This is a genomic window from Streptomyces sp. NPDC020965 (assembly GCF_044333555.1).
Classification (GTDB): Bacteria; Actinomycetota; Actinomycetes; order Streptomycetales; family Streptomycetaceae; genus Streptomyces.
Map to the genome: position 1 here is coordinate 316,175 of NZ_JBIRRE010000009.1, position 56,482 is coordinate 372,656.

49 protein-coding genes, 1 tRNA gene and 1 pseudogene (1 of these 51 only partly in view) are annotated in these 56,482 nt (G+C 71.2%); 27 read left to right on the forward strand and 24 right to left on the reverse strand.

The features are described from left to right. Positions 1-157: 157 nt before the first annotated feature. Positions 158-391 (reverse strand): chaplin, encoded by a 234-nt coding sequence (locus ACH4S7_RS26620; protein WP_398523816.1) that lies wholly within the window; start codon positions 389-391, stop codon positions 158-160. Between the two features lie 172 nt (positions 392-563). Continuing rightward, the gene (locus tag ACH4S7_RS26625) at positions 564-1,889 is read right to left on the reverse strand and encodes a M20/M25/M40 family metallo-hydrolase (protein ID WP_398523817.1); all 1,326 of its coding nucleotides are present in this window, start codon (positions 1,887-1,889) and stop codon (positions 564-566) included. Positions 1,890-2,080: 191 nt separating this feature from the next. Here ACH4S7_RS26625 and ACH4S7_RS26630 point away from each other — a divergent pair. After that, positions 2,081-2,168, forward strand: a tRNA-Leu gene (locus tag ACH4S7_RS26630). 113 nt (positions 2,169-2,281) lie between these two features. On the opposite strand, the gene ACH4S7_RS26635 is transcribed toward ACH4S7_RS26630, so the two are convergent. Continuing rightward, positions 2,282-3,850: an MFS transporter gene (locus tag ACH4S7_RS26635; protein ID WP_398523818.1), complete on the reverse strand. Its 1,569-nt coding sequence runs from the start codon at positions 3,848-3,850 to the stop codon at positions 2,282-2,284. A 348-nt stretch (positions 3,851-4,198) separates the two neighbouring features. Here ACH4S7_RS26635 and ACH4S7_RS26640 point away from each other — a divergent pair, with 348 nt between their 5' ends. The 3 genes from ACH4S7_RS26640 to ACH4S7_RS26650 all read left to right on the forward strand — a co-directional run bounded on the left by ACH4S7_RS26640 (position 4,199) and on the right by ACH4S7_RS26650 (position 10,365). After that, positions 4,199-5,734, forward strand: coding sequence for an endonuclease/exonuclease/phosphatase family protein (locus tag ACH4S7_RS26640; RefSeq protein WP_398523819.1), 1,536 nt, complete (start codon positions 4,199-4,201; stop codon positions 5,732-5,734). Positions 5,735-5,871: 137 nt separating this feature from the next. Continuing rightward, the gene (locus tag ACH4S7_RS26645; protein ID WP_398523820.1) at positions 5,872-9,234 is read left to right on the forward strand and encodes an AfsR/SARP family transcriptional regulator; all 3,363 of its coding nucleotides are present in this window, start codon (positions 5,872-5,874) and stop codon (positions 9,232-9,234) included. Between the two features lie 204 nt (positions 9,235-9,438). Next, positions 9,439-10,365 (forward strand): pseudouridine synthase, encoded by a 927-nt coding sequence (locus tag ACH4S7_RS26650; RefSeq protein WP_398523821.1) that lies wholly within the window; start codon positions 9,439-9,441, stop codon positions 10,363-10,365. Here ACH4S7_RS26650 and ACH4S7_RS26655 read toward each other — a convergent pair. The 4 genes from ACH4S7_RS26655 to ACH4S7_RS26670 all read right to left on the reverse strand — a co-directional run bounded on the left by ACH4S7_RS26655 (position 10,350) and on the right by ACH4S7_RS26670 (position 14,831). Then, positions 10,350-10,979, reverse strand: coding sequence for an MBL fold metallo-hydrolase (locus ACH4S7_RS26655; RefSeq protein WP_398523822.1), 630 nt, complete (start codon positions 10,977-10,979; stop codon positions 10,350-10,352). The two genes, ACH4S7_RS26650 and ACH4S7_RS26655, sit on opposite strands and share 16 nt — an antisense overlap. Next, positions 10,979-12,064: an S-(hydroxymethyl)mycothiol dehydrogenase gene (locus tag ACH4S7_RS26660; protein ID WP_398523823.1), complete on the reverse strand. Its 1,086-nt coding sequence runs from the start codon at positions 12,062-12,064 to the stop codon at positions 10,979-10,981. Before ACH4S7_RS26660 ends, ACH4S7_RS26655 begins: the two co-directional genes overlap by 1 nt. A gap of 189 nt (positions 12,065-12,253) precedes the next feature. Next, the gene (locus ACH4S7_RS26665; RefSeq protein ID WP_398523824.1) at positions 12,254-13,705 is read right to left on the reverse strand and encodes an amino acid permease; all 1,452 of its coding nucleotides are present in this window, start codon (positions 13,703-13,705) and stop codon (positions 12,254-12,256) included. A gap of 397 nt (positions 13,706-14,102) precedes the next feature. Continuing rightward, positions 14,103-14,831, reverse strand: coding sequence for a FadR/GntR family transcriptional regulator (locus ACH4S7_RS26670; RefSeq protein WP_398523825.1), 729 nt, complete (start codon positions 14,829-14,831; stop codon positions 14,103-14,105). Between the two features lie 155 nt (positions 14,832-14,986). Here ACH4S7_RS26670 and ACH4S7_RS26675 point away from each other — a divergent pair, with 155 nt between their 5' ends. Both ACH4S7_RS26675 and ACH4S7_RS26680 read left to right on the forward strand, forming a co-directional pair. Further along, positions 14,987-15,496: a gluconokinase gene (locus tag ACH4S7_RS26675; protein WP_398523826.1), complete on the forward strand. Its 510-nt coding sequence runs from the start codon at positions 14,987-14,989 to the stop codon at positions 15,494-15,496. 179 nt (positions 15,497-15,675) lie between these two features. Further along, complete coding sequence (locus ACH4S7_RS26680) at positions 15,676-17,073, forward strand: gluconate:H+ symporter (RefSeq protein ID WP_398523827.1); 1,398 nt, start codon at positions 15,676-15,678, stop codon at positions 17,071-17,073. Positions 17,074-17,326: 253 nt separating this feature from the next. On the opposite strand, the gene ACH4S7_RS26685 is transcribed toward ACH4S7_RS26680, so the two are convergent. Next, positions 17,327-18,979, reverse strand: a complete 1,653-nt coding sequence (locus ACH4S7_RS26685; RefSeq protein WP_398523828.1) for an FAD-binding dehydrogenase — start codon at positions 18,977-18,979, stop codon at positions 17,327-17,329. A 151-nt stretch (positions 18,980-19,130) separates the two neighbouring features. Between ACH4S7_RS26685 and ACH4S7_RS26690 the strand changes: the two genes are divergently transcribed. The 6 genes from ACH4S7_RS26690 (at position 19,131) to ACH4S7_RS26715 (ending at position 23,839) form a co-directional block, all read left to right on the forward strand. Beyond that, entirely contained in the window at positions 19,131-19,658 is a 528-nt protein-coding gene (locus ACH4S7_RS26690; protein ID WP_398523829.1) for an NUDIX hydrolase, read from the forward strand. Between the two features lie 258 nt (positions 19,659-19,916). Beyond that, the gene (locus ACH4S7_RS26695) at positions 19,917-20,456 is read left to right on the forward strand and encodes a TIGR03086 family metal-binding protein (RefSeq protein WP_398523830.1); all 540 of its coding nucleotides are present in this window, start codon (positions 19,917-19,919) and stop codon (positions 20,454-20,456) included. Positions 20,457-20,598: 142 nt separating this feature from the next. After that, complete coding sequence (locus ACH4S7_RS26700) at positions 20,599-21,009, forward strand: YidH family protein (RefSeq protein WP_398523831.1); 411 nt, start codon at positions 20,599-20,601, stop codon at positions 21,007-21,009. Beyond that, on the forward strand, positions 21,006-21,323 hold the full coding sequence (locus ACH4S7_RS26705; RefSeq protein WP_398523832.1) for a DUF202 domain-containing protein: 318 nt from the start codon (positions 21,006-21,008) through the stop codon (positions 21,321-21,323). The genes ACH4S7_RS26700 and ACH4S7_RS26705 overlap by 4 nt, the downstream gene beginning before the upstream one ends. A 271-nt stretch (positions 21,324-21,594) precedes the next feature. Continuing rightward, positions 21,595-22,617, forward strand: a complete 1,023-nt coding sequence (locus tag ACH4S7_RS26710) for a phosphotransferase family protein (RefSeq protein ID WP_398523833.1) — start codon at positions 21,595-21,597, stop codon at positions 22,615-22,617. Positions 22,618-22,621: 4 nt separating this feature from the next. Further along, positions 22,622-23,839, forward strand: coding sequence for an acyl-CoA dehydrogenase family protein (locus ACH4S7_RS26715; protein WP_398523834.1), 1,218 nt, complete (start codon positions 22,622-22,624; stop codon positions 23,837-23,839). Between the two features lie 145 nt (positions 23,840-23,984). Here the strand turns inward: ACH4S7_RS26715 and ACH4S7_RS26720 are convergent, their stop codons facing one another. Together ACH4S7_RS26720 and ACH4S7_RS26725 are read right to left on the reverse strand one after the other, a co-directional pair. Then, positions 23,985-24,578: a TetR/AcrR family transcriptional regulator gene (locus tag ACH4S7_RS26720; protein WP_398523835.1), complete on the reverse strand. Its 594-nt coding sequence runs from the start codon at positions 24,576-24,578 to the stop codon at positions 23,985-23,987. A gap of 166 nt (positions 24,579-24,744) precedes the next feature. Beyond that, on the reverse strand, positions 24,745-25,509 hold the full coding sequence (locus ACH4S7_RS26725) for an SDR family oxidoreductase (RefSeq protein WP_398523928.1): 765 nt from the start codon (positions 25,507-25,509) through the stop codon (positions 24,745-24,747). 372 nt (positions 25,510-25,881) lie between these two features. Between ACH4S7_RS26725 and ACH4S7_RS26730 the strand changes: the two genes are divergently transcribed. From ACH4S7_RS26730 to ACH4S7_RS26745, 4 genes are all read left to right on the forward strand, one after another. Continuing rightward, the gene (locus ACH4S7_RS26730; RefSeq protein ID WP_398523836.1) at positions 25,882-27,150 is read left to right on the forward strand and encodes an exo-beta-N-acetylmuramidase NamZ domain-containing protein; all 1,269 of its coding nucleotides are present in this window, start codon (positions 25,882-25,884) and stop codon (positions 27,148-27,150) included. Positions 27,151-27,518: 368 nt separating this feature from the next. Continuing rightward, positions 27,519-28,856, forward strand: a complete 1,338-nt coding sequence (locus tag ACH4S7_RS26735) for an erythromycin esterase family protein (RefSeq protein ID WP_398523837.1) — start codon at positions 27,519-27,521, stop codon at positions 28,854-28,856. Between the two features lie 259 nt (positions 28,857-29,115). Then, complete coding sequence (locus ACH4S7_RS26740) at positions 29,116-30,573, forward strand: serine-threonine protein kinase (RefSeq protein WP_398523838.1); 1,458 nt, start codon at positions 29,116-29,118, stop codon at positions 30,571-30,573. Positions 30,574-30,825: 252 nt separating this feature from the next. After that, on the forward strand, positions 30,826-31,440 hold the full coding sequence (locus tag ACH4S7_RS26745; protein ID WP_398523929.1) for a hypothetical protein: 615 nt from the start codon (positions 30,826-30,828) through the stop codon (positions 31,438-31,440). A gap of 822 nt (positions 31,441-32,262) precedes the next feature. Here the strand turns inward: ACH4S7_RS26745 and soxR are convergent. Continuing rightward, the gene (soxR, locus tag ACH4S7_RS26750) at positions 32,263-32,730 is read right to left on the reverse strand and encodes a redox-sensitive transcriptional activator SoxR (protein WP_398523839.1); all 468 of its coding nucleotides are present in this window, start codon (positions 32,728-32,730) and stop codon (positions 32,263-32,265) included. A 120-nt stretch (positions 32,731-32,850) separates the two neighbouring features. Between soxR and ACH4S7_RS26755 the strand changes: the two genes are divergently transcribed. After that, entirely contained in the window at positions 32,851-33,312 is a 462-nt protein-coding gene (locus ACH4S7_RS26755) for a MaoC family dehydratase (RefSeq protein ID WP_398523840.1), read from the forward strand. A gap of 72 nt (positions 33,313-33,384) precedes the next feature. Here ACH4S7_RS26755 and ACH4S7_RS26760 read toward each other — a convergent pair whose 3' ends face one another. Beyond that, entirely contained in the window at positions 33,385-34,008 is a 624-nt protein-coding gene (locus tag ACH4S7_RS26760; protein ID WP_398523841.1) for a TetR/AcrR family transcriptional regulator, read from the reverse strand. A gap of 239 nt (positions 34,009-34,247) precedes the next feature. Then, positions 34,248-34,442, reverse strand: a pseudogene (locus tag ACH4S7_RS26765) (acyl-CoA dehydrogenase family protein); the annotation flags it as partial. A gap of 220 nt (positions 34,443-34,662) precedes the next feature. On the opposite strand from ACH4S7_RS26765, the gene ACH4S7_RS26770 reads away from it, so the two are divergent. Continuing rightward, entirely contained in the window at positions 34,663-35,310 is a 648-nt protein-coding gene (locus ACH4S7_RS26770; RefSeq protein WP_398523842.1) for a TetR/AcrR family transcriptional regulator, read from the forward strand. 65 nt (positions 35,311-35,375) lie between these two features. On the opposite strand, the gene ACH4S7_RS26775 is transcribed toward ACH4S7_RS26770, so the two are convergent. The 5 genes from ACH4S7_RS26775 to ACH4S7_RS26795 all read right to left on the reverse strand — a co-directional run bounded on the left by ACH4S7_RS26775 (position 35,376) and on the right by ACH4S7_RS26795 (position 42,008). Next, complete coding sequence (locus ACH4S7_RS26775; protein ID WP_398523843.1) at positions 35,376-36,458, reverse strand: Zn-dependent alcohol dehydrogenase; 1,083 nt, start codon at positions 36,456-36,458, stop codon at positions 35,376-35,378. Positions 36,459-36,576: 118 nt separating this feature from the next. Beyond that, on the reverse strand, positions 36,577-37,971 hold the full coding sequence (locus tag ACH4S7_RS26780) for an aldehyde dehydrogenase family protein (RefSeq protein WP_398523844.1): 1,395 nt from the start codon (positions 37,969-37,971) through the stop codon (positions 36,577-36,579). A gap of 259 nt (positions 37,972-38,230) precedes the next feature. Then, on the reverse strand, positions 38,231-39,481 hold the full coding sequence (locus ACH4S7_RS26785; RefSeq protein WP_398523845.1) for an MFS transporter: 1,251 nt from the start codon (positions 39,479-39,481) through the stop codon (positions 38,231-38,233). Between the two features lie 178 nt (positions 39,482-39,659). Then, on the reverse strand, positions 39,660-41,153 hold the full coding sequence (locus ACH4S7_RS26790; RefSeq protein ID WP_398523846.1) for a CitMHS family transporter: 1,494 nt from the start codon (positions 41,151-41,153) through the stop codon (positions 39,660-39,662). Between the two features lie 249 nt (positions 41,154-41,402). Further along, positions 41,403-42,008 (reverse strand): TetR family transcriptional regulator, encoded by a 606-nt coding sequence (locus ACH4S7_RS26795; RefSeq protein WP_398523847.1) that lies wholly within the window; start codon positions 42,006-42,008, stop codon positions 41,403-41,405. 90 nt (positions 42,009-42,098) lie between these two features. On the opposite strand from ACH4S7_RS26795, the gene hmgA reads away from it, so the two are divergent. Together hmgA and ACH4S7_RS26805 are read left to right on the forward strand one after the other, a co-directional pair. Continuing rightward, positions 42,099-43,427, forward strand: a complete 1,329-nt coding sequence (gene hmgA / locus ACH4S7_RS26800) for a homogentisate 1,2-dioxygenase (RefSeq protein ID WP_398523848.1) — start codon at positions 42,099-42,101, stop codon at positions 43,425-43,427. A gap of 12 nt (positions 43,428-43,439) precedes the next feature. After that, positions 43,440-44,192: a GntR family transcriptional regulator gene (locus tag ACH4S7_RS26805; protein ID WP_398523849.1), complete on the forward strand. Its 753-nt coding sequence runs from the start codon at positions 43,440-43,442 to the stop codon at positions 44,190-44,192. Positions 44,193-44,422: 230 nt separating this feature from the next. Here the strand turns inward: ACH4S7_RS26805 and ACH4S7_RS26810 are convergent, their stop codons facing one another. Continuing rightward, entirely contained in the window at positions 44,423-44,689 is a 267-nt protein-coding gene (locus ACH4S7_RS26810) for a hypothetical protein (protein ID WP_398523850.1), read from the reverse strand. Between the two features lie 439 nt (positions 44,690-45,128). Between ACH4S7_RS26810 and ACH4S7_RS26815 the strand changes: the two genes are divergently transcribed. Beyond that, complete coding sequence (locus ACH4S7_RS26815) at positions 45,129-46,775, forward strand: serine/threonine-protein kinase (protein WP_398523851.1); 1,647 nt, start codon at positions 45,129-45,131, stop codon at positions 46,773-46,775. 1 nt (position 46,776) lies between these two features. Here ACH4S7_RS26815 and ACH4S7_RS26820 read toward each other — a convergent pair whose 3' ends face one another. Continuing rightward, entirely contained in the window at positions 46,777-47,589 is an 813-nt protein-coding gene (locus tag ACH4S7_RS26820) for an SGNH/GDSL hydrolase family protein (RefSeq protein WP_398523852.1), read from the reverse strand. Between the two features lie 734 nt (positions 47,590-48,323). Between ACH4S7_RS26820 and ACH4S7_RS26825 the strand changes: the two genes are divergently transcribed. From ACH4S7_RS26825 to ACH4S7_RS26840, 4 genes are all read left to right on the forward strand, one after another. Then, positions 48,324-49,172: a glycosyltransferase family 2 protein gene (locus ACH4S7_RS26825; protein ID WP_398523853.1), complete on the forward strand. Its 849-nt coding sequence runs from the start codon at positions 48,324-48,326 to the stop codon at positions 49,170-49,172. Then, positions 49,169-50,272 carry a glycosyltransferase family 2 protein gene (locus ACH4S7_RS26830; protein WP_398523854.1) on the forward strand — a complete coding sequence of 368 codons (1,104 nt, stop codon included), beginning with the start codon at positions 49,169-49,171 and terminating at the stop codon, positions 50,270-50,272. The genes ACH4S7_RS26825 and ACH4S7_RS26830 overlap by 4 nt, the downstream gene beginning before the upstream one ends. Continuing rightward, positions 50,269-51,075: a polysaccharide deacetylase family protein gene (locus ACH4S7_RS26835; protein WP_398523855.1), complete on the forward strand. Its 807-nt coding sequence runs from the start codon at positions 50,269-50,271 to the stop codon at positions 51,073-51,075. Before ACH4S7_RS26830 ends, ACH4S7_RS26835 begins: the two co-directional genes overlap by 4 nt. Positions 51,076-51,188: 113 nt before the next feature. Further along, positions 51,189-52,301, forward strand: coding sequence for a DUF5925 domain-containing protein (locus ACH4S7_RS26840; RefSeq protein WP_398523930.1), 1,113 nt, complete (start codon positions 51,189-51,191; stop codon positions 52,299-52,301). Between the two features lie 133 nt (positions 52,302-52,434). On the opposite strand, the gene ACH4S7_RS26845 is transcribed toward ACH4S7_RS26840, so the two are convergent. Beyond that, complete coding sequence (locus tag ACH4S7_RS26845) at positions 52,435-52,806, reverse strand: GntR family transcriptional regulator (RefSeq protein WP_398523856.1); 372 nt, start codon at positions 52,804-52,806, stop codon at positions 52,435-52,437. 84 nt (positions 52,807-52,890) lie between these two features. Between ACH4S7_RS26845 and ACH4S7_RS26850 the strand changes: the two genes are divergently transcribed. Further along, a complete protein-coding gene (locus ACH4S7_RS26850) occupies positions 52,891-53,811 on the forward strand; it encodes a GNAT family N-acetyltransferase (RefSeq protein WP_398523857.1) in 921 nt (306 codons plus the stop codon). Then, entirely contained in the window at positions 53,792-54,274 is a 483-nt protein-coding gene (locus ACH4S7_RS26855) for a DUF402 domain-containing protein (RefSeq protein ID WP_398523858.1), read from the forward strand. Before ACH4S7_RS26850 ends, ACH4S7_RS26855 begins: the two co-directional genes overlap by 20 nt. Before the next feature lie 64 nt (positions 54,275-54,338). Here the strand turns inward: ACH4S7_RS26855 and ACH4S7_RS26860 are convergent, their stop codons facing one another. The 3 genes in view from ACH4S7_RS26860 to ACH4S7_RS26870 are tightly spaced (at most 3 nt apart) and all read right to left on the reverse strand, a layout consistent with a single transcriptional unit that may run on beyond the window. After that, the gene (locus ACH4S7_RS26860) at positions 54,339-54,524 is read right to left on the reverse strand and encodes a hypothetical protein (protein WP_398523859.1); all 186 of its coding nucleotides are present in this window, start codon (positions 54,522-54,524) and stop codon (positions 54,339-54,341) included. Further along, positions 54,521-56,017: a tripartite tricarboxylate transporter permease gene (locus tag ACH4S7_RS26865; RefSeq protein ID WP_398523860.1), complete on the reverse strand. Its 1,497-nt coding sequence runs from the start codon at positions 56,015-56,017 to the stop codon at positions 54,521-54,523. Before ACH4S7_RS26865 ends, ACH4S7_RS26860 begins: the two co-directional genes overlap by 4 nt. Before the next feature lie 3 nt (positions 56,018-56,020). Beyond that, positions 56,021-56,482, reverse strand: partial view of a tripartite tricarboxylate transporter TctB family protein gene (locus ACH4S7_RS26870; RefSeq protein WP_398523861.1) — the 3' portion only. Its footprint extends 75 nt past the window's final position; only the last 462 of its 537 coding nucleotides appear in the window; the start codon falls outside the window, past its right edge; the stop codon is at positions 56,021-56,023.

Here is a 56,482-nt window from a genome sequence, read left to right on the forward strand (position 1 = left end):
GTTGGTTTATTCCCCGCCTTTTTAGTTTATTCCTTGTTTTGCCGGGGGGCCGTTCGGCCGGGGGGGGTAATGGCGGGGGGGCCCGGGCGCGGGGGCCCCGCGCCCGGGCACCGCCCCGGGATCAGACCCGGACCCCGATGGGGCGAGGGTCACCCCATCAAGAGTTGACGCAGGTGTTGCCGAAGGTGGGGTTGAGCAGCCCGACCACGGAGATCGCGTTGCCGCACACGTTCACCGGCACGTGAACGGGCACCTGGATGACATTGCCCGAAATCACACCGGGAGAGCCCACAGCGGCACCATGGGCACCGGCGTCGGCCACGGCGACGCCCGCGCCGGCGAGCACGAGGCCACTCGTGGCAGCCGCAGCAGCGACGACCTTCTTGATCATTATTCCTCCTTGTTGGCAATGCGGTCCCAGCCGCGGACCGCATCACCTGTAACGAGGAGGGGAGAGTGGGGCTACGACTCCGGCGCCCCATTCACTCCTTCCAGTCGAGCACGCACACAATATCGATTATGCGAGTATTCGCATGACTTTCTCGGACCCCAGCCGGCCCGGATCAACTGTGGTCGATAAATCGGTCGAGTACGCGAACACCGAACTTCAGACCGTCGACGGGGACCCGCTCGTCCACGCCGTGGAACATTCCGGCGAAGTCCAGCTCGGGCGGCAGCTTGAGCGGCGCGAAACCGAAGCAGCGGATGCCGAGGTCGTCGAAGGACTTGGCGTCGGTGCCCCCGGAGAGCATGTACGGGACCGCGCGGGCGATCGGGTCCTCGGCCTTCAGCGCGATCTGCATCGCGTCCACCAGGTCGCCGTCGAACCCGGTCTCCAGCGCCTTGTCCCCGTGGACGTCCTCACGCCGCACCCGCGGCCCGAGCAGCCGGTCGAGGTCGGCCAGGAACTCGTCCTCGTACCCCGGCAGAAAGCGACCGTCGACGTGGGCGGTCGCCTGCCCGGGGATGACATTGACCTTGTAGCCGGCACCGAGCATGGTCGGCGCCGCGGAGTTGCGCAGCGTCGCGCCGATCATCTTGGCGATGCCGCCGAGCTTGGCGAGGGTGGCGTCCATGTCCTCGGGGTCGAGCGGGGTACCGAGCGCGTCGGAGAGCTCGTCCAGGAAGGACCGTACGGTCTTGGTCATCCGCACCGGCCACTTGTGGCGGCCGAGCCGGCCGACGGCCTCGCACAGCTCGGTGATGGCGTTGTCGTCGTTGGTCATGGAGCCGTGCCCGGCGGTGCCGTCGACGGTCAGCCGCATCCAGTGCATCCCCTTCTGCGCCGTCTCCACGAGATACAGCCGCAGGTTCTCGTTGACGGTGAAGGAGAAGCCGCCGACCTCGCCGATGGCCTCGTTGACGCCCTCGAAGAGGTCCGGGTGCTTGTCGACCAGATACCGCGCGCCGTAGGTGCCGCCCGCCTCCTCGTCGGCGAGGAAGGCCAGCACGATGTCGCGCGGGGGCTTGCGACCGCTGCGCAGCCGGTCCCGTACGACAGCGAGCGTCATCGCGTCCATGTCCTTCATGTCGACGGCGCCGCGCCCCCAGACGCAGCCGTCGGCGATCTCACCGGAGAAGGGGTGGTGCGTCCAGTCGTCTGCGTTGGCCGGGACGACGTCGGTGTGGCCGTGGATGAGGAGCGCGGGCCGGGAGGGGTCCTCCCCCGCGATCCGGGCGACGGTGGAGGCGCGGCCCTTGTGGGACTCGATGATCCGCGGTTCGAGCCCGACCTCGGCGAGCTTCTCCGCGACGTACTCGGCGGCCAGGCGCTCCCCCGGGCCGGAGTGGTCTCCGTAGTTGCTGGTGTCGATCCGGATCAGCTCACGGCAGAGGTCGACGACCTCGTCCTCGCCCGAGACGGTACGGGCCGTGTTCGACTCGCTCACGCTGATTCCTCCCACGTTCGTTACTGGTGGTTCCTCCTCATCCTCCCGCGCCGGGCGCCGGACCCCAAGGGCGGTGGCCGGGCGTCCTGCGGATGGCATGGGTTCCGGGGGGTGGGCGTGATCGGGCACCCCCGAATGTTTGCTATGGTTTTCCACGTCGCAAGGGCGCAGGCCAACGCGGCAGACACCTTGTCCGGGTGGCGGAATGGCAGACGCGCTAGCTTGAGGTGCTAGTGCCCTTTATCGGGCGTGGGGGTTCAAGTCCCCCCTCGGACACCAGCAGGAACCCCAGTTGATCTGGGGTTTTTTGCGTTTTTGGGGTAGGGCGTGACCAGCCACGTGACCAGGGGTGGCCCGCGACGGTCGGAGACGGGGGCGGGGCAGTCGGTCGGTCACGTCGATCGGGGCGGCTCTTCAGGGGAGTCCTCGGAGGGCGTCGGGGAATCGTGCCCGGGGGTCGTGCGCAGGAGTATGAGGGTGCAGACGCCGAGGGTGAGCATGAGGAGCGCGGCGGCCAGGCCGACCGTGTTGAGGCCGTCGGTGAAGGCGTCCCGGGCCGTCGACAGCAGTTCGTCGGCGCGGGGGGCGGGCAGTTCGGCGGCGGTCGTCACGGCTCCGGTGAGGCTGTCGGCCGCCCGGGGGTCTGCTTGCGGGAGCTCCTCGGTGATCTTCGCTCCGTACACCGCCGTGACCACGCTGCCCATCACGGCCACGCCCAGCCCGATGCCCAGTTCCCCGCTGGTCTCCGCCAGCGCCGAAGCCGAGCCCGCCTTCTCCGGCGGTGCCGTGCTCACGATCAGGTCGGTGGTGAGCACGGGCAGCGGACTGATGCCCACCATGGCTATCGCGGCGCCCGTCAGGAGCAGTGGCGCCCCGTCGACGCTGTCGACCCGGCTCACCAGCGCGAATCCGGCGGCCGAGACCAGGGATCCGACCGCGAGCACGCGGATCGGGCCGATGCGCCGGCTGAGGATCGGGGCCACCAGCGAGCCGGTGACCGCGGCGAACACGACCGGGAGCATCCACAGCCCCGCGTCCAGCGGGGAGAGGCCCTCGACGAGTTGGAGGAAGTGCGGCAGGAGGTACTCCACGCCGTTGATGGCGAGCAGCCCGAGCAGCAGCAGCGCGAGGGCCACCGCGAACGCGCGGTCGCGGAAGAGCCGCAGGTCGAGCAGCGGGTGGGTCAGCCGGCGCTGGCGGCGCACGAACGCCACGGCGGCCAGTGCGCCGCCCGTCGCGGCGAGGAGGGCGATGGCGTCGGGACCGCTCGCGGCCAGGTGCTTCAGGGCGTAGACGACGGGCAGCAGGGCGGCCAGGGAGAGCGCGATGCTCGGCAGGTCGAGCCGGCCCGGGTCGGGGTCGCGGTGCTCGGGCAGCAGCACCGGACCAAAGAGCACCAGCAGGGCCATCACGGGCACGGCCAGCAGAAAGACCGAGCCCCACCAGAAGTGCTCCAGCATGGCGCCACCGACGAGCGGGCCGATGGCGACACCGACCGACATCGTCGTCATCCAGATCGCGATGGCGAGCGACCGCTGCCGGGCGTCCCGGAACATGTTGCTGATCAGCGCGAGCGTGGAGGGCATCAGAGTGGCTCCGGCGATGCCCAGCAGGGCGCGGCTCGCGATGAGCGTCTCGGCGGTGGGGGCGTACGCGGTGAGCACCGAGGCGACCGCGAACACGGCTCCGCCGATCAGCAGCAGCCGGCGTCGGCCGATCCGGTCGCCGATCGTGCCCATGGTGACGAGGAAGCCTGCGATCAGGAACCCGTAGATGTCCATGATCCATAGCGCTTGGGTGTCGCTCGGACGCAGCTCGGCGGCGAGGCGGGGGGCGGCGAGGAAGAGCACGCTGACGTCCAGGGCCAGCACCAGGAGCGGGAGGGTGAGAACCGTCAGGCCGATCCACTCCCTGGGTCCGGCTCGGCCGGTGGAGCGGGTCGGGGTGGCGTGCGGTCGCATGGCGATCTCCTCGGCGGGATGGGGGGGCGCCCAGGATGCGGGCCCGCGGTTCCGGAAGTGTTTCGGCCGGAGTGGGCGGGAGGCCGGAGTGGGTGGGCGGCCGGGGCGCGGGAGGGGTTTCCCGGCCGAGACTGCCGGGGGGCACCCGACCCGGCGTGCTGTCCCCCGGGGTTGGAAGGGAATTCCCGCGGTGATGGGCTATCCGCGAGGGATTGGCGATTCCGATTCGATCGACGGTTTCGGTGAGGTCGCCCTATCACGGACTGAGGAATCATCAGATATCCGTAAAGGGCCGGTAAGATATGCGGTTTGAGCGTCATGGGACGCCTCATCAAGGGAGGGGAATCCGTGCGTCGTTTTCTGTCCGCGCTGACGGCCGTATGTGCCCTGATAGCCGGTCTGACCGTGCTGTCGGCACCTGCGGCCCGGGCCACGGCCACCGATGGGATCGCTTCATCGGCGGGCCAGAAGTGGGCCCTTAAGTCGCTGGCACCGAACACTCTCAAATACGTTTCCATCGCGGCGGACGGGAGGATGGCGGCCGTCAGTGCGCAGGTCGGGCCCGCCGAGACATTCACCCTGCACACCAATCAGAAGGCGGGGACGATCGGTCTGCGGTCCGATCTCAGGGAACTCTTCGCCACCGCGGAGTTCGGATACACCACCGATAACGGCGCGATGCGGGTACGGGGCACCAGCCTCGGCCAGTGGCAGCAGTTCGTTCCCACCTACTCGGCGGCGCCCGCGGGCTCTCGCCCCGGATCGTTCACGGTCACCCTGCGGTCCGCCGCCGTGGATCACGCGACCAAGTACATCAGCGTCAACGCCGCCGCCGGTGGCGACGGGCGTCTCAGGGCCCGCGTGGTGACTGTGCCCGTCGGCTCGTGGGAGCGTTTCCTGCTGGAGCCGCTGGCCGCCCCGGGCGCCCCGCCCGCGGCCGATTCGCCCGTGGCCGCCGCCGACCTCCGGACGATGACCTGGAACGTCTGCGCCAACAACACGAAATGCGGCTGGGACCCCCAGGGACTCGTCCACAAGGGTCTCGCGGGCGAGACCGAACTCGTCGCCGAGATCCAGGGCCGACTGCGGCACTCCCCGTCCGACGAACTGCCGGACGTCGTCTTCTTGCAGGAATTCTGTGAGAAGCACGCCGCGCCGGTCGAGCGGATGCTGGAACAGGCCACCGGGCGGGGGTGGAGTGTGCGGTTCGCCCCCATCAATCAGCGCATGATCGACGCCGTTGGCGCGCCGAGCGGCCCGCTGGTTCAGAAGCAGTGCGCAATGATCGGGCCCGAGAAGCAGGATCGGGGGGCCTATGGAGTCGCGCTGGCCGTACCGGCGGAGAATGTCTGGTATCAACGCTACGACCTCGTATCGCCGCTACCGACCGTGGGTAAAGAGGAACTTGAGCAGCGCACCGCCCTCTGTGCCGCGCTGCCGGCCCGTGCCCTTCAGGTCTGCTCCACGCATTTCAGCGCGGGCGACGACGACGCGCAGGGCAGTGTGCGTACCCAGCAGGCACTGGACCTGATGGCGCATATGAACAAGGCAGGTCCCGGATATCGCACGGTATTCGGTGGCGATCTGAACCTCGTGCCGCCCCACCCATCGGCCGATGTCGGCAACGGCGGACCGAGCACCGCTCTGATACCCGTCTACGACGCGTACCGGGAATGCGAACAGCTCAACAATCCGAACGCGTTGCGCGCCGGCCGCGCGACCGCGAATTTCACGGCCACGCCGCCCAAGCTGCCCACGCCGATGAAGCTCGATTATCTCTTCGGCCCGTCAAACGCGGACTTCCGCGACTGCCAGGTCTCCGCGTCGACCGGTAAATCGGACCACGCGACGCTCTACGGGACCGTGGCACTGCCGGCCGTCTGACCGGAAGCGCCCGGGGCCGAAGCAGCGCTTGACCGGGGGCCGGGGCGAAGCAGCGCCTGACGGGGGCGCCTGCCGTCGAGGAAGCCGTCGTACCCACGGGTGCGGCGGCTTCCGGCGGGTGAGCTTAGGCTGGTGGGATGCGGTTCGGGGTGCTCGGTCCCCTTCAGGTGTGGACCAACGACGGGGAGCCGGTGCGTGTCCCGGAGCGGAAGGTCCGCGCGCTGCTGGCCGATCTGCTGGCGCACGACGGCCGCCCGGCCCCGGCCGACCGGCTGATCGACGATCTCTGGACCGGGACACCGCCCGTCGAACCCACCCGGGTACTGCGCAGCAAGGTCTCCCAGTTACGGCGGGCCCTGGAGGACGGTGAGCCGGGCGGGCGGGAGTTGGTCGTGGCCACGCCGGCCGGATACCGGCTCGCCGTAGGTCCGGAGGCGGTGGACGCCGGGCGGTTCCGCGACCTCGCCGCGCTGGGCCGGTCCGCCCGTTCGGCGGCGGCCGGGGCGGCGCGGTTCGCCGACGCGCTCGGGCTGTGGCGCGGGCCCGCGTACGCGGAGTTCGCCGACGAGCCCTTCGCCCGCGCCGCGATCGGACGGCTGACGGAGGAGTGGCTCACCGCCACCGAGGACCATGCCCTGGTCCGGCTGGCACTGGGTGAGCATCACGCGCTGGTGGGCGAAGTGGCCGAGCTGGTCGACCGTCATCCCCTGCGGGAGCGGTTGCGGGGTGTGCGGATGCGGGCGCTGTACCGCGCGGGACGGCAGAGCGAGGCCCTGGCGGCTTATCACGAGGCGCGGCGGCTGCTCGCCGATGAGCTGGGACTCGATCCCGGTCCGGAACTCGCGGCGCTGTACGAGGCGATCCTCCGCCACGATCCCGCCCTGGCCCCGGCCGCCCCACCGCCACCCGCCCTGGCCCCGGCCGCCCCGCCAACTGCCCGCCCGGCCCGGCCGGGTGCCCGGCTGCCGACTCCGCTCACCGATCTGATCGGTCGCGCGAGTGCCGTGACCGATGTGCTCGCGGATCTGGGCGGCGGGCGCCTCGTCACCCTCACCGGCCCCGGTGGCGTCGGTAAGACCCGGCTGGCGCTGGAGGTCGCGCACCGGCTGATCGCCGCGTACGACGAGGTGGCCCTGGTCGAGCTGGGTTCACTCGACCGGACCGGCCCCGTCGCCGACGCGGTGCTGGCGGAGTTCGGCGTACGCGACGACACCCGCGCCACCGGCGCCCGGCCCCCGGTCAGTCCGGTCGAACGGCTCTCCGCCGCGCTCGCCGGACGGACCGTACTGCTCGTACTGGACAACTGCGAGCATCTCGCCGGTCCCGTGGCCGAACTGGCCGCCGCCCTGGTGCGGGCCACGCCCAGCCTGCGGATTCTCGTCACCAGTCAGGAGCCGCTCCGGGTGCCGGGCGAACGGGTGCGCGTCGTCGGGCCGCTGCCGGATCCGGACGCCGCCGAGCTGTTCCGGGTCCGGGCCGCGCACGCCGCGCCGGGGGTCCGGATCGACGCGCACCCGGCGGCGGTCGCGGAGATCTGTCGACGGTTGGACGGCCTGCCGCTCGCCCTGGAGTTGGCCGCGACCCGGGTGGGCCCGCTCGGGATCGTCGAACTCGCCGCCCGGCTGGGCGACCGGTTCCGACTGCTCGCCACCGAGGGGCGGGGCGTCCGGGCCGAGCACCGAACGCTGCGGGCCGTGATCGACTGGAGTTGGGGGCTGCTGGACGGCCCGGAGCGGACGGTGCTGCGCCGGCTCGCGGTGCACGCCGACGGCTGCGATCTCGCCGGTGCCGAGGCGGTGTGCGCCGATCCGGCCCCGGAGGGCGCGCCGGACGGCTCCCTGTGGCGGGACGGTGCGGACGACGGGTCGGTCCACCGCGCGGATGTCGCCGATCTGCTCGCCCGGCTGGTCGAACGTTCCCTGGTCGTGGCCGTCCCCACGCCCGACGGTATGCGCTACCGGCTGCTGGAGTCCGTCGCCGCTTACGGTCGCGAACGTCTCGCCGAGACCGGTGAGTCGGCCCTCGTACGACATCGGCACCGACGGCACCGGATCAACCTGGCCGAGCGGGCCGCGCCGCGGCTGCGCGGGCGGGAGCAGCGACGGTGGCTCCGGCTGTTGGACAAGGAGACCCCCGAGCTACGGGCGGCGCTGGACAGTGCGGTCCGGGACGGGGACGTCTCCGGTGCGCTCCGGCTGGTCGACGCGCTCGGTTGGTACTGGTATCTGCGCGGGCGCCTCGGGGAGGCACGTCGGTCGCTGGACGTCGCGCTCGCCGCCGTACCCGGCGCGGATCCCGGTGCCGGCCCGCCAGCGGGTCCGCTGGCCGGTCCGCTGGCGGGCGCGACGGTGTGGCGGGCCGGGGTCGGGATCGTGCTCGGCGAGGCCGCCCCGTCGGGCCGGACCGCACGGACCGCGCTGGCCGCACTCGCCGCGTACGACGGTGTCGACGCGCCGGCCGGGCTGGCCGGGCTGGCCGGGCTGGCCAGGGCCCAGTGGTATCTGGCCTCGCTGCTCGCCTTCGACGATCTGCCCACCGGCGAGCACCTCGCCGACCGGGCACTGTCCGCGTTCGACGCGCTGGCGGACACCTGGGGCACGGCGGCGGCGCTGAGCACCCGGGCCCGGCAGCGGCTGACGCGCGGTGAGCTGGCGGCGGCCCGCCGCGACGGCGAGCGCGCCCTCGCCCTGTTCGACGGGCTCGGCGATGACTGGGGTCGCCTCCAGGTGATGCCGACGCTCGGTTCCCTGGCCGAGATCGCGGGCTCGTACGACGTGTCCGCCCGGCTGCACCGGGAGGGCACCCGGGTCGCCGAGGAGCTGGGGCTCTGTACCGAGATGTCGTACCAACTGTCCGGGCTGGCCAGGGTCACCCTGCTCGCCGGGGACGTTGACCGCGCCGACGAACTCCACGGGATGGCCGGACAGCTCGCCGTCGAGCACTCGGACCGGTTCGGGCAGCACCTCGCCGAGCTGGGGCTCGGCATCGGGGCTCGGCGGCGCGGTGACTGGGACGCGGCCGAACGGTATCTGCGCCGCTGTCTGGTCCGGACCCGGGAGCGCGGCGCTGGCCCGACCGTCCCGCTCGTCCTCGCCGAGCTGGGCTTCGTCGCCGAACTACGGGGCGACGCCGGGGCGGCGGCCGCCCTGCACCAGGAGGGCCTGACGGCGGCTCGGACCGTACGGGACCCCCGGGCGGTGGCGCTCGCACTGGAGGGGCTCGCGGGCGCGGCGGCGATCGGCGGGGCGCCCGGGGAGGCGGCCCGGCTGCTGGGGGCCGCGACGGCGGCCCGGGAGTCGGTGGGGGCTCCGCTGCCCCCGGGTGGCCGGGGCGATGTGGACCGGATCACGGCGACGGTGCGGCGGGCGCTGGGCGAGGAGGCGTACGACAGCGCCTTCCGAACCGGACGGGCGGACGGCGAGCGCGCCCCGGACCGGGTCCACCGCAGACCAGGACCAGGACCAGAAGCCGGAGTCGAGGTGGGGACGGGGGCGGGGTAGCCGTCCGGTCGAGCGGGCGCTGGGCGAGGAGGCGTACGACGGCGCCTTCCGAACCGGACGAGCGGACGGCGGACCAGGCGGGCGGCGGACCAGGAGCAGGAGTGGGAGTCGGGGCGGGGTAGCCGTCCGTCCGCGGCGGGGGCCGGCGCTCCGTGCCTGTTCAGGGCGGACATCCGGGCCGGTACAGGGCATACAGTCGGGCCGGTGAGACGCAGACCCAAGGCTCCCCCCTCCCCCCTCGCCCAGCGCGACGGCATCGACCCGGTACGCCTCCGGCTGCCCGAGGACACGGAGGGGGCCTGGCGGACCGTCGCCGATCATCTGCGCGCCCGGTACGGATCGGAGCGGGCCGACGCGCTGTTCCGGGAGGGGCGGATCGTCTCCGTCGACGGACCCGTCGCCGCCGACGAGCCGTATGCGGCGGGGCGGTATCTCTGGTTCCACCGCGAATTCGCGCCGGAGGATCGCGTCCCCTTCGAGATCGGGATCGTCCACCGGGACGAGCGGCTGCTGATCGTGGACAAGCCACATTTCCTCGCGACCACACCGCGCGGGAGCCATATCACCGAGACGGCGCAGGCCCGGCTGCGCCGTGATCTCGCGCTGCCGGAGGTCCAGCCCGCGCACCGGCTCGACCGGTTGACCGCGGGGCTGGTCCTCTGTGTCGTACGCGCCGAGGACCGGGGCGCGTACCAGGCCCTGTTCAGCGCTCGGCGGGTGCGCAAGGAGTACGAGGCGGTGGCTCCGTACGATCCGGAGGTCGAGCTTCCGCGCACCGTGCGCAGCCGGATCGTGAAGGAGCGCGGGGTGCCGGCCGCGTACGAGGAGGCGGGCGAGCCGAACAGCGAGAGCCGGATCGAGCTGCTGGAGCACCGGGCCGGCCTCGGCCGGTACCGGCTGCTGCCCACTACCGGGCGCACCCATCAACTGCGGGTCCATATGAACAGCGTCGGGCTGCCCCTCCTGGACGATCCGCTCTATCCGGATGTCCTGGAGGGGCCGCCCGGACGGCCTGAGGACTGGTCGCGCCCGCTGCAACTGCTGGCGAAGGTGCTGGCGTTCACCGATCCGGTGACCGGTGAACCGCACCGCTTCGAGAGTCGGCTGCGGCTGGCTCAGTGGCCGCGCTGAATCCACTCGTCGAGGTGCGGCGCCTCTTCGCCGACGGTGGTCGCATCACCGTGCCCCGTACGGACCACCGTGTCCGACGGCAGCGACAGCAGCCGCTGCCGGATCGAGTCGACGATCGTCGGGAAGTGGGAGAAGGAGCGGCCGGTGGCGCCGGGGCCGCCGCGGAAGAGCGTGTCCCCGGTGAAGACCGTGGACAGCTCGGGGGCGTGCAGACAGACGGCGCCCGGGGCGTGTCCCGGCGTGTGCAGGACGGTCAGTTCGACCCCGCCGACAGTGAGGACCTGACCGTCGGAGAGTTCGCCGTCGGGGGCGCGATCCGGATGCGTCTGCTTCCACAGCGGCAGATCGTCCGGGTGCAGCAGGATCGGCGCGCCGGTCGCCGCGGCGAGCGCCGGGGCCGCGTCGATGTGGTCGTTGTGCGCGTGGGTGCAGACGATCGCGCGGAGCGTACGGCCCGCCAGCGCCGCCTCGATCGCGGGCGCGTCGTGCGCGGCGTCGATGACGATGGCCTCCGTGTCGTCACCCACGATCCACACGTTGTTGTCGACGTCCCAGGTGCCGCCGTCGAGGGAGAAGGTGCCGGAGGTGACCAGGTGGTCGATGCGGATCGCCATCAGAGCCGCACCACCGAGCGGAGTACGTCACCCTCGTGCATCCGGGCGAACGCCGCCTCGACATCGCCGAGTCCGATGGTCTCGGTGACGAACGCGCCGAGGTCGATCCGGCCCTGCTGGTGGAGGTCGATCAGCATCGGGAAGTCGCGGGACGGCAGACAGTCGCCGTACCAGGAGGACTTGAGTGAGCCACCGCGTCCGAAGACGTCGAGCAGCGGCAGTTCCAGCTTCATCTCGGGGGTCGGTACGCCGACGAGGACGACGGTGCCCGCCAGATCGCGGGCGTAGAACGCCTGCTTGTACGTCTCCGGGTGGCCGACCGCCTCGATGACGACATCGGCGCCGAAGCCTCCGGTGAGTTCGCGGACGGCTTCGACGGGGTCGGTGGAGCGGGAGTTGACGGTGTGGGTCGCGCCCATCTCCTTCGCCTTCGCCAGCTTGCGGTCGTCGATGTCGACGGCGATGATCCGGGCCGCGCCCGCGAGCCGCGCGCCGACGACGGCCGCGTCTCCGACGCCACCGCAGCCGATGACGGCGACGGTGTCACCGCGGCCGACCTCGCCGGTGTTGATCGCCGCGCCGATGCCCGCCATCACTCCGCAGCCGAGGAGCCCGGCGACGGAGGCGGAGACCGCGGGGTCGACCTTGGTGCACTGGCCGGCCGCGACGAGCGTCTTCTCGGCGAAGGCGCCGATACCGAGCGCCGGGGACAGCTCGGTGCCGTCGGTCAGGGTCATCCGCTGGCGGGCGTTGTGGGTGTCGAAGCAGTACCAGGGGCGGCCGCGCCGACAGGCCCGGCAGTTCCCGCAGACGGCACGCCAGTTGAGGATGACGAAGTCGCCGGGGGCGACGTCGGTGACGTCGGGACCGACGGATTCGACCACACCGGCCGCCTCATGGCCGAGGAGGAAGGGGAAATCGTCGTTGATCCCACCCTGCTTGTAGTGCAGATCGGTGTGGCAGACGCCGCACGCCTGCACCTTCACCACGGCCTCGCCGGGTCCGGGGTCGGGGACGATGATCGTCTCCACCCGCACCGGCTCGTTCTTCCCCGGCGCGATCACACCTTGCACCTGTTGCGACATCGAAACCTGCCCTTCTTCGCACATCGGTCGACCACCACTACGGCGGGTCACGTCGTCGTGCCGCGATGGCCTGGTTGCACGTTACACACCGGGGCGTACGGTCTTGATTTCGGCCAGACCGACGGGAATGGGCCACTCCGGCGGAGCGGGCGCACCGCCCTTTCCACCCTTCGACGGCGAGGGCGCTCCCTACCTTTCGGCAGCGAGGGCGTTCACCCTGCCTCGTACGACGAACCAGCCGCCGACCAGCGCCGCCGCGATCAGGGGCAGGAACATCACCGTCGTACGGCCGATACCGCCGCCCCACCACATCAGCACGAGCACGACGGCGAGGAATACCAGGGTGACGATCTGGGTGTACGGGGCCCAGGGGAGCCGGTACGCGGGCCGGCTGAGGCGGCCTTCCTTGGCGCGCTGCCAGAACAGCAGCGAGCAGAGCATGATCATGCCCCAGGTGCCGAGGATCCCGATCGAGGCCAGGTTGAGCACGATCTCGAAGGCTTGACCGGGCATGACGAAGTTGAGTCCGACGCCCAGCACACCGAAGGCGGCCGTCAGCAGAATGCCGCCGTAGGGGACCTGGCCCTTGTTCATCCGGCCGGTGAACTTGGGCGCGGAGCCCGCCAGCGCCATGGAGCGCAGGATGCGGCCCGTCGAGTAGAGACCGGAGTTCAGGCTGGAGAGCGCGGCGGTCAGGACGACGAGGTTCATCACGCCGGCCGCCGCCGGGATACCGATCCGGTCCATGACGGTGACGAACGGGCTCTCGCTGTCGGAGTAGGCCGTGTACGGGAGCAGCAGGGCGAGCAGCGTGACCGAGCCGACGTAGAAGATGCCCACCCGCCACATGATCGAGTTGATCGCCTTCGGCATGATCTTCTCGGGGTTCTTGGTCTCACCGGCCGCGACACCGCACAGTTCGACGGAGGCGTAGGCGAAGACGACGCCCTGGATCACCAGCAGCATCGGCAGCATGCCGAGCGGGAAGACACCGTCGTTCTCCGAGAGGGTGGCGAAGCCCGGGGTGTGGCCGCCGACGTCCTGCTGGGTGACGATCAGGAAGATGCCGACGAGCATGAAGGCGACCAGTGCGGCGACCTTGACGATCGCGAACCAGAACTCCATCTCGCCGAAGTACTTCACCGAGATCAGGTTGGCGACCAGCACCACGGCGAGGGCGATCAGGGCGAGGATCCACTGCGGGATATCGCTGAACATGGCCCAGAAGTGGGCGTAGGTCGCGGCGGCGGTGATGTCGGCGACGGCGGTGGTCGACCAGTTCAGGAAGTAGAGCCAGCCGGCCGTGTAGGCGCCCTTCTCCCCCATGAACTCGCGGGCGTACGAGACGAAGGCGCCGGAGGAGGGCCGGTAGAGGACCAGCTCGCCGAGGGCACGGACGACGAAGAAGGCGAAGACACCGCAGACCGCGTAGGCGATGGCGAGCGAGGGGCCGGCGTCGGCCAGCCGGCCACCGGCGCCGAGGAAGAGTCCCGTGCCGACCGCTCCACCGATGGCGATCATGTTGATGTGGCGGGACTTCAGGTCCTTGCTGTACCCGGCGTCGCCGGCGTCCACATGGGGGGTGTCCGTCGCCGGTGGCCCGGGGCTGAGCGCTTCGGCCGCGCTGGTGCGGTCACTCATGGAGAGGTGGTTCGCCTTCGTGTGGGGGGCGTGGGTCGTCAGGCAGCCCTGGGATTGTGACAGTGGTTCCCGTCACACAGATATGGATCTGAGGTAGTTCTGAGGTTGCGGGCCAGCAAACCAAGGGCGAAGTAAACCATGGCTCACTGCGGGGCTCGCACTTGGTGGAGGGGGTGCGAGGGCGCCCAGCCCGGCGGGGGGTGCGCGGCGGGGGCGCTGCCCCCCGGCGGGGGGTGCGTTGTCCGGCGCGCGACAGGACCCGTCGTACAGCAGGTCCGTCGTACAGCAGGTCCGTCGTACAGCGGGCCCGTCGTACAGCGGGCCCGTCGTACCGCAGGCCCGCGCCCGGCCGAGTGCCGCCCGTCGTTCCGTGGGCCCGTGCGTCGGGGCCCGTCGTTCAGTGCGCCGGGTCGGGCGCGAGTACGTCCAGCTCGGCGAGGGCGCCGACGGCGATCTGGCGGGTGATCTCCTCGGCCCGCGCCGCGTCACCCTCCCGTACCGCCTCGGCGACCTGGACGTGCAGCGTCACGGCGGCCGGGTCCGGGTCGTCGAACATCACCTGGTGGTGGGTACGCCCGGCCAGGACCTCGGCCACCACGTCCCCGAGGCGGGCGAACATCTCATTGCCGGAGGCGTTGAGCACCACCCGGTGGAAGGCGATGTCGTGCCGGAGGTAGTCCTCCAGCCGGTGTCCGCGCGAGGTGGCGACCATGCCCAGGGCGCATTCGGTCAGCTCGGCGCATTGCGCGGGGGTGGCGTTGCGGGCGGCGAGGCCCGCCGCGATCGGCTCGACGGCGGAGCGGAGCACGGTCAGCGACCGTAGCTGGCGGGGGCGGTCGGTGCCGGCCAGCCGCCAGCGGATGACACGCGGGTCGTAGACGTTCCACTCGTCGAGGGCGCGCACCGTGACGCCGACCCGGCGCCGGGACTCCACCAGCCGCATCGACTCCAGGACCCGGACCACCTCACGGACGACCGTGCGCGAGACGTCGAAGCGCTGGGCGATCTCGTCGGTGCGCAACACGCTGCCCTGTGGATTCTCGCCCGCGGTGATCGCGAGACCGAGCGTGTCCAGGACATGTGTGTGGAGGCCCTGCGTGGGGAGATCCTGGCCCGCTGTGGTCATGGGGCAAGGGTACGGGGCGGGGTTGGGGAACAAAAAGTATGACGTTTAGGTCTCAGCCTCTTGAATAAGTCGTACCTAATGGGTTTCAGTATCGCGATGGCCCGATGTCGACACCGTCGTCGGCAGTCGGTGTGACGGAGACAGCGAGGCATGTGATGAGCACCCCCCACGTCGTCGTGGTGATGGGCGTGGCAGGAACCGGCAAGACCACGATCGGTCCCCTGCTCGCCGACGCACTGGGCGTTCCCTACGCCGAGGGCGACGACTTCCATCCCCCCGCCAACATCGCGAAGATGTCGGCCGGCACCCCGCTGGACGATGACGACCGCTGGCCCTGGCTCGACGCGATCGGGCAGTGGGCCCACGGTCGGCACGGGCTCGGCGGAGTCGTCTCCAGCTCCGCCCTCAAGCGCGCCTACCGGGACCGGCTGCGGGCCGCCGCCCCGGACGCCCTCTTCCTTCACCTCACCGGTGACCGTGAGCTGATCGAGCGGCGGATGACCGGGCGCAAGGGGCACTTCATGCCCACCAAGCTGCTCGACTCGCAGTTCGCCACCCTCCAGCCGCTGGAGGAGGACGAAGCGGGCGTCGCCGTCGATGTCTCCGGCTCCCCCGAGGACATCACGGAGCGGGCCGCCGCGGCGCTGCGCGCGCTCGACGCCTGAGCCCGGCCCCGTAGCGGATCCCCCGCCCGTACGCGGGACTGGTCGCGACCCGGCCCCGTACGCAGGACCGGTCAGGCCCCACACCGCACCAGAGGCGGTCGGGCCCGTCCCGCACCAGGACCGGTCGGGCCCGTCCCGTACCGCATCCCCAACCCGTACCGATTCCCTAAGGAACCACCGTGACCAGTCTCAGTGTCGAGATGCTGGCAGCGGACGCCACAGCGCCGATCACCTCGGCCGGCAACGCCCAGCTCGGCATCGCCGTCCTCGCGGGCATCGCCGTCATCGTCCTGCTCATCACCAAGTTCAAACTCCACGCTTTCCTGGCGCTGACCATCGGGTCACTGGCGCTCGGAGCGTTCGCCGGAGCCCCGCTCGGCAAGGCCATCGAGTCCTTCTCCAAGGGCCTCGGCTCCACTGTCGCCGGAGTGGGCGTACTGATCGCGCTCGGTGCGATCCTGGGCAAGCTGCTCGCCGATTCGGGCGGTGGCGACCAGATCGTGGACACGATCCTCGCGAAGGCGAACGGGCGCACCATGCCCTGGGCGATGGTGCTGATCGCCTCGGTGATCGGGCTGCCGCTCTTCTTCGAGGTCGGCATCGTGCTGCTGATCCCGGTGGTCCTGATGGTGGCCAAGCGCGGTAACTACTCGCTGATGCGGATCGGTATCCCGGCCCTGGCCGGTCTGTCGGTGATGCACGGTCTGATCCCGCCGCACCCCGGCCCACTCGTCGCGATCGACGCCCTCGGCGCCAACCTCGGTGTGACGCTGGCGCTCGGTGTGCTGGTCTCGATCCCGACGGTGATCATCGCGGGTCCCGTCTTCGCCAAGTACGCGGCTCGCTGGGTGGACATCCCGGCGCCCGAGAAGATGATCCCGGCGCGTCCGTCCGAGGACCTGGAGCACCGCCCCAGCTTCGGCGCCACCGTCTTCACCGTGCTGCTGCCCGTCGTGCTGATGCTGTCCAACGCGCTGGTCGAGATCGTCATCGACGACCCCGAGAACCAGGTGCAGAAGATCACGGACGTCATCGGCTCGCCGCTGATCGCGCTGCTCGCCGCCGTGCTCGTGGGCCTGTTCACGCTGGGCCGCGCGGCCGGGTTCACCAAGGACCGGATCTCGTCCACGGTCGAGAAGTCGCTCGCCCCGATCGCAGGCGTGCTGATGATCGTCGGCGCCGGTGGTGGCTTCAAGCAGACCCTGATCGACGTCGGTGTGGGCCAGATGATCCTGGACATATCCGAGAACTGGTCGATTCCGACCCTGCTGCTGGCCTGGCTGATCGCGGTGGCCATCCGGCTGGCGACCGGTTCGGCGACGGTGGCGACGATCTCCGCGGCCGGTCTGGTCGCTCCGCTCGCCGCTGGTATGTCGACCACCGAGTCGGCGCTGCTGGTGCTGGCGATCGGCGCCGGTTCGCTCTTCTTCAGCCATGTCAACGACGCCGGGTTCTGGCTGGTGAAGGAGTACTTCGGCATGACGGTCGGCCAGACGCTCAAGACCTGGTCGGTGATGGAGACCATCATCTCGGTCGTCGGCATCGTCTTCGTGCTGCTGCTGTCGCTGGTGCTGTAGCGGTCCGCTGCTGACGGCTGCCCCTGGCGGTCGACGGTCGGCAGCGGGTCCTCGGCGGCGGTCTTCCGTCCGTACTTTCGGTGGTTCGTTAGCGGTTCGGTAGTGGTTTTTCGTCGGCGCGGACGGGTTCGGTCATCGGACCCGTCCGCGCCGCTGTGTGCCCGGCGCCGGCCGGGCCCAGGCTTCAGGTTCGGGGCCGGGGCCGGGGGCCGGCGGGCCCCCCGGCGGGGGGCTCAGACAGTGAGGGGCCGGCTCAGACCGCTGCTGCCGCCGCCCGCCCCGCCGCCCGCCCCGAGAAGACGCAGCCACCGAGGAAGGTGCCTTCCAGCGAGCGGTAGCCGTGCATCCCGCCACCGCCGAACCCCGCCGCCTCCCCCGCCGCGTACAACCCCGCCAGCGGCTCACCGTTCTCACCGAGCACCCGCGAGGAGAGATCGGTCTCCAGCCCGCCGAGCGACTTGCGGGTGAGGATGTTCAGCCGTACGGCGATCAGCGGACCGGCCTTCGGATCGAGGATGCGGTGCGGCGCGGCCGTGCGGATGAGCTTGTCGCCGAGATACTTACGGGCCCCACGAATGGCTGTGACCTGGAGATCCTTGGTGAAGGGGTTTCTGATCTCACGGTCGCGGGCGACGATCTCGCGCCGTAGCTCGCCCTCGTCGATGAGCGGCTCGGCGGTGAGCGCGTTCATCCCCCGGACGAGCGAGGACAGGTCCCGCTCCACGACGAAGTCCACCCCCTTCTCCATGAACGCCCGCACCGGTCCCGGCACGTCGGCCCTGGCGCGGCCGAGAACGTCGCGGACCGATTTCCCCGTCAGATCGGGGTTCTGTTCGGAGCCGGAGAGCGCGAACTCCTTGCCGATGATCCGCTGGTCGAGGACGAACCAGGTGTGGTGGTGGCCGGTCCGCATGATGTGGTCGAGCGTGCCGAGGGTGTCGAAGCCGGGGAAGAGCGGGACGGGCAGCCGCTTGCCGCGCGCGTCCAGCCAGAGCGAGGAGGGACCGGGCAGGATGCGGATGCCGTGCCGGGCCCAGACGGGGTTCCAGTTCTCGATCCCCTCCGTGTAGTGCCACATCCGGTCACGGTTGATGTGGCTGGCGCCCGCCCGTTCGGCGATGCCGAGCATCAGCCCGTCCACATGGGCCGGGACCCCGGAGAGCATCCGCTCCGGAGGGGTACCGAGCCGCTCGGGCCACTGCTCCCGTACCAGCTCGTGATTGCCGCCGATGCCGCCCGAGGTGACGATCACCGCCTGCGCCCGGTACTCGAAGGCGCCGACGACCTCGCGGTCGCTGGCGGCGCCGCGCTCGGCGGTGGACGGCCGGAGCACCTCGCCGCTGACGGTGTCGACGGTGCCCGCGGCGCCACTCAGGCCCGTGACCCGGTGCCGGAACGCGAAGCGGACGAGACCGCGGGCGACGCCTTCGCGGACCCGCCGTTCGAAGGGGGCGACGACACCGGGGCCGGTGCCCCAGGTGATGTGGAAGCGGGGGACGGAGTTGCCGTGGCCCGTGGCGTCGTAGCCGCCGCGCTCGGCCCAGCCGACGACCGGGAAGAACCGTACGCCCCGCTCGCGCAGCCAGGAACGCTTCTCCCCGGACGCGAAGTCGACGTACGCCTCGGCCCAGCGGCGTGGCCAGTGGTCCTCGTCGCGGTCGAAGCCCGCCGTGCCGAACCAGTCCTGGAGCGCCAGCTCCTGACTGTCCCTGATCCGCATCCGGCGCTGTTCGGGTGAGTCGACGAGGAAGAGGCCACCGAAGGACCAGTGCGCCTGCCCGCCGATGGACCGCTCGGGCTCCTGGTCCAGGAGGATGACCCGGCGCCCGGCGTCGACCAGCTCCGCCGTGGCCACCAGACCCGCGAGCCCCGCCCCAATCACGATCACATCGGTGTCGTACGCCATGACTTCCGTCCTTCGTGGGGGCGGCGCGGGACCGCGCGCCCAGGTCGTGTCCGGGGTTGGGTGGTCCGATCTTCGGTACTGGCCGGTAGGGAGTCAACAGCCCGGACGTACGGCTTGATGACGGGGTGGTGGCGGGTGGTGGAATGCCGGCATGAGTGCCTCCGATGAAATCCTGGACGTCGTCGACGAGTCCGACCGTGTCGTGGGCCGGGCCCCGCGCGGCGAGGTCTACGCCCGTGGGCTGCGCCACCGTTGTGTGTTCGTGCTGGCCAGGGACGCGGATGACCGGATCTTCGTGCACCGCAGAACGGCGACGAAGCTGGTCTTCCCCGCCCTGTACGACATGTTCGTGGGCGGTGTGGTCGGCGCGGGCGAGAGCTATGACGACGCGGCCCTGCGGGAGGCCGAGGAGGAGTTGGGGGTGTCGGGGCTGCCCCGGCCGGAGCCCCTGTTCCGTTTCCTGTACGACGGTGGCGATAAAAGCTGGTGGTCGGCGGTGTACAAGGTCCGCTGCGATCTTCCGGTACGGCCCCAGGTCGAGGAAGTGGCGTGGCACGCGTTCCTGCCGGAGGACGAGGTGGAGCGGCGGCTCAGCAGTTGGGAGTGGGTGCCTGACGGCTTGGCCGCGTATGAGCGGCTGCGCTCCGAACCTGGCAGGTTCGCGGATCCTCGGAGGTGACTCGCAGGGAACTCGCGGCCAGGAAGGGGGTGTTCCGGGGCCACGGCACGCGGGTTCGTGAGAAGGGGTGCCCGGTTCGCGGTTGGCCACCCGCTGCTGCTGCCGCACTGTCCGCGTCAGGGTGGGTGTGTTGTGGAGGCATAGGTTCTTCGTGTCAGATGGCCGCCGACCGGTGACGATGAGATCGGACCGTGCCCCCCCTTTGGCTGGCTGTTTCGCCGGCCTGATGAGCAAAAGAGGAACGAAGTGGCATCTTCAGTGCCGGAGCTCTACGGACGGATAGCGGAGCGTTTTGGGGAATTGATCCTTAATTGCCCGCCGGACAGATGGGAGGATCCGTCCCCCTGTCCCGGATGGACGGCTTGGGACGTTGCGGCCCACGTGGTCTCGAACAACCGGCGGGCCGTCGCCGGGCTGGACGGATCCGGCTATTCCGCGCCGGGCCGGGGCGAGGACCTGGCCCAGGCGTGGGATGCGGCAGCCGAGGGGGTCAGGACCGCCCTGCGTGACCCGGCGCAGGCCCGCGCCCTGCTGGGAGAGGAGTTCGGCTCCATCCCGTTCGAGGAGTTCGTGCGGCGGATGGCGTGTGCCGATACCTTGATCCACGGATGGGACCTGGCGCGGGCGACCGGCCAGAGCGAGGCATTGGATTCCGAAGCGGTGGCCGTGGCGACGGAGATCCTGCTGCCGGAGGACGGGGATATCCGGATGCCGCAGGCGTTTGGCGCCAAGGTCTCTTCGTCCGCCGATGCGGACGCCCAGACCAGGTTGCTCAATTTCCTGGGCCGCGAGGTGTAGCCGGGGAGGGCGTTCTCCCGCTTCTCGTGCGCGGATCACGGTGTCGCCCGTCTTGCCGGGGCTGTGTGGCGCCGATCCCGCAGGGGGGTTCTCGCCGCCTGCCGCCCGCCGCCCGTCCCGGAGCTGTTGATCATGGCCGGGTATGGTGCAAAACGTGACTGATCTCGTACGGAGTCTGCGGCTGTGGTTCGCCCCCCACCAGGTGCGGGAGGAGGGCGAGACACCCGACTACCGGTTCTCGCTCGCCAATGAGCGAACCTTTCTGGCCTGGCTCCGTACGGCGCTCGCGCTGATCGGCGGCGGATTCGCCGTGGATCAGTTCCTGCCGGACCTGCGGTGGGGCGTACGGGCCGGATTGGCGCTCGGGCTGCTGGCCGCGGGGGTGCTCTGCGCGCTCCGGGCGGTCAACCACTGGGTGCGCTGCGAGCGGGCCATGCGGCGCGGCGAGGACCTGCCGGTCTCCCGCTTTCCCACCCTGCTCAGCCTGTTGATCGCCGTGGTGGCGCTGGCGATGGTGGTCGTGGTCCTCTTCGGCTGGGGTGGCGCCCGATGACGACCGCCGTACGGGATCCGGGGCTTCAGCCGGAGCGGACGCGGCTGGCCTGGCGCAGGACCACGCTGTCCTTCACCGTGGTGGCGGTGCTCGCGGTTCGACAGGGGCTGAACGGCGACGGGCCGGACGCGGCGGGCATCGTCGCGGTCGCGCTAAGCGTGCTGGTGTGGCTGGGCTTCCTGCTGGTGACGCATGGGCGGATACGGGTCCTGGGCGCCGGGCCGCGACCGCCCGCGCTGTCGACGGGGGCGGCGCTCGCGGCGGCGGGGTGCGCGGTGGCGCTCGCCGGGCTCGCGGTGGTGATGATCCTCTAGGTCCGGCCTGGTCCGGTCCGGCCTGACCTGGTCCGGTCCGGGGCTGGGCGGACACCCGGGCGGCGGCGCACCTGACGAGCGGACGGGCGGGCGGGCGGGCGGGTCGCGGTGGTCGCAACGCGCCGGTCATGGGCGTGCGCACTGGCCCACGGGCGGGTTTCGATGGTCATGACGCCCCCGTGATCCCCGTACACACTGGACGACATACCGACCGGTCGGTCATCATGGGCGAGCCCACCGACCGCACCCGGAGCCCCTCGGAGGCACCCCGATGAGCCCAGACCCCCCACCAGGACTCGACCCCGGGGAGCTCCGTATCCATCTCGACCGCGAGCGGCCCGGCCTGGTGCGCGGCCCACTCGACGCCCGGCTGATCCAGGGCGGCCGTTCCAACCTCACGTACGCCGTCACCGACGGCACCGACCGCTGGGTCGTCCGACGTCCGCCGCTGGGGCACGTCCTGGCGACCGCCCACGACATGCGGCGCGAGCACCGCGTGATCAGTGCCCTGCACCCGACCGCCGTGCCGGTGCCCGAGCCGGTGCTGCTGTGTGAGGACGACACGGTGCTCGGAGCGCCGTTCTACGTCATGGAGTTCGTGCCCGGCACGCCGTACCGCACGGCCGGCGAACTGGCCCCGCTCGGCCCCGAACGCACCCGGACCACGGTGCTCGGCCTGCTCGACACTCTCGTCGACCTGCACGCCGTGGATCCCGAATCGGTGGGGCTCGGCGACTTCGGTCGCCCCGATGGCTTCCTCGACCGGCAGTTGCGGCGCTGGGGAAAGCAGCTCGACGCCTCCCACAGCCGCGACCTCGCCGGAATCAGCGAACTCCGCGCCTCCCTCGGCCGCGCCCTGCCCCGCTCCCCCGCACCCACCGTCGTCCACGGCGACTACCGCCTCGACAACGCGCTGGTCGGCGCGGACGACCGGATCACGGCGGTCCTGGACTGGGAGATGTCCACGCTCGGCGATCCCCTGACCGACCTCGGCCTGCTGGCGATGTACGGGACCGAACTGCCGGCCTCCGACACCCCCATCAGCACCACGGCCTCCGCACCCGGCCACCCGTCCACCGCCGAGCTGGTCGAGCGGTACGCCGACCGATCCGGCCGGGACACCTCGGCCATCCCCTGGTACACGGCGTTCGCCTGGTTCAAGCTCGCGGTGATCCTGGAGGGCATCCACTACCGCTACACCCTCGGCCGGACCGTCGGCGACGGCTTCGACCGGATCGGCGCGCTGGTACCCCTCTTCATCGAGCACGGCCTCACCACCCTCCAGGAGGGCTGACCCCATGGACTTCGCATTCGACGCACGGACCGAGGACCTGCGGACCAGGCTGCTGGCCTTCATGGCGGAGTGGGTCCACCCGGCCGAGACCGTCGCCCAGGAGCAGCGGGCACGACTGGAATCGCCGTGGGAGACCCCGCCGGTCGTGGCCGAGCTGACGACGGAGGCGCGGCGGCGGGGGCTGTGGAACCTCTTCCTCCCTGACCCGCGGTACGGGGCCGGGCTGACCAATCTCCAGTACGCACCGCTCGCCGAGATCACCGGCCACAGCCCCCGGCTGGGCCCCACCGCCGTGAACTGCGCCGCGCCGGACACCGGGAACATGGAGGTACTGGCGCAGTTCGGCGACGCCCGGCAGCGCGAACGCTGGCTGGCGCCGCTGCTCGCCGGAGAGATCCGTTCGGCGTTCGCGATGACGGAGCCGGAGGTCGCCTCGTCGGACGCGACGAACATCGAGACCCGGATCGAGCGGGACGGCGACGACTACGTCATCACCGGCCGGAAGTGGTACATCTCCGGCGCGATGAACCCGGACTGCGCCGTCTTCATCGTGATGGGCAAGACGGACCCGGAGGGGTCCGACATCCGCCGCCAGCAGTCGATGGTGCTGGTGCCCCGCGACACCCCGGGGGTCGAGATCCGGCGCGCGATGCGGGTGTACGGCTACGAGGACCACGCGCACGGCGGCCACGCCGAGATCATCTTCGACCGGGTCCGGGTGCCGGTGTCCCATCTCATCGGCGAGGAGGGCGGCGGGTTCGCCATCGCGCAGGCCAGGCTGGGCCCCGGCCGGATCCACCACTGCATGAGGCTGATCGGGATGGCCGAGCGGGCGATCGAGCTGATGTGTCGGCGCGCCGTGTCCCGTACGGCCTTCGGCGGACCCATCGCCGACCAGGGCGTCGTACGGAACTGGATCGCGGACGCGCGGGTGACGGTGGAACAGCTCCGACTGCTGGTGCTGAAGACCGCGTGGCTGATGGACACGGTGGGCAACCGCGGGGCCCATACGGAGATCCAGGCGATCAAGATCGCTACACCGAGGGCGGTGGTGGACATCCTGGACAAGGCGGTACAGCTGCACGGGGCCGGTGGGGTGAGCCAGGACTTCCCGCTGGCGGAGCTGTGGGCGGCGGCGCGGACACTGCGGCTGGCGGACGGGCCGGACGAGGTGCATCAGCGGTCACTGGCGCGGCGGGAGCTGGGGCGGTACGCGCCGTAGGGGCGGGTCCGTCGCGCAGGTCCCGGCCGGCCACGTGGGGCGGGGCGCGGGAGCCCGACCGGCAGGCAGAGGGCGGGTCGCAGTCAAGGAAGCCTGGCCGGCCCGCGTTGGCCCGTACGCCCGGCCCCGTACACATATGGCCGGGTTACGGCCGCAGCGCCCTCAGGAGCAGGTCGGCCAGCTGGTCCGCGACCTGCTGCTTGCTCAGTGGGCCGTCCGGGCGGTACCACGTCGACAGATGGTGCACCGAGCCGAAGTGGTAGTCCACCACCAGGTCAGCGGGCGTCGCCGCGGAGAAGACGCCGCTGGCCTGTCCCTCCTCCACGAGCGCCCGGAACCGCTCGTGGTAGCGGCGCCGCTCCGCCCGTACCTGCTTGTGCTTCTCCGGGCTCAGATGGTGCATCGAACGGAAGAAGATCGCCGCGTCGTCCAGATTGTCGATCGTCGTGACGACCACGTCCGCCGCGGCCCCGCGCAGCCGCACCTCGACCGGCTCGTCCGCATCGGCGAAGGCGTCGAGCCGCTCCTGCTGCACCCTCAGTACCCGCGCGTAGACCTCTTGGAGGAGGTCTTCCTTGGAGCCGAAGTAGTGGTAGAGCGCGCCCTTGGTGACACCCGCGGCCTCGACGATCTCCTGGACGGAGGTGCGGTCATATCCCTGCTCGGCGAAGAGCCGGGTGGCGGCGGCCAGCAGGCGCTGCGGTACGGGGGCGTCGTCCCCGTCCGTCGTTCTGGCCATGGCCGCCACCGTCCTCTCACTCACATCCGACAACTGACCTGTCCGGGGTAACGCAACCCCGGTCCGAGGATCTTCCCACCTACGGGGACAGGTACAGAATGCGCCATCGTGCCGGTGTGCGTACCGAACCGCCAGAGGGTTCTCCGGCCGTACGGTGCGGCGGGAGTCACCGCCCCATCCCCTCCCACTTCCGCTGAAGGTGGTTCATTCCGGCCAGCCAGCGCTCGGGATCCGTCGCCCGGGTCCGGTAGTAGTCGGCGACCTCGGGGTGCGGCAGGATCAGGAACCGCTCGGCGGCGATCCCGTCCAGCAGCGCGTCGGCGACGGCCGCGGGCTCGATCGCGCCGGGGGCGAGCACCAGTTCGCCCGCCGATCCGGCCGCGGTGAGCATGTCCGTACGCACACCCTGCGGGCAGATGGCATGGACCTTGAGGCCGCGGTGGCGATAGGTGAGCGAGAGCCATTCGGCGAAGGCGTACGCGCCGTGTTTGGAGACGCTGTAGGGGGCGGCCCCGACCATCGTGAGCAGGCCGGCCGCGGAGACCGTGGAGACGAATCGGCCGCTGCCGCGCTCCAGCCAGTCGGGCAGCAGAGCGCGCACCGCGCGGACATGGGCCATCACATTGACGTCCCAGGCGGCGGACCAGACCGCTTCTTCGGCGAAGGCGTCGCCGGGCGAGCCGAGTCCGGCGTTGGCGCAGTAGACGTCCACCGTGCCGCCGAGCGCGTCGCGGGCCGCGGGGACGATCCCGGAGGCGTCCCCGGGGACGGCGGTCGCGCCGATCTCGTCGGCGACCGCCGCGGCCCTCACGGGGTCGATGTCGTTGACCACGACCCGGGCGCCCTCGGCGGTGAACCGTCTGGCGAGCGCGGCGCCGATACCGCCGCCCGCGCCCGTGACGACCACTCCGGCGCCGCGTACCGAACTCATCGCGTCTCCCTCTTCCGGCTCTTCCGGCTCTTCCGGCTCTTCCGGCTTCGGTTCGGCGCCGGTGCCGGTGCCGGTGCCGGTGCCGGTGCCGGTGCCGGTGCCGGTGCCGGTGCCGGTGCCGGTGCCGGTGCCGGTCTCCAGCCCCGAACCCCGCTTCCACTGCGGCCTGTTCCTGCCCGGGGCCGGCCGCCACGGTTGCAGACTAACCAGTCGGTATGTCCGGGGGAAGAGGGCGCGATGGGTGCCCGCGCAGACCACTCCCCCGCTCCGCGCACGGCCGTCGCACAACCGTGCGGTCAGGGTCGTTCCGTGCGACCCGCGGTCGCGCTAGCGTGCGTGACCATGACAGACAGCCTTCATGGAGGGAGCCCGATGAGCCTGTCCAGACGGGGACTGCTGGCCGCCAGCGGCGCCGCGGGCGCACTGGCCGCGGCCGGTTCCGGCGCGGCGGCGCACTCCGGCGCCGATGAGCGTACGGGTGGACGGCCCCGAAGCCGGGTCCGCACCGGTTTCGACCGGCTCGCCGCCGATGGATACTCCGCGCTGGCCGGGCAGCGCGTCGGGGTGGTCACCAATCCGACCGGGATCACCTCCGACGTACGCCACATCGTGGATGTGATGCACGCGGACGACCGGGTGAATCTGACCGCCGTCTTCGGCCCGGAACACGGCTTCCGCGGCACCGCCCAGGCGGGCGGCTCCGAGGGGCGGTACGACGATCCGGCCACCGGACTGCCGGTCTACGACGCCTATTTGAAGAGCGGACAGCCACTGGCCGATATCTTCACCGCCTCGGGCGTGGACACGATCGTCTTCGACATCCAGGACGCGGGTGCGCGTTTCTACACGTACATCTGGACGCTGTACGACTGCATGAAATCGGCCGCGCTCGCGGGCAAGCGCCTCGTCGTGCTCGACCGGCCGAATCCGGTGACCGGGCGGGCCGCGCTCGGGCCGGTGCTGGACAGGGCGTTCGCGACGTTCGTCGGCCGGGAGCCGATCGCGCAGGCGCACGGCATGACCGTGGCCGAGCTGGCGCGGCTGTTCAACGGCGAGTTCCTCAAGGACCGGCCGGTGGAGCTGGCGACCGTACGGATGTCGGGCTGGCGGCGGTCGGACTTCTTCGACGAGACGGGTCTGCCGTGGGTGCCGCCGAGCCCCAATATGCCGACCCCCGAGACGGCGTTGGTGTACGCGGGCACCTGTCTCTTCGAGGGGACGAATCTGTCGGAGGGACGGGGGACGACCCGGCCGTTCGAACTGCTCGGCGCCGAGGGTGTCGACCGGCGCTGGGCGGAGGCGGCGAACGCGCTGGAGCTGCCCGGGGTGCGTTTCCGCGAGGCGTACTTCGCGCCAACGTTCTCCAAGTTCCAGGGGAAGACGGTCGGCGGGGTTCAGTTGCATGTCCACGACCGGGCGGCGTTCGATCCCGTACGCACCGGAATCGGGCTGCTGGTGACGGCCAAGCGGTCCTGGGGCGGCTTCGCCTGGCGGCCCGACAACTGGATCGACAAGCTCACCGGGTCGACGCGGGTGCGCACGATGATCGACGCGGGGGCCGGGACGGACGAGGTCGTGGGCGCCTGGAACGGAGATCTGGCAGCGTTCCGGGCGGTACGGAGGCGGTATCTGAGGTACTGAGGCCCTGCCCGGCCCTGGCGGGCGGTGTGCCGAGATGGTCCCCCGCCGGGAGGCTGGCGGGGCGGTGATTCCGCTGGGCTGGCGGGCGGACTGAAGGATTCCGCCCGGCCTCGGCAGGCTCGGCAACCGGCCGCGTGGGGTGGGGAGTCGGACGGGCGGTGGTGCACCGGAGTGCGGGCTGTGGTGTACCGGGTGGACGGTGCTGGGGCACGCCCCACCCTGGAACGGTGGCTGGCAGGGTGGTTCGGGTCAGGCCAGGCCCGCAGGCTTGATCCATGCGTTTCCTACCTGCGACCAACCCTCCGAACTGCCCGAACTCCCCCGCCCCCGCACCCTCTTCACCACCACGACACCGCTCGCGGAGGACGATGCTGCTCGCGCTCGCCCTGGGCTCCGTCCTGGCCGTCGGCGCGGCCGGCCCGTCGCCCGCCGGGATCGCCGAAGGCGCCGTGGACCCCGTGCCCGCGCTGACGAAGTCGGCGCGCCCGCTGTCGGATCTCCGCCCGCTGGAGCGCATGGTCGGCACGGCGTCGATCGTGGGCGTCGGCGAGGCCACCCACAGCTCCCGCGAGTTCTTCCGCACCAAGAACCGCGTCTTCCGCCATCTGGTGGAGAAGAAGGGCTTCACCACCTTCTCCCTGGAGGCCAATTGGAGCGCCGGACTCCGACTGAACGACTATGTGCTGCGAGGCGATGGCGACCCGGCGCGGATCATGCGGGAGGAGTTCCAGAACTCGTATCTGATCTGGCACACCCGTGAGTATCTGGAACTGATCCGCTGGATGCGCCAGCACAATGTCCGGAATCCGCACCGGCCCGTGCAGTTCATGGGCAATGACTCCGCCTACGCGGGTCCGGAGCTGTTCGACAAGGTGACGGGCTATGTCGCCGAGCACTATCCGGCGCTGCTGCCCGAGATCCGCGGTCTCTACCGGGCCTCCCGACCCACGGCCTCCGTCGACGCGACGATGAAGGCGTATCTGCTCAAGCCCATCGCTGAGCGACGGGCCCTGGCCGCCGATGTCCAGCGGGCGCTGACGCTGCTGGAGCGGCAGCAACCGGGCCCGGATCGGAAGCGGCACACCTGGATGCTGCAACACGCCCGCGCCATCGCTCAGGTCGGCACGATGTACGCATTCGACTACTGCCTTTCGGACACGGCCGGCGCGGTGCATCCGACGACGTCCTGCGATCCTGGGCAGATCGGTCAGATGATGCTCTACCGGGACCGGGTCATGGCGGAGAACACCGTGTGGTGGCAGCGTCAGACCGGCCACCGCGTCCTGCTCTCCGCGCACAACGGACACGTGGGGTACGAGACGACGAACCCCGCGCAATATCCGAAGTATCAGGGCGCGTTCATCCGGGACATGATCGGCGACCGGTATGTGAATGTGGGCTTCACCTTCGGCCAGGGCTCGTTCAACGCCATGGACCTGACGGATCCGGCCGAGACGATTCGCGAGTTCTCGGTGGGCCCGCCGGACCCGGGCAGCAATGAGGAGACGTTGGCGCGGGTCTCCCCCCGGGACTACTACCTGGATATGCGTACGGCGCCGGTGGCCGCGCGGCAGTGGCTCGGCGAGGCCCGGCCGACCAGGAGCATCGGCAACGCCTGGCCGGACGAGCCCGTGCCGACGCGGCTCGCCCCCTCGTACGACGTTCTGATCCATCTGCACCGGATAACCGCGGCCGACCGGCTCTGACCCGGCCCCGGGCCCGACCCACCACGGGCCCGCCCCACTCCGGACCCGATCCACCACGGGCCCGCCCCACCACGGACCCGATCCACCCCGGACCGGACCCACCCCCGGCTCTGACGCGCCCCGTTGGAGATTCTGACCGGATGTGATTGGGGATGTTCGAGTGTGACTGTCCCTGCCCTGGGTATAGCCGTGTTCCGTCCGACGCAGGATGCTTCTTGACAGAAGCGGATGTATCGGGGGAGGGGTAGTCATGCCGGAAATGAGCGTGCGGCCATATCTGGACATCACCTTCGACAACGACGGCGATGTGGACGCGGCGGAGCGCGCACGCCTCCTCGGGCTGGAAGTTACCGATCTGGTGATGTTCGCCCACGGGTGGAACAACTCCCCGGCCGTCGCGGACCGGTTCCTCTCGGCCTTCTTCGCCCCCTTCCCGGAACTGCTGGCGCCGGGTGTACGGCCGGGGTACGTGGGCATTGCCTGGCCGTCGATGAAGTTCACCGATGAGGCGATACCCGGCGCCGCCCCGAGCCCGGCACCCCCGGCACCAGCACCGCCGTCGCAGTCCCCACCCGGACCGGTGCCAACCGGACAGGTTCCGCCCCGTCTGCCGACGCCCCTCCTGATGCCACCAGGACCGATACCGCTCGGGCCGATACCGCTCGGGCCGATACCGGGTCTGAGCACGCCGCCGGATTCGCGGCAGCCGGCCGGGGAGGCTCTGGACTCGGCCACCCGGGAGGCGCTCAACGGACTCTTCCCCGGACATCGGGACACAGTGGCGCGGCTCGACCGGCTGCTCCATGAGCGGCCCGCGTCCGAGGAGGCGTTCGCGGAGTTCGGCAGGCTGGCGCGGCGGTTGACCGAGGCACCGGCCGGGGGGCTGGGGGCCCGCTTCACGGAAGATCTGCCCCAGGACGAACAGGGGCCACCCGCCGTGCTGTACGAGGACGCGCTCACGGTGTGCCGGATGTTCACGCTGGCGCTGGAAGAGATGGAGCCGGAGAAGGTCGCCGTCACCGATTTCGCCGCCGACTCCCTCGGCATCGGCCTGGTGGAGACCTGGAGAGGAGCGAAGGAGTTGTTGCGCCAGACCACGTACTACGCGATGAAGCGCCGGGCGGGGACCGTCGGCGAGCTGGGGCTCGGCCCGCTGCTCGGACAGCTCGCCCGCAGCCGCCCCGGGACACGGGTGCACCTGGTGGGGCACAGCCAGGGGGCGCGGCTGATCGCCTTCGGGCTGCGGGGACTGCCCCACGGTGTGCGAAATGTGAAGTCGGTCACGCTCCTCCAAGGGGCCTTCTCGCACTATGCGTTCGCGCCAGGGCTACCGCACGCCTCGCAGAACTCGGGCGCGCTGCGAGCCATGGAGCAGCGGGTGGACGGTCCGGTGGTGGCCTGCCACTCCCGGCATGACACCGCCCTGGGGACGGTCTACCCCCTGGCGTCGCGGCTGGCCGGGGACGACCGTCAGGCCGTGGGGGCGGACCGTCGCTGGTGGGCGGTCGGGCACGACGGCATCCGGGCCGTCCGGCCGCCGCCGGTCCGGCTGACGCTGGAAGAGGCGCTAGGGCAGGGCATACCCGGCTCGGGCTGCGTCAATGTGGACGCGGCGGCGGTGGTCCGGCGGGGAGGTCCGCCCGCGGGGGCGCACCACGACATCTGCCACGCCGAGCTGGCACGCGTGGTGGTCGCGGCGGGCCGTATCGACCAGTGAGGCCGGGGGCCTCCCGAGGGCCTCCCGAGGGTGCCACTGACTGTGGGCCGGGAGTTCGAGGTGGCCACGGAGCGCGTCCTCGGCATCGCCCCGCACCCCGGCGCCGACCGCCACACCCAGGGATCCGGGGCATTCATTTCGGTCGCGCGTCTCACTAAATGGGCCTCATCGGATTTTCGATGGAGCCGAATCGGGCACTCGTACGTCCATACACCAACGCCGATGGATGGAAACGACGGAGGTGGCAGTGCGATGGCCGGTTTCCGGAGTCTTGCGAGACAGGTACGCGACCCGCGGTGCGATCTGGCGCTGCGGCGCTACTCGCTGCGCAAGTGCCTGGAACGTTTTGCCCCCTATGGGCACCGGGCGACCTGGGATCACCTGTGCGCCCGGCACAGGATCGAGCCCGAGGACCGGGCTCCCGATCCGGCGCGGCTGGTGGCCGCGCTGGAAGAACTGGAGCGGGCGCGGGCCGTGTGGCTCGCGTACGAGGAATGTTTCGCCGACCGGCGAAAGCGAGAGAAGCACGACGGGCTGCGCAGGCCGTCGTCGATCGACGACTGGCACCGGCGCACCCGGGGCGGGAACGGGGTCGCGCGCTGCGACAGTCCGGCCGCCCATCCCTCGGCACCGTTGGACGAGGTGCTGCGCAGGTTGATCTCGGCACTGGCGGACGAACCCGGCACGACCTGCCCCGTCTGTGAGGCGACCGGCATCGTGTGGCGACAGGATCTGGCCAATGAGCCGTGGACCGGTCCGGTCTGCACGGGCTGCGGCATCGTGGTGCCGCGCCCCGTCCTGAACTCCGAGGCCGTGGCAGCGGCCAAGGAGGCCGGCGGACAGCGGGGGCTGGCGTCGGTGGCCTAGGAGAGGCGCCTGAGAGAGGCGTGGGGGCGAGCGCCGCGACGCGGCATGTGGGGCGCCCCCGCGTGGTCCGGAGATCCGGAGCCGACCCCTCAGAACCGCGGAGACCGCCGCGCCCCGCGGCATCGACGAGCCGGCGCGTACGAGCGCGCGGCTTAGCGGCCGGCCGCGCAGCAGTACATCCGTGCGGAAGCCGACGCCCCGAGTCGGGCGCGCCCACGGTTCCCGTACGGGCACCAGCCGTCGCGTGAAAGCCCTCGCACCGGACCGTGACCCCGAGCTGTGCCCCCGAGCCATGGCCCCGCAGCGCCCCCCGCCGGGAGCAGCGCGGTACGGGCGCGGTCGGCGCGGTGGGAGGCCGGGCGCGGGCGGCCCGCGGCCGTGTCCCGACGCACGCCCGTTCCTTCGCCGTGTCGCGCCAGTGGATCGCCGCCCGCACGAGCAGTCGTCCGGTAGGAGCTGTCGTCCCGTACGCGTTGCCGCCCGTACGAGCAGTCGTCCCCTACGAGCAGTCGTCCCGTACGCGTTGCCGCCCGTACGAGCAGTCGTCCCCTACGAGCAGTCGTCCCGTACGCGTTGCCGGGCCAGTGGGTCGGCGCCTCCTCGGCCAAGGCGCCGGTACCGGTGCGATCGTGGTGGGCATCGGGCGGCCGCCGTGGAGTGAAAATCGTTGGCCCCTCCGTTCCGCCCCCGGGACAGTGGAGTGCGCCCGGGCCCCATCGCCGTCACCGGCAGGTGTCCGTGGCGTGCGGGTGGGCCCGTCACGGGGGTGCGGGCCCGCCCGCAGGCTCGTCACAGCGGGCGTGGCCGCCCCCGCACACCGCTTCACACTCCCTTGCGACGCTCCGGCAGCAATCGCGAACCGGCCATCTTCTGGCCGAAAGCATCCTCCGGGTTGGAGAGCACACAGGTCTCCAACGAGAGGCAGCCGCAGCCGATGCAATCGGTGAGATGGTCGCGCAGTCGACCGAGTTGCTTGATCCGCTCGTCCAACTCGCGCCGCCAGGCGTGCGAGAGCCGCGCCCAGTCGTCCCGGTCGGGCGTGCGCTCCTCGGGCAGTTCGGCGAGTGCGTCCCTGACCGTGGCGAGCGGGATACCGACGCGCTGCGCGGCCCGGACGAACGCCACCCGGCGCAGCGTGTCCCGGCTGTATCGGCGCTGGTTGCCGCTGGTCCGTCGACTGCTGATGAGGCCCTTGGACTCGTAGAAGTGGAGGGCGGAGACCGCCGCGCCGCTGCGTTCGGACAATTGACCGACGGTCAGCTCTTGGAAGTTCTCGGGAAACTGAGGCACCCCGGGAAGCCTACTGGTGGCGCGTTGACAGGAGTATGCCCGCCCAACCATGCTGAGCAAGCGCTTGGACATCGGCGTGATGCCCGGGGAGCGCACCGCGCGAGAGACAGGGATCAGGTCATGGCCGAGCCGAGGATCTTCACCTCCGCCGACGAGCTGCGCGCTGGGATCGGCGATCCACTGGGCCCCAGCGACTGGCTGGAGATCGACCAGAAGACGATCGACCTCTTCGCCGAAGCGACCGGCGACCGGCAGTGGATCCATGTGGACCCCGTGCGCGCGGCCGACGGCCCCTTCGGGGCGACCATCGCGCACGGCTATCTCACGCTGGCGTTGCTGCCGACCCTGGTCCCGCAGGTGATGCGGGTCGAGGGCATGAAGATGGGCCTCAACTACGGCACCGACAAGGTCCGCTTCCCGGCCCCCGTGCCAGTGGGGTCCCGGCTGCGGGCGACGGCGGTCCTGCGCCGCGTCGAGGAGGCGGGCGGCGGGGTCCAGGTGACCGCCGTGGTCACGGTCGAGCGCGAGGGCAGCGAGAAGCCGGTGTGCGTGGCCGAGTCGGTCTCCCGTTACTTCTTCTGAACTTCTTCTGACCGAGCGGGGCTTCTTCGGATCGTCCGCGTGGCTCCCCGCGCGCACAGGACGCAACACGCGTCAGCCGCGCGCGGAGACCATGCGGAGCACGAGGTCGGCGTAGAGGGCGCCCACCTCGTCGGGTGTCCGGCGCCCCTGGGTGTTGAACCAGCGCGCCACGTCGATGCAGAGTGAGAGCACGGCGACGGTGGTGCCCGGTACGTCCGGCACGTCGAACTCACCGGCCTCCACGCCGTCGCGCAGGATGCCCCGTACGACGTCGTCGCTGCGGCGGCGCAACCCCACGATCTCGGTCCGGTGTTCGGGTGAGAGCGCGTCGAGTTCGTACTGCACCACGCGCGCCGTGTTGTGCCGCCCGGCGTGCCAGCGGACGAAGGAACTCACGGCGTCGGCGAGCCGTTCACCGGGTGTGCCACTGCGTTCGGCCGCCGTCGTCAGCACCTCCAGCGCCCGGTCGTGCCCGATCCGGCTGATGCGGTGGAGCAGTTCTTCCTTGGTCTTGTAGTGGATGTAGAGGGCGGCGGGGCTCATTCCGGCCCGGCCGGCGATGTCCCGCGTCGTCGTGGCGTGGTAGCCGCGCTCGGCGAAGGCGTCGACTGCGGCGACGAGCAGCTTTCGCGCGGCCTCCGGCGTGACTTCACCCCACGGCACCTCCTCGCAGGTGGTGTCCTCCGGCGCTGCCATCACTCGTCCTCATTCCTGCCGTACGGGAGGAACACCATACCCCGAGGGTGAGCAAGCGCTTAGGACGCTTCTGTCGGATCGCACCGGGTCGCGGGATCGCACCGGGTCCAGGGTCTCACCGGGTCGCCGGGACGAAGGCCGGGGCGCAGGGGGGAAGGCCGCTGGGCTCGTCCGCCGTCCGCCCCGGCACGCGCCCCACGAGGACGGCGGCCCGTCCCGCCTGGCCGGCCGCGGGCCCAGAAGGCGGAGACCGCGGTCGGCGCGCGGCGGGTGATCAGCTCCTGGAGCCGGCTGGTGCCCTCGTAGCGGGTCATCACCCGGGCGTCACGCACCGGCTTGCCGACCGGATACTCATCGATATGGCCGTAGCCGCCGTAGACCTGGAGTGCGTTGCTGGCCGCGCGCACCGCGGCCTCGGAGGCGTAGAGCCCGGCCCGAGGAGGCAGAGCGCACCGAGTCTCCCCACCGTCGAACGGCCGATGTCCTCGGCGCGGTCCCACTCGGCGGCGTACGGAGTGACCTCGCGGCGGACGCGCTCCTCGGCGCGTCACCGTACGACCGTCCGCTCCGCGCTCGGTTCCAGGTTCACAACGGACCGTCTCCACCTCAACTATCACTGCTAGTTTTCTTTCGATCGGCCCTACTATGTGCCGCATGGCCCGACCACGCAACCCCCTGCTCAGCAGAGACCGCATCGTCCGGACGGCGAGCGCGCTCGTGGACTCCGAGGGTCTGGCGGCGGTCTCCACCCGACGGCTCGCGGCCGAGCTGGGGGTGAGCGGGCCGTCCCTCTACAACCACTTCCGCACCAAGGACGAGATCCTCGAAGCCGTCGCCGACTCGGTCAGCGCACAGGTCGATCTGTCGATGTTCGACGAGGGTGACGGCCGTGACTGGTCGGACGCCCTGCACGACTGGGCGGTCTCCTACCGGGCGGCGCTCAAGGCCCACCCCCATATCGTTCCGGTGCTCGCCCGGGGCCCCGGGCGCCGCCCGGCCGGTCTGCGGGTGGCGGACGCGGTCTTCGGCGCGATGGTCCGCGCGGGGTGGCCGCCCGCCCAGGCGACCCATATCGGGGCGCTGACGCGGTACTTCGTCACCGGTTCGGCGCTCGGTTCGTTCGCCCGGGGCTTCGTCGACGACGAGAAGGCGTACGACCCCGAGGACTATCCCCACCTCGGCCGGGCGCACCTGCTCGCCGAACGCCAGGAGCAGGTGGACGAGGGTGCGTTCGAGACGGGTCTGCGCGCGATCGTCGCCGGGCTGACCGTCCAGTACGGGGCACTGGACCGGACCGGCTGACCCCCCGGCCCTGATGCGAACAGGGGCGGGTCGGACGAGCCGGGCGGGGAGTATCGGGGCCCCGGTCAGAACTCCACCAGTGTCCTGCCACCCCTCCCCCGCACCATGTTCTCGAACGCCCCGGCGACCCCGTCGAGCCCCACCCGCTCCGTCACCAGACCCGCCAGATCCAGCCGGCCCGCCCGCACATGGTCGGCCAGTACCGGCAGATCCCGCACCGGATCGCAGTTCCCGTAGACGCACCCCGACAGGGTCCGCCCCCAGTGGAAGATCTCCAGGGCGTTGAAGGTGACCTGTTCGTCCTTGCCGCCGATGCCGACCACGGTCGTCCGGCCACCGCGCCGGGTGGACTCCCAGGCCGTACGGATGGTCGCGGCGCGGCCCACGCACTCGATCGACACGTCCACGCCCTGCCCGCCGGTCAGTGCGCGGATCTCCTTCGCGGTCGGACCGGAGGACGCGAGGACGAACTCCGTCGCCCCGGCCGCCCGTGCCAGTGCCTCCTTCTCGGGCGAGACATCGACCGCCACGATCGTGGCCGCGCCCGCGATCCGCGCCGACTGGAGGGTCGCGAGGCCCACCCCGCCCGCCCCGAAGACCGCGACGGACTCCCCCGCCCGTACCCGCGCCGAGTGGTGGACCGCGCCGTAGCCGGTGAGGACCGCACAACCGAGCAGGGCCGCCTCCGCCAGCGGGACCCCAGCCGGCGCGGGGACCACACAGCCAGCCCCGACCACGGTCTCCTCGGCGAACGCGGCGACGTTCAGGCCGGGATGGAGTTCGGTGCCGTCGGCCGTACGGGCGTGCACACCGGCCGCGCCCGTGAACGCGTCGGCGCACAGCCACACCTCACCGATCCCGCAGGGGTGGCAGCGACCGCAGGAGGGCGCCCAGTTGAGGATCACGGCGTCGCCGGGCGCGACATGGGTGACGTCCGCGCCGACGGAGACGACCGTCCCCGCGCCCTCGTGGCCGAGTACGGCGGGCACCGGAAGCCGCAGGGTGCCGTCGGACAGGGAGAGGTCCGAGTGGCAGACACCGGCGGCGACGAGACGGACCCGCACCTGCCGGGGGCCGGGCTCGGGCAGTTCGATGTCGGTGATCTCCAGCGGAGAGCCGATGGCGGGCAGGACGACGGCGCGGACCACAGGGGGTTCTCCGGATCTCTTCGGCTCTTCAGGCTGCTCGGACTGCTGGACCGCTGGACCGCGGGACCTGCTGGGACAGTCTGATGGCGGTACGGGGGCGAGGTGGGGCCGGGGGCGGTCAGAACTGGAGGGACTTGGTCTGGAGGTACTCCGCCAGCCCGTGCGCGCCCAGCTCGCGGCCGACCCCCGACTGCTTGTACCCACCGAAGGGCGCGAGCGGATTGAACCGGCCGCCGTTGATGTCGACCTGACCGGTGTCCATCCGGCGGGCGAAGGCGACCGCCGTCGCGTCGTCGGCGGCCCAGACCGCGCCCCCGAGGCCGTAGATCGTGCCGTTGGCGATCCGGAGGGCGTCCTCCTCGTCCTCGTACCGCAGCAGCGCCACCACCGGGCCGAAGATCTCCTCCTGCGCGATGGTCATCCCGGGTGTCACATCGGCGAAGACGGTGGGGCTGACGTAGTAGCCCGTGTCACGCGGCGCCTCAGGGCCGCCCGCGACCAGTCGCGCGCCCTCGGCGGCTCCCCGCTCGATGTGGCCGCGCACCCGCTGCCGCTGCGCGGCGCTGACCAGGGGACCGACCCGGTCGCCTGGTACGTGGGTGGCGGCCGCGGCGACGGCGAGCTCCACGGCCTCGTCGTACTGGTCGCGGTGGACCAGCATCCGGGTCCAGGCGTTACAGGTCTGGCCGGAGTTGCTCATCACCTGGGCGATGCCGACCCGGACGGCCTTGGCGAGATCGGCGCCCGGCAGGATCACATTGGCGGACTTGCCGCCCAACTCCAGCGCGACCCGCTTGACCGCGCCCCCGGCGGTCGCACCGATGCGGCGGCCGACCGCGGTGGAGCCGGTGAAGGAGACCAGATCGACGTCCTCGTGTCCCGCGAGGGCGGCACCGGCGACATCGCCGACTCCGGTCACCAGGTTGAAGACCCCCGGGGGGAGTTCCGCGTCATGCGCGGCGGCCGCGAAGAGCCGGGCGGTCAACGGGGTGTTCTCGGCCGGCTTCAGGACGACGGTGCAGCCGGCCGCGAGAGCGGGGGCGACCTTGGCGACGATCTGATGGAGCGGGTAGTTCCAGGGGGTGATCGCGCCGACCACCCCGACGGGCTCCAGCAGCACGGTGGAGTTCCCGATCCGCTCCTCGAAGGAGTAGGAGGCGGCCAGTTCGGCGAAGGTGCCCGCGACGGCGATGGGCAGGCCCGTCTGGACCGTCCGGGAGAAGGCGAGCGGGGAGCCGAGTTCGGCGGTGATGGTGGCGGCGATCTCGTCCACGCGGGCCGTCAGGGCGTCCCGGAGCGCGGTGAGCCGGACGGCGCGCTCGGCGGGCGGGGTCGCGGCCCAGCCGGGGAGGGCGGCGCGGGCGGCCCGTACGGCGGCGTCGATGTCCTCCGCGGTGCCGGCCGGGACCCGGGCGATGACCTGTTCGTCGGCGGGGTTCACCACTTCGATGGTGTCCGTGGCGGCGGCCGGGCGCCACCGGCCGTCGATATACATCCCGTCGTGGGTGTTCATCGCACTCCTTCAGAACCTACGGACAGAACCCGCGAACCGGCCCCACGGACAGAACCTGTGGGGCAGACCCGCGAACCGGATCCGCGGGCATCGCGCGACCAAACTAGCGGCGATAGTTTTGGGATGCCAGGGGCCGCTGGCTCAAGCGCCGCCCGGGGGCGGCGATCCGAAGGCCGTCGGGGGCGGTGGCGGGTGAGCGCGGCAGCGACACCGCAAGGACCGGCCAGGTCGGAGCGGCCGGCCACCGCGACGGCTGCGGCTACCGCGACCGCTGTGACGGATCCGGCTGGTCCGACCGCTTCGGCTGGTCCGACCCACCGGCCGGCCCGCCCCCCTCGGCCGCAGTGGAGAGCAGCACCGGCTGTCGCGCGCTGAGTCCGGTGGCCGCCAGCAGAATCACGCCGAGCATGACGAACGGGGCCGCCGAGCCCGCGACTCCGGCGAGCAGCCCCGCCGCGGCGGGCGCGGCGACCTGCCCGATCCGGTTGCCCGTCAGCCGCAGCGCGAGCGCGGTCGACCGCGCCTCCGCGGGCGCGGCCTGGACGACGGTCGTCATCGACAGCGGCTGGCCGACACCCAGACAGAAGCCGAGCGCGGCGAGCAGCACCGCGAGCCCCCAGACCGGGACCGGCAGGGCGAGGGCTCCGCACAGGGGCGCGGCGACCAGGCAGGTCAGGGTCATCAGCGCCCGGCGTCCGAGCCGTCGGATCATCGGTGTCATCACCAGCCGGCAGGCGATGGTGGCGGCGGCCCGCAGGCTGAGCAGCAGCCCGACGGTGGCCGGTGCGATGCCGCGTTCCTCGCCGATCACCGGGAGGTAGGCGGTGAGGATGTCGATGGCGGAGAGCACGGCGAGGCTGATGAAGATGCCGCCGGGGACTCCCCGGGTGCGCAGTATGCGGCGGACGGGGACCCGGGGCCGGTCGTCGCGGCGGGCGGGCCCGTCCGGGCGGCGCTCGATCCGCCAGAGCGAGGTGAGCGCGACGGCGGCGACCCCGGCCGAGACGACCAGGGCGAGCGCGCTCGTACGGTCCATGGCGCCGTCCCGCCCGGAGATGATGAAGCCAGCCGCGACGGGTCCGGCGAGCTGGCCGAGGGAGACGCCGATGGTGAAGTGGCCGAAGTTGCGGTCCTGGTCGGCGGGGGCGGACTGGCGGGCGACGATGGATTGGGCGCCGATGACGAAGCAGAGGTGGCCGAGGCCCATCACCCCGCTCCAGGCGGCCATCGCACCGAGCGAACCCGCCGTGCCGCTGAGGACGCACCCTCCGGAGATGAGGACGATCCCGGCCGGCAGGAGGGGCGCGCACCGCCCGTGGTCGGTACGGCGCCCCAGTGGTACGGCGGCGAACAGCGGGAGGAGCGCGTACGCCCCCGCGATGACGCCGATCGCGCGCTCGTCCGCTCCGAGGGCGAGCGCGCGGTAGGAGACGGCGGGGCGCGCCATGGACACCGCGGCCTGCGCGAAGCCGAAGGCGATGACGAGGCGCAGCAGCCAGCCCCGGTTCATCGAAACCTCCCGGTGTCTCCGCCCGACGTCCCCGCGGTCGTGCCGCTGAACGTCGTGTGCCCCCAGGGGAGCGGGCGCCTGTGAGAGCCGCGCGGCTCCGGGGACCGTGTGTCTCCGGGGGCCGCGCGGCTCAGGATGTCGTGTGCTTCTGGGGTTGTGCGTCTCTCGTTGTGCGTCTCTAGATGATGCCGAAGAGGATGCCGGCCGCGAGGACCACCAGCGACGTCAGGGCGGCCCATTTGACGGTGAACCTGGTGTGATCGCCGAACTCGACCTTGGCCATGCCGACGAGGACGTAGACGGCGGGCACCAGCGGGCTGGACATGTGCAGGGCCTGGCCGACGAGCGAGGCGCGGGCGATCTCCAGCGGGGAGACTCCGTGCGCGGCGCCGGCCTCGGCGAGGACGGGCAGGACACCGAAGTAGAAGCCGTCGTTGGACATGAAGTAGGTGAGCGGGAGGCTCAGCAGGCCGGTGACGATGGCCATGTGCGGGCCCATGCCCTCGGGGACGGCGCCGACCAGCCAGTCCGCCATGCTCTCGACCATGCCGGTGCCGGTGAGGACGCCGGTGAAGACGGCGGCGGCGAAGACCATGCCGGCGACGTTGAGGACGTTCTCCGCGTGGGCTCCGATCCGGGCCTTCTGCTCGGCCATGTCGGGGTAGTTCACGGTGAGGGCGAGGGCCGCGCCGAGCAGGAAGAGCACCGGGATGGGCAGCAGCTCCATGATCATCGCGGTGAGGAGGGCGATGGTGAGCCCGGCGTTGAACCAGTAGAGGCGGGGGCGCAGGGTGGCGCGGTTGGGGTCGAGCCCCTGGAAGCCGCCCTCCGGCGCGTCGGACCCGGTGGCCGCGGCATCGACCTTGGCGTCCGTACCGCCCTTGGCGTCCTCGGTGTCCTTGCCGTCCTCGGCGCCTCCGGCGGATCCGGTTCCAGCAGTTCCGGTTCCAGCGGCCTTACCGGCCTTACCGCCCTTGCCGGCCTTCGTGAGGGTGTCTCCGCCGGCCGTCACCAGCACCGTCTCGGTCCCAGGCTCCAGCGCCTCGTCGAGCGTCAGATAGCCGACCCGCTTGCGCTCCCGCAGGCCCAGGAAGTACGCGAGGATGAAGACGAAGAGCAGTCCGACCAGCAGCGCCGGGATCATCGGCACGAAGATGTCGGCGGCGTCGAGCTTGAGGGCGGTGGCCGCACGGGCGGTCGGACCGCCCCAGGGCACGGTGTTCATCACGCCGTTCGCGGTGGCCGCGACACCGGTCATCACGACCAGGCTCATGTTCAGCCGCTTGTAGAGCGGATACATCGCCGAGACGGTGATCATGAAGGTGGTGGAGCCGTCGCCGTCCAGCGAGACGATCGCGGCGAGCAGCGCCGTACCGACCACCACCCGCATCGGGTCGGCCTTGCAGAACTTCAGGATGGCTCGGACGATCGGATCGAAGAGACCGACGTCGATCATCACGCCGAAGTAGACGATCGCGAACATCAGCATCGCGGCGGTGGGGGCGAGGTTGCCGACGCCTTCGATGACGTAGTCCCCGAGGTGTGCGCCCTTGCCGACGAGCACGCAGAACAGCGCGGGGATGAGGACCAGAGCCGCGATGGGCGACATCTTCTTCATCATGATCAGGACCAGGAAGGTCGCGATCATGGCGAAGCCGAGCACAGTCAGCATGGGGGACACCTAACGTTCATCCTTGAACTCCCACCGGAGCGGCGGTCCGGATGACGTTAGGTCCCGTCAAAAGCTGTTAACAAGATGTTGACGTGTGAGCAATACGAGCAAAACCCCAGGTCAACATAGGAGTGCTGGTCGGCACCCCCGGACCGGACCCGTACCGCACCGCATCCGCCCCCGCGCCTTACACCTTCAGTCCGCCACCGCCACCGCCGTACACCCTTCGGTCCGGCGCCGTCGTGCGCGTCAGTCGAGCACTCGGGCCAGATAGGCCCGCAGCAGCTCCCGCGTCTCGGTGACGATCTCCTCGTCCCCCGAGGGCCGGACCCGGAAGGCCAGTCCCAGCAGCGCGTCCGCCGCCTCCACCGCGACGAGGACCGCCCGGCGCAGCCCGGTGTCGTCCGCGCGGCCGGTCTGGGCAGCGAGCAGCGGGGCGAGGCGGTCGGCGACCTGGTGGTTGGCTCCGGAGGCGGGCGCGCCCACCGGTATCCGATGGCCGAAGTCGACCAGGGAGAAGCCGGGGACGGTGCGTTTCATCCGCAGGTACTCGTCGAGCGCCGCGTCGATGACCCCGCGCCAGTCACCTTCCGGCAACGTGCCCAGCCGGTCGCCCACCCGCTCGGCGTACCGGTCCAGATTCCGTTCGGCCAGGGCGGCGGCGAGGGCGCGCTTGTTGCCGAAGAAGCGGTAGACGGACCCGATCGGCACCCCCGCGCGGACGGCGACGGCCCGGGTGGACAGCTCGTCATAGCCGATCTCGTCCAGCAGTTCGGCGCAGGCGTCCAGGATCCGCGCGAGGCGCTCGGCACTGCGGCGCTGCACGGGCTCGCGGCGTAACCGGGTGGTGGGCACCCGCCCATCATGCCGCTCCGGTGCCGTTGACGGGACACCTCTGCAATCCTACGGTTGACCATAGGATTCCATAGGCACCGGGAGCGGACGATGAGTGACATCGAGCAGGCGCGCACGAGGGCCGAGGGACTGGCCCACTCCCCCGGCTTCGGCAACGAACACAGCTCGGAGGCGGCCCCCGGCGCGCTGCCGATCGGGCGCAACTCACCACAGCGCGCCCCGCTCGGCCTCTACGCGGAGCAGCTCAGCGGCTCCGCCTTCACCGAGCCGCGCGCCCGGAACCGCCGCTCGTGGCTCTACCGCATCCGCCCGTCGGCCGCGCATCCCCCCTTCCGCCGCGTCGACAACGGCGGAATCCGCAGCGCGCCGTTCACCGAGACGGTCCCCGACCCCAATCGGCTGCGGTGGGATCCGCTGCCGGAGCCCGCGCCCGGCACGGACTGGCTGGCCGGTCTGTGGACCCTCGGCGGCAACGGCGACGCGACGCAGCGCACCGGTATGGCCGTGCACCTCTACCACGCCAACGCCGCCATGACGGACCGGGTGTTCAGCGACGCCGACGGCGAGCTGCTGATCGTCCCGGAGCACGGCGGGCTGCTGCTCGTCACCGAGCTGGGTGCGCTCGCCGCCCGCCCCGGCGAGATCGCGCTGATCCCCCGGGGCGTCCGCTTCCGGGTGGAGCTGCTGGACGAGCGGGCGCGCGGCTATGTCTGCGAGAACTACGGAGCGCCGTTCGTCCTCCCCGACCTGGGCCCGATCGGGGCGAACGGCCTCGCCAACGCCCGCGACTTCCTGGCGCCGACGGCGGCGTACGAGGTCGTGGAGCGGCCGGTGGAGGTCGTCAACAAGTTCTGCGGGAACCTCTGGGCCGCGAGCTATGACCACTCACCGCTCGATGTGGTCGCCTGGCACGGCAACCATGTGCCGTACGTCTACGACCTGCGCCGCTTCAATGTCATCGGCACCATCTCCTACGATCACCCCGACCCGTCCATCTTCACGGTGCTGACCTCGCCCTCCGACACCCCGGGGCTCGCGGGCGTCGACTTCGTGGTCTTCGCGCCGCGCTGGCTGGTCGGCGAGAACACCTTCCGCCCGCCGTACTTCCACCGCAATGTCATGAGCGAGTACATGGGCCTGATCGAGGGGGCCTATGACGCCAAGATTGCCGGCAAGGGGGGCTTCGTCCCCGGCGGCGGCTCGCTGCACAACATGATGTCCGCACACGGCCCCGACCGTGAGACCTTCGACCGGGCGAGCGCGGCCGAGCTGCGACCGCAGCGGATCGACGACGGCCTGGCGTTCATGTTCGAGACCCGCTGGCCGGTGACCGCCACCGGGCAGGCGGCGGATGCCGACCATCTGCAGAAGGGGTACGACGACGTGTGGCAGGGTCTTGAGCGTCATTTCATGTCCTGATACGGAGTCCCCGTGACCTCCTCCTTCGCTCCCGACTCACTGGTCCTGAACCGCAAGCTGCCGCTCTGGTATCAGGTCTCCCAGTCCCTGCGCGCCTCCATACTGGGCCGCACACCCGATGCGTCACTGCGGTTGCCCACCGAGGAACAACTCGCCGCGCACTACGGCGTGAGCGTGCTGACCATGCGCCAGGCCCTCAAGGAGTTGGAGGAGGAGGGCCTGATCAGCCGCCATCGACGGCGGGGAACCTTCATCGAGCCGGGGGCCCGACGCGGGGCGCCCCGACGGTTGCTCGGCTCGATCGACGCGATCGTGGCCCAGCAGTCCGGCGAGCACGTCACGATCCTGGGGCACGGCCCCGAGCCGGTCCCCGGTGAACTCGCGGAGTTCTTCCCCGACCTGTCCGAGGTGATGACCTATCGCCGGCTCCGCCGCGACGGCGAGACCGGCGAGCCGACCAACTGGGCGGAGAACGCGGTCCGCGCGGACATCGCCGACCGTCTCGACCTCGCGGATCTGGCCCGGTGGCCGATGACGAAGGTGCTACGGGACTCACTGGGGGTCCGGATCAGCAGGATCACGGACACCGTGGAAGCGCGGCTGGCCGACCCGGCGACAGCCGATCTGCTCAAGGTGCCGCTGCTGAGCCCGATCCTGCACTACACGGGGGTGACGTACGACGCGGCGGGCCGGGTGGTGGATGTGGCGCGCATTCGGTACCGGGGGGACCGGTTCTCGTTCTCGGTCACCGTCGAGGCGGAGTGACCGCCGCCCCCGGCCCGGGGGCTGCCTCGAACCCTGCGGGGGCCCGCGCCGGGCGAACACACCGAAGCGCTGCTGACGGCCGTGGGAATGACGGACGGGGAGTCAGCGGCGCCGCGCCGGGACGGCGTGTTCGCCTGAGCGCGGGGCCGCACAGACGGGTGACGTGATCAAGAACACCCCGGGATGCCCCGGGAACGGGTGAACCCGACGGCCGGGCGACGGCCGTCGGGTCAGCGGTGGCTGCCGAAGAGCGTGCGGCGCAACCTCCGCAGCGGTGCGAAGAGCGAGACCCGCCCGCTCCTGCTCCTGGCGCGGTTGTGCTTCACATCGCGCGCGGTCAGCTCCAGCATCAGCGACGTCGCCTCGATCGTCTCCCGCTGTGGCACGGCGGGACCGCCGAGCACCGAGAGATGTCGGTCGAGGCGCGAACTGGTCGCGCTGCTCCCGCAGGTGATCGCGGGTACCCGCGCCCTGCTACGCACTGTTATCTGTTCCATGTCACTCCCCACCCGTACGACGCACCCGGCCCGGGCACGGTAACCCTATCGCCCCGTCGTCACACGCGTGTATCCCGCCCACAGGATTCACCACACGGGTACGCGAGTTGACGGACGCCCTCGGAATCCATTCCATTCCAGGGCGAGTTGGACAGTTCGTCTCTTCATCGCTCTCATTATTCCCATGCGGCCCGTGAAGCACGCGCGGGACCACCGAACTCCTGGCTGATCTCCTGACCCGCCCCCGACGCCCCCGACCGCGACGGACGACCACGGACAGCCACGAACGACCACGGACGGCACGCACCGCCCCCACCGCCGCCCGTACGGATTGCCGACGAGGGGGCTACGGCGGCCGGGAGCTGAGCTAACTTGGAAGGGTTTGCACCGTGGTTCCCGTCGGATGCCCGTGTGCCCCGCCGGGGACGTGCCGCTCGGGATGGGGGCTCGTGTGCCGGAGAACCAACTGATCGCCGGGCGATACCGGCTGCTGAGCCCCTTGGGCGAGGGCGGCATGGGCGTGGTGTGGCGCGCCCGTGACGAGGCGCTGGGCCGCGAGGTGGCGGTCAAGGAGGTACGCGCCCCCGCCGGTCTCGCGCTCGACGATGAACGACGGCTGTACCGGCGGCTGGAGCGGGAGGCGTGGGCGGCGGCCCGGATCTCGCACCGCAATGTGGTGACCGTCTACGACGTGGCCACCGAGGACGGCCGGCCCTGGATCGTGATGGAGCTGGTCCACGGCCTCTCCCTGGCGGATGTCATCGAGGCGGAGGGCCCGCTCCCCCCGCGCCGCGCGGCCCTCATCGGGGCGGAGGTGCTCGCCGCCCTGGGCGCCGCGCACGAGGCGGGGGTACTGCACCGGGACGTCAAGCCGGGGAACGTCCTCCTCGCCAACGACGGCCGGGTGGTGCTCTCCGACTTCGGCATCGCGGTGGTCGAGGGGGCCTCCCCGCTGACCATGACGGGGGAGCTGATCGGTTCGCCCGAGTTCCTCGCCCCCGAGCGGGCCCTGGGGCTGACCCCGGGCCCCGCGTCGGACCTGTGGTCCCTCGGAGTGCTGCTGTACGCGGCGATCGACGGCGGCACACCGTTCCGGCGGAACACCCCGCTGAACACCCTGCGGGCCGTGACGGACGACGAACCGGCGCAGTCCCCGCGCGCCGGTGAGCTGGCGCCGGTGATCGCCGGGCTGCTGCACAAGGACCCGGCCGAGCGACTGTCACCGCGGGAGGCCGCGCGGCAACTGCGCCTGGTGGCCGCGGGTGGTGCGGTGCGCGCGGACTCGACGCCGGTTCCGGCCCCGTACACCCCGACGGTCATCACCACGCCCCCGGTGCCTTTTCCGGTACCGGGAGCGGCGCCGACACCGAGCGCCACCGACGGACCGCCGGACCCGGCCGGCCGGCCGGAGCCGAAGCGGGCCACGGTGGTACTGGCCGTGGGGGTGGCGGCGTTCCTGCTCGCCGCCGTGGGGCTGGCCTGGGCGCTGATCGACAACGCTGGACGCGACGACCGGCGGGGCGGCGGTGGCAGCGGCACCAGCGCTCCCCCGGCCAGCAGCGACGGCCCCGGCACGGAAGGCACCGCGCCGGGCGCCGGTGCGGACGGGGGCGGCTCAGGCGACACCGGTACGGACGGCGGCGCGGCGGACGGCGGTGCAGCCGACGGGGGTACGGGTTCATCGGCGCCGGCCCGCGCCCAGACCGTGGAGGTGCACGCCGTCGCCGTGCGCGACAGCTACGCGGGGCGCTGTCCGCCGCCCGGGACCGAGGCCCCCGCCTTCCGCGCGACGATCACCGTCGGCCGTACGCCCGCCACCGTCGAGTACCGGTGGACGGCCGAGGACGGCGGTGCATCGGCCTGGCAGCGGCTGCGCTTCCCGGCCGGTGACGGCCGCCGACAGACGGTCGACCACAGCGAGGGGACGGATGGGCGCGAGGGAGCGCGCCGCGACCGGATCCGGGTGGAGATCCGAATTCCGGTCGCGGCACGCTCCGCCTGGGTGCCCTTCTCGATCACTTGCGACCGGGAGACCCCCGCCTGGCGTGGTTCCTCGTCACCCAGCGCTCAAGGCACCTTCGGGTGAATCATGCCTTCGAGGTGAAGACGGGCAGGTATCCACCGGACTGTCCGGCCGCGGTGGGGTGGTAGGAGTCGCCGATGTTGACCAGATTCAGACTGTGCAACCAGGGCGCGCCGGAACAGATCTCGTGCCCGGTGAAGGCCGGTACGACATCCGCGAAGACATAGCCGTGGTTGGCCGCGCGCTTCGACACGGCGGTGTTGAGGTGGTCCGCCGCACCGTTGATGGCCGCGCGCTTGGCCTCGCTCAGGCCGGCGAGACAGCTACCGCTGAGCTTGTAGAAGCGGGGGTAGCCGAGTACGACGACCCGCGCGGACGGGGATTTGGCCTTGATGCCCGTGTACACGGTGTCGAGGCGGCCGGGGAGGGTGGTGTCGACGAACGAGCGGGCCTGGTTGACCCGGGCGATGCAGTTGGCCTCGGACTGGAGGATGCAGGTGGTCATGACGTCGCTGAAGCCGGCGTCGTTGCCGCCCACGGAGATGGAGACGAGATCGGTACCGCTGTTGAGCGGGCCGAGCTGATTGGCGGTGACATCACTCGTACGAGCGCCCGAGCAAGCGGTGAACGCGAAGGACGAGGGTGCGTTGGCGGCGGCCCACAGCTTGGGGTAGGCGCGGTTGCTGCGCTTGCAGTTACCACTGGCGCTGTCGTACTCACCGGCGCCGACGCCCGATGAGTAGGAGTCGCCCAGGGCCACGTAGTCAACGGCGAGAGCACCTGTGGTGGTCGCCTGCGCCGAGCCGGCTCCGGTGAGAGCGAGGACGGCGCCCAGCAGGAGTGAGGATGAGAACGCCACGATTCTGGACACTTTCATGGAACCTCCTATAGCAGGGTCTCTGCGTCAACTTTCGTAGCAGGTAGATCACTTCACCGAAAGTGTTCATGCCAAAAGCACCAGTCTTTCCTTGACGGAATCAGCCACCCTGAGCAGCATGGACACGACAACTGATGTCACTGAGGGGCAAGGTCGGCCATGCGCAAGATCCTCGACGGTCCGTCAGCGAGTGCGGTGGACCCCCGAAGACCCCTCCCGACGGCGCGGCGGCCGGCCGCACCGCCTCTTCCATGGAGGGCCGCCCCGCGGCGGGCGCACGCCGACGCACGGCGGAGAACCGGCGTGCAATGAAGGCCCCTTGCCGACCAAAGGAAAAGGATCAAGAAAGCCCGATCGTAATGCCCCATGCCCGGCCGCTGAATCGGTACCAATAATGCAAAAAGCAAGCCTGAACTCCAGGGCTTGCCATAGAGTCACAAACATCATTACCGTCGTACATCCACCCGTAACGGATCGTCATGCAAAGCGGCTCTGGGGGAGGGCTCAAGCGTCGCGATGCATCCGACTCGGGGCGACGAGGGTAGGGGGGTGCCGAATGCGGTCGCCACGCTCTTGACGAGCCGTGCCACCGTGCGGTCATGTCTCAACTCATCCACTCCGGGCGGGAGTTACTCCGTCATGGGCAGGTGAGAAGTAAACCCCCCTTTCAAACCGGACACTCATCTCGGATCGCCCGGGGGCGGGCGATCCACCGGTGGAGAGGGAAATATCCCATGAGTTCAGTACTGCGCCCGCCCGCTCCGGGACAAGAGCCATCGGCCGACCCGGCCGAGGAAACCCGCCGAATAGCAAGCGTTTATCGCCCAATCTCCTCCCATCTGGCGATTACTCCTCCAGTGAGCGTCGTCATTCCCGCCATGAACGAGGCGGAAAACCTTCCGCATGTATTCAAGACATTGCCCGACTGGATTCATGAAGTCGTGCTGGTCGACGGAGCCTCCAGCGACAACACCGTCGAGGTCGCCCGAAAGTTATGGCCCGACGTCAAGGTGGTCAGGCAGGCGGGCAAGGGCAAGGGAGACGCCCTCATCAGCGGCTTCGCCGCCTGTACCGGCGACATCATCGTGATGGTGGACGCCGACGGCTCGGCCGACGGGAACGAGATCGTCTCCTATGTCTCGGCCCTGGTCTCCGGCGCCGACTTCGCCAAGGGTTCGCGCTTCGCCAACGGCGGCGGCACCGACGATATGACGTTCATACGACGACTGGGCAACTCGGCCCTCTGCTCCATCGTCAACGCCAAGTTCGGCGCCCGCTACACCGACCTCTGCTACGGCTACAACGCGTTCTGGAAGCACTGCCTGGACGACATCACCCTGGACTGCACGGGATTCGAGATCGAGACCCTGATGAACATCCGGGTCGTCAAGGCGGGGCTGCGCGTTCAGGAGGTCCCCAGCCACGAGTACAACCGCATCCACGGCGTCAGCAATCTCAGCGCCGTCCGCGACGGCATCAGGGTGCTCAGAGTGATCCTCCGGGAGAAGGGCGTACGCCGACGCGGGCGGCGCCGCTCCGGAGTCGGGCTCGGTATGCGGATTCCCCGGGGAGAGGCGTCTTGAACGACCACCCCTTCTCGGTGGTGATCTGCGTCTACACCGAGGACCGCTGGGACGACATCCTCGCGGCCGTCGACTCGGTGCGGTGCCAGTCACTGCCCGCCCTGGAGACGCTCCTCGTGGTCGACCACAACCCGGCCCTGCTCGGCCGGCTGGCCGAGCGGTACCGCGGAATGGAGCACCCGGCGGGAAACCCTTCCGGCTGGGAGGTGCGGGTGCTCGCCAACGCGGGCCCCCGTGGCCTCTCCGCGGGCCGCAACACCGGAATCGCCGCCGCCCGCGGTGACTTCGTGGCCTTCCTCGACGACGACGCCGTCGCCGAACGCGACTGGCTGCGGTACTTCGCCGCGGGGTACGACGACCCGGAGGTGATGGCCGTCGGCGGCCGGACCGAAGCCGCCTGGGCCTCCGGGCGGCGGCCCTGCTGGTTCCCCGAGGAGTTCGACTGGGTCGTCGGCTGCACCTACCGGGGGCTGCCGCCGGGCACCGTCCGGGTGCGCAATGTCCTCGGCGGCAACGCCTCCTTCCGGCGCCGCGCGTTCGACGCTTCGGGCGGCTTCGCCACCGGCATCGGACGCGACGGCGACAGACGGCCCCTGGGCTGCGAGGAGACCGAGCTCTGCATCCGGCTCGCCGCGGCCCTGCCCGGCGCGGTACTGCTGATCGACGACCGCGCGGTGATCCACCACAAGGTCCCGGCAGTGCGGGAGCGGTTCGCCTACTTCCGTACCCGCACCTATGCCGAGGGGCTCTCCAAAGCCCTGGTCGCCCGGAGCGTCGGCGCGGGCAAGGGACTGGAGTCCGAACGCCGCTACACCACCCGGGTGCTGCCCGCGGGGGTGGCGCGCGGGCTGCGGGACGCACTGCTGGGCCGGCGCGGCGGCGCGGGCCGGGCGGGTGCGATCGTCGCCGGCGTCGCGGTGGCGGCCGGTGGCTACGCGGTGGGGACCGCGCGGGCGCGCCGGGGCGGGGTGACGTTCTCCTCGGGGCCGATCGCACCCCTGCCGGCGGAGCCCGTAGCGGCCCCGTCGATGTCACCGACACCGACACCAGCAGCGGGAATCGAGACGGCGGCCCCGTCGTCCGGGAGTGAGGCGCGATGAGCGAACAGCCCGTACCCGTCCTCATGTACCACGTCGTCGCCCACCATCCGGCCAGGAGGACGCTGGGTCTCTCCGTCACCCCGGAGGCGTTCGCCGAGCAGATGGCGCTGATCGAGGAACGCGGACTCACCCCGGTCACCGCCGCCCGGCTCGGCGCGGCCTGGCGGGCCGGGGGCAACCGGCCGCTCCCGCGCCGCCCGGTGCTGATCACCTTCGACGACGGATACGAGGGGGTGCACCGGCACGCCCTCCCCGTCCTGGCCAAGCACGGCTTCGCGGCGACCCTGTTCGTCTCGACCGGCTGGCTGCGCGGGGCGTACGACGAGGGCGGGGCGCTCGACACCATGCTCGACTGGGAGCAGGTACGGGAACTCGCGCGGGCGGGCACCGAGATCGGCGGCCACACCCACAGCCATCCCCAGCTCGACCAGTTGGACGATGAGCGGCTGCTCTATGAGACGGTCCGCTGCCGTGACATCCTCACGGACGAGCTGGGCGCCGCGCCCCGGTCGTTCGCGTACCCCTTCGGCTACTCCAGTCGCCGGGTGCGGGAGACGGTCCGGGCCGCGGGCTTCACCCAGTCCCTCGCGGTCGGCAACGCCCTCGCCCGGCCCGCCCAGGGCCCGTACGCCATCCAGCGGATGACCGTGCGGCGCACCACCGGCATCGAGGAGTTCGCCCGGCTGATCGACGGTCGGTCCATCGGCCGCGCCTTCGCCGGGGACCGGGCCCTGACCAAGGGATACGCGGTGGTGCGCCGGGCCCGTCGGGCGGCGGTGCTGCTGCGCGGGATCGGCCGCTGAGACGCCGGTCCGGTGGCGCGCCCGTCGAACCGGGGCGCGCCACCGGGCAAAACTCCGTGCGTGGAACCTGCCCGTGCCGGATCATGGGGCGCATGTCAGCCGCACAGCCCCAGATGGAGCGCATGTCTGCCGCAGCCTCGCAGCCTCAGCACGCCCTGCCGATCCGGCTCAACGTCGACGACAGCGATTCGCCGTCGGACGTCATCGACGCCCTGTTCCTCGGTCGCTTCGCCGCCGGTGAGCAGCCCTTCGCCCACGCCCATCAGATCGACCGCGTCAAACCCGGCTTCGAACTGCTGCCGCCGGGGTCGACCGTGCTGCGCGCGGCGCGGGACGACGACCGCAGAGCGGTGCTCGCCGAGGGCGAGGGGTACACGGTGCTCGTCTCCCACTGGAACCGGGGCGCCGATGTCACCGTGACCGCGGTCAGCGCCGAGCTGGCGGAACGGATCGTCAAGGAGTCCACCGCCGACGCGGCCGACGATCCGGAGCCGCAGCCGGAGAATGTGACGATGGGGTTCTGGTACGTCTCGCCGCGCCGCGGCCCGCACCGGACCACCCGGCAGATCGCGGCCGGCACCTGGGATGAGGTCCGTGCCAATTACACCGAGCCGGTGGCCGACGCCATGGACCGGCTGATGAAGGTCACCCCCGATGACATCGCCGGCCGGCTCCTGCTGCTGCACGGCCCGCCCGGCACCGGCAAGACCTCGGCCCTGCGCACCCTGGCCCGGTCCTGGCGGGAGTGGTGCCAGGTCGACTGTGTGCTCGATCCGGAGCGGCTCTTCAACGACGTCGGCTATCTGATGGACATCGCCATCGGTGAGGACGAGGGCACCGCGAAGGGCCGTTGGCGGCTACTGCTGCTGGAGGACTGCGACGAATTGATCCGCGGCGAGGCCAAGCACACGGCGGGCCAGGCGCTGTCCCGGCTGCTCAACCTCACGGACGGGCTGCTGGGGCAGGGCCGCAATGTCCTGGTGGGCGTGACCACCAACGAGGATCTGGAGCGGCTGCACCCGGCGGTGGTCCGGCCGGGCCGCTGTCTGGCCCGGATCGAGGTGGGCGCGCTGACGCGTACGGAGTCGGTGAACTGGCTCGGTACGGAGGAGGGTCTCGGCCGTGAGGGGGCGACGCTGGCGGAGCTGTACGCGCTGCGGCGGGGTAGTGGTCCGGCGTCGATCCCGGACCAGCCGAAGGGCGCGGACGCGGGCCTGTATCTCTGACCTGCCCGGCTCTCTGACCTGCCCGGATGTCCAACCTGCCCGGATGTCCGGGGCGGCGCCACAACCTCCCGGGGGCGGTGGCGCCCCCGGCCGGTGCCCCCGGGCCTCGCGGCGCCGAGCCCCCGGACGCGCGCTACTCGTAGGCGGCCCGGAGCGCCGCTTCGGCCGCGTCGCGGGCCGCGTCGCGCGAGAGGCCCAGGCGCTTGGCGCGGTCCGCGAAGGCGCCGGCCGCCGCTGCCAGTTCGCGGGCCGCGGCGTCGCCCGCCGCTGCGACGAAGGTGCCGTTGCGGCCCCGGGTCTCGATCACCCCGTCCGCCTCCAGCGCCCGGTACGCCTTGGCGACGGTGTTCGCGGCGAGGCCGAGCTCCTCCGCGAGTCCCCGTACGGTCGGCAGCCGGTAGCCCACCGGCAGCGCGCCCGACCTGGCCTGCTCGGAGATCCGCGCGCGCAGTTGTTCGAACGGTGCGACGCCGGAGCCGGCTTCGATGGTGATCTTGAGGTTCACTCCCCGATTCTCCCCCACCGGGGGTGGATTCCGGGCGGAAAAAGGGGAGGCGACACGGCGGAGCGCCACCGTAGCGTGCCGACCATGACTGTGATCGTCCGCGAATTCCGCCCCGAGGACGCCTCGGCGGTGTGTGAGGTCCTGCGTGCCGTGGTGCCCCATGGGGTGACGACCCCCGAGTCCGTGCTCTTCGATCTGGCGACCGCCCATCCCGCCGCCCGGCGACGGCTGCTGATCGCCGAACGGGCGGGAGAGGTCGCCGGGACGGCGGTCGCCGCCGTCGTGTACGACGCGCGGGAGCCGCGTCAGGCGTCCATCGCGGTCCAGGTGCTGCCGGAGCACCGGGGGCGGGGCGTCGGCGGTCTGCTGACGCGGACGGCCGAGGAACATCTGACGACGGAGGGCGCGACCACTCTGTTCTCCTGGGTCGCGGACGAGCCCGCCTCGCGCGCCTTCGCCGTACGGCGGGGCTACCGCCCGTCCCGTACCGCGCACTTCCAGCGGCTGGCGCTCGACGACGACGCCCTGCCCGAACTCCCCGCGCGCGCCCCGGGGGTGGAGCTGGCGAGTGCGGCGGAGTTCGCGGACGATCCCCGGCCGCTGTACCGGGCCGACGCCGAGGCCACGTCGGACGAGCCGTCGGACGTGGCCGTGGACTTCGACGATTACGACGACTGGTTGCGGCACACCTGGTGCCATCCGCTGCTGGACCGCCGGCTCAGCACGGTGGTGCTGGTGGACGGCGAGGTCGCGGCGTTCACCGCGGCCCAGTCGGACGGCGCCACCCGCTATATGTCGGGGATGACGGGGACGGCGCGCGCCCACCGGGGCCGGGGGTACGCCAAGCTCGCGAAGGTCGACTCGCTGCGCCGGGCGCGGGCCGCGGGCCATACGGAGGCGTTCACCGCCAATGACAGCGGCAACGGCCCCATGCTGGCCATCAACCGCTGGTTCGGTTACGAGATCTGCTCGACGGAGGTTCGTCATGTCCGCACGCTCGATTGAGGTCCGGCTGGTCAAGGCCGGCGCGACCAAGATCCGCTATCCGGCGGTGCCGGTCTCCGACGACGGCGTCCATGCGGTGGTGCGCGCGCTCTGGGCCGCCCCGGGGGTGCGGGATTTCGGCTTCGTGCGCTTCGAGCCGGGCGATGTGTTCACCGAGCACTACTGGCGGGACCGGTGGTACGCGGTGAAGGAGGTGCGGGGCGCGGACGGCGCGCTCAAGGGCTGGTACTGCGATATCACCCGGCCCGCCGTGGTCACGGACACCACGCTGACCGTCGAGGATCTGGATCTCGACCTCTGGGTGTCGGCCGACGGGTCGTCGGTGCTCCGGCTCGACGAGGACGAGTTCGCCGCGAGCGGGCTCGCCGAGCGGGATCCGGAGGCGGCGGGGCACGCGGTGCGGGCCCTGGACGAGTTGGATCTCCTCGCCCGTACTCGCGGTCTCGGCGAGCTGCTCGGCTGATCGGCGCGGCTCGCGGCGCCCGGCACCCGGCACCCGGCACCCGGCACCCGGCACCCGGCGGCACTCAGCCGGCCGGGATCGCCTCGCGGTGGACGAACACCCGCCCCGCCGCGGTATCGGCCGTGTGGTCCGCCGCCATGGGGGCGGGCACGACACCGATCCGTTCGATGGAGGGGTGATGGGCCGCATTGGTCACGGCCGTCACTCCGGTCACATCGGCGGGTGCGGCGGGGCGGGTGTCTTCGATCATGCGGATACGTTACGGCGCCGCAGAATCAGCTTCTTCAACAAGGGCCAGGCGAGCAGGATCACGATGATCGCGTAGACCGTCACCGAGAACGGCGTGTTGACCAGACCCGAGAAGCTACCGTCACTGATCTGCAGCGCGCGACGGAGCTGCTGTTCGGCGGCCGGGCCGAGGATCACTCCGATGACGGCCGGCAGCACGGGCAGACCGTACCGCCGCATCCCGAACCCGAGCAGACCGATGAGCAGCAGGATGACCAGGTCGAGGGCCTCGCCGCCGACCGCGTAGGCGCCCACTCCGGCGAAGAAGAGGATGCCCGCGTAGAGGTACGGACGCGGAATGCGCAGCAGCTTCGCCCAGACCGGGGCCAGCGGCAGATTCAGCGCCAGCAGCAGCACCATGCCGACGAAGAGCGAGGCGATCAGGCCCCACACCAGGTCGGGCTCCCGCTCGAAGAGCAGTGGTCCCGGCTGGATGCCGTACTGCTGGAAGGCGGCGAGCATCACGGCGGCGACCGCCGTGGTGGGCAGTCCCAGGGTCAGCATCGAGGTCAGGGTGCCCGCCGCGGAGGCGGAGGCCGCCGACTCGGGTCCCGCCACACCCTCGATCGCACCCTTGCCGAACTCCTTCTTGTGCTTGGAGAGCCGCTTCTCACTGACGTACGAGAGGAAGGTGGGGATCTCCGCGCCACCGGCCGGGATCGCGCCGAAGGGGAAACCGATGAACGGTCCGCGCAGCCAGGGCTTCCAGGTGCGCTTCACGTCCTCCTTGCCGAGCCAGGGGCGGCCGACCGGAATCGGCTCCCCGGCGTTGCGGCGGAGGTGGGCCGCGACCCAGAGGGCCTCACCGATGGCGAAGAGTCCGACCGCGACGATGACGACGTCCACGCCGTCGGCGAGCTGGAGCGAGCCGAAGGTGAGCCGCTCCTGTCCGGTCATCGAGTCCAGGCCGACGAGACCGATGGTGAGGCCGATCAGCAGGGACGCGAGGCCGCGGATGCGGGAGGAACCGAGCACCGAGGTGACGGCAATGAAGGCGAGCACCATGATGGCGAAGTAGTCGGGCGCACCGATGTCCACGGCCAGTTCGGCGACGGTCGGGGCGAGGGCGACCAGCAGGATCGTGCCGATCATGCCGCCCGCGAAGTGACCGACAGCGGCGGCGGCGAGCGCTTGCGCGCCCCGGCCCGCCTTGGCCATCGGATTGCCTTCGATCGCGGCCACCACGGCCGCGCTCTCACCTGGTGTGTTCAGCAGGATCGAGGTGGTCGAGCCGCCGAACATCGCGCCGTAGTAGATACCGGCGAACATGATGAACGCACCGGTCGGCTCCAGCCCGTAGGTCACCGGCAGCAGCAGCGCCACCGCCATCGCGGGCCCGATGCCGGGCAGCACACCGATCGCGGTGCCCAGCAGGACACCGATGACCGCCCAGAGCAGATTGATCGGAGTGAGCGCGGTGCCGAAACCGTCGATCAGTGAATTGAGAGAGTCCATCGACTAGAGCACCCCCATCAGCGGGCCACCGGGGAGCGGAACGCCAAGCAGATTGTTGAAGACGTAGTACGTGAACAGGGCGAGCACTGCGGCGATCAGCGGATCCCGGTGGTAGTGCCTGCTGCCGAGGGCGTATGCGGCGCCCCAGAAGAGCAGCGCCCCGGAGACGGGGAAGCCGATGGGGCCGATGAGCACGGCGAAGCCGAGGAAGACTCCCGCGAGCAGCAGGACGGTGCGCCAGTCGCTGGGTTCGCTCAGGTCGACGTCCTCGCCGCCCTCGGCCTCACCACGACCGCCCCGCAGGACGTCGACGGCGAGCAGGGCCGCGATGATCAGCAATCCGACGCCGACCACGATGGGCACGGTCTTGGGGCCGACGGGGCCGCGCTGGGCTATGTCGACGTCCATGGTCAGCGCGTCGGTGAGGAGGAGGACGCCGATGGCGAAGAGCAGCACGCTGACGCC

Excerpts from the sequence above, each read along its gene's own strand:
- ACH4S7_RS26715 (WP_398523834.1), top strand. The coding sequence starts at position 22,622 with ATGGACTTCGCATTCGACGCACGGACCGAGGACCTGCGGACCAGGCTG.
- ACH4S7_RS26700 (WP_398523831.1), top strand. The coding sequence starts at position 20,599 with ATGGTGCAAAACGTGACTGATCTCGTACGGAGTCTGCGGCTGTGGTTC.
- ACH4S7_RS26835 (WP_398523855.1), top strand. The coding sequence starts at position 50,269 with ATGAGCGAACAGCCCGTACCCGTCCTCATGTACCACGTCGTCGCCCAC.
- ACH4S7_RS26850 (WP_398523857.1), top strand. The coding sequence starts at position 52,891 with ATGACTGTGATCGTCCGCGAATTCCGCCCCGAGGACGCCTCGGCGGTG.
- ACH4S7_RS26720 (WP_398523835.1), bottom strand. The coding sequence starts at position 24,578 with ATGGCCAGAACGACGGACGGGGACGACGCCCCCGTACCGCAGCGCCTG.
- ACH4S7_RS26635 (WP_398523818.1), bottom strand. The coding sequence starts at position 3,850 with ATGCGACCGCACGCCACCCCGACCCGCTCCACCGGCCGAGCCGGACCC.
- ACH4S7_RS26790 (WP_398523846.1), bottom strand. The coding sequence starts at position 41,153 with ATGCTGACTGTGCTCGGCTTCGCCATGATCGCGACCTTCCTGGTCCTG.
- ACH4S7_RS26785 (WP_398523845.1), bottom strand. The coding sequence starts at position 39,481 with ATGAACCGGGGCTGGCTGCTGCGCCTCGTCATCGCCTTCGGCTTCGCG.
- hmgA (WP_398523848.1), top strand. The coding sequence starts at position 42,099 with ATGAGTGACATCGAGCAGGCGCGCACGAGGGCCGAGGGACTGGCCCAC.
- ACH4S7_RS26725 (WP_398523928.1), bottom strand. The coding sequence starts at position 25,509 with ATGAGTTCGGTACGCGGCGCCGGAGTGGTCGTCACGGGCGCGGGCGGC.
- ACH4S7_RS26840 (WP_398523930.1), top strand. The coding sequence starts at position 51,189 with ATGGAGCGCATGTCTGCCGCAGCCTCGCAGCCTCAGCACGCCCTGCCG.
- ACH4S7_RS26685 (WP_398523828.1), bottom strand. The coding sequence starts at position 18,979 with ATGGCGTACGACACCGATGTGATCGTGATTGGGGCGGGGCTCGCGGGT.
- ACH4S7_RS26745 (WP_398523929.1), top strand. The coding sequence starts at position 30,826 with ATGGCCGGTTTCCGGAGTCTTGCGAGACAGGTACGCGACCCGCGGTGC.
- ACH4S7_RS26690 (WP_398523829.1), top strand. The coding sequence starts at position 19,131 with ATGAGTGCCTCCGATGAAATCCTGGACGTCGTCGACGAGTCCGACCGT.
- ACH4S7_RS26740 (WP_398523838.1), top strand. The coding sequence starts at position 29,116 with ATGAGCGTGCGGCCATATCTGGACATCACCTTCGACAACGACGGCGAT.
- ACH4S7_RS26810 (WP_398523850.1), bottom strand. The coding sequence starts at position 44,689 with ATGGAACAGATAACAGTGCGTAGCAGGGCGCGGGTACCCGCGATCACC.
- ACH4S7_RS26770 (WP_398523842.1), top strand. The coding sequence starts at position 34,663 with ATGGCCCGACCACGCAACCCCCTGCTCAGCAGAGACCGCATCGTCCGG.
- ACH4S7_RS26670 (WP_398523825.1), bottom strand. The coding sequence starts at position 14,831 with ATGACCACAGCGGGCCAGGATCTCCCCACGCAGGGCCTCCACACACAT.
- ACH4S7_RS26620 (WP_398523816.1), bottom strand. The coding sequence starts at position 391 with ATGATCAAGAAGGTCGTCGCTGCTGCGGCTGCCACGAGTGGCCTCGTG.
- ACH4S7_RS26855 (WP_398523858.1), top strand. The coding sequence starts at position 53,792 with ATGTCCGCACGCTCGATTGAGGTCCGGCTGGTCAAGGCCGGCGCGACC.
- ACH4S7_RS26665 (WP_398523824.1), bottom strand. The coding sequence starts at position 13,705 with ATGAGTGACCGCACCAGCGCGGCCGAAGCGCTCAGCCCCGGGCCACCG.
- ACH4S7_RS26730 (WP_398523836.1), top strand. The coding sequence starts at position 25,882 with ATGAGCCTGTCCAGACGGGGACTGCTGGCCGCCAGCGGCGCCGCGGGC.
- ACH4S7_RS26825 (WP_398523853.1), top strand. The coding sequence starts at position 48,324 with ATGAGTTCAGTACTGCGCCCGCCCGCTCCGGGACAAGAGCCATCGGCC.
- ACH4S7_RS26780 (WP_398523844.1), bottom strand. The coding sequence starts at position 37,971 with ATGAACACCCACGACGGGATGTATATCGACGGCCGGTGGCGCCCGGCC.
- ACH4S7_RS26735 (WP_398523837.1), top strand. The coding sequence starts at position 27,519 with ATGCTGCTCGCGCTCGCCCTGGGCTCCGTCCTGGCCGTCGGCGCGGCC.
- ACH4S7_RS26660 (WP_398523823.1), bottom strand. The coding sequence starts at position 12,064 with ATGTCGCAACAGGTGCAAGGTGTGATCGCGCCGGGGAAGAACGAGCCG.
- ACH4S7_RS26675 (WP_398523826.1), top strand. The coding sequence starts at position 14,987 with ATGAGCACCCCCCACGTCGTCGTGGTGATGGGCGTGGCAGGAACCGGC.
- ACH4S7_RS26760 (WP_398523841.1), bottom strand. The coding sequence starts at position 34,008 with ATGGCAGCGCCGGAGGACACCACCTGCGAGGAGGTGCCGTGGGGTGAA.
- ACH4S7_RS26755 (WP_398523840.1), top strand. The coding sequence starts at position 32,851 with ATGGCCGAGCCGAGGATCTTCACCTCCGCCGACGAGCTGCGCGCTGGG.
- ACH4S7_RS26655 (WP_398523822.1), bottom strand. The coding sequence starts at position 10,979 with ATGGCGATCCGCATCGACCACCTGGTCACCTCCGGCACCTTCTCCCTC.
- ACH4S7_RS26865 (WP_398523860.1), bottom strand. The coding sequence starts at position 56,017 with ATGGACTCTCTCAATTCACTGATCGACGGTTTCGGCACCGCGCTCACT.
- ACH4S7_RS26815 (WP_398523851.1), top strand. The coding sequence starts at position 45,129 with ATGGGGGCTCGTGTGCCGGAGAACCAACTGATCGCCGGGCGATACCGG.
- ACH4S7_RS26860 (WP_398523859.1), bottom strand. The coding sequence starts at position 54,524 with ATGATCGAAGACACCCGCCCCGCCGCACCCGCCGATGTGACCGGAGTG.
- ACH4S7_RS26820 (WP_398523852.1), bottom strand. The coding sequence starts at position 47,589 with ATGAAAGTGTCCAGAATCGTGGCGTTCTCATCCTCACTCCTGCTGGGC.
- ACH4S7_RS26705 (WP_398523832.1), top strand. The coding sequence starts at position 21,006 with ATGACGACCGCCGTACGGGATCCGGGGCTTCAGCCGGAGCGGACGCGG.
- ACH4S7_RS26645 (WP_398523820.1), top strand. The coding sequence starts at position 5,872 with ATGCGGTTCGGGGTGCTCGGTCCCCTTCAGGTGTGGACCAACGACGGG.
- ACH4S7_RS26710 (WP_398523833.1), top strand. The coding sequence starts at position 21,595 with ATGAGCCCAGACCCCCCACCAGGACTCGACCCCGGGGAGCTCCGTATC.